This window comes from Lichenifustis flavocetrariae, from assembly GCF_026130545.1.
Lineage (GTDB): Bacteria > Pseudomonadota > Alphaproteobacteria > Rhizobiales > Beijerinckiaceae > Lichenihabitans > Lichenihabitans flavocetrariae.
In genome coordinates, this window is record NZ_JAMOIM010000014.1 from 56,371 (window position 1) to 113,155 (window position 56,785).

At 64.5% G+C, this 56,785-nt stretch carries 54 protein-coding genes and 2 pseudogenes (2 of these 56 running past the window's edge); 33 read left to right on the top strand and 23 right to left on the bottom strand.

From position 1 onward, the window contains the following. Nucleotide 1, top strand: partial view of an MFS transporter gene (locus tag M8523_RS19695; protein ID WP_282586611.1) — a 1-nt sliver only. The gene continues 1,193 nt to the left of window position 1, outside the view; only 1 of the gene's 1,194 nt is visible here; its start codon lies beyond the left edge, outside the window; only part of the stop codon is in view: it crosses the left edge, with 1 base visible at nt 1. Nucleotides 2-94: 93 nt separating this feature from the next. Here M8523_RS19695 and M8523_RS19700 read toward each other — a convergent pair whose 3' ends face one another. From M8523_RS19700 to xylF, 5 genes are all read right to left on the bottom strand, one after another. Beyond that, nucleotides 95-1,381 (bottom strand): amidase, encoded by a 1,287-nt coding sequence (locus tag M8523_RS19700; protein WP_282586612.1) that lies wholly within the window; start codon nt 1,379-1,381, stop codon nt 95-97. A 29-nt stretch (nt 1,382-1,410) separates the two neighbouring features. After that, nucleotides 1,411-2,172 carry an SDR family NAD(P)-dependent oxidoreductase gene (locus M8523_RS19705; protein ID WP_282586707.1) on the bottom strand — a complete coding sequence of 254 codons (762 nt, stop codon included), beginning with the start codon at nt 2,170-2,172 and terminating at the stop codon, nt 1,411-1,413. Between the two features lie 192 nt (nt 2,173-2,364). Then, entirely contained in the window at nt 2,365-3,597 is a 1,233-nt protein-coding gene (locus M8523_RS19710; protein WP_282586613.1) for a sugar ABC transporter permease, read from the bottom strand. Nucleotides 3,598-3,610: 13 nt separating this feature from the next. Further along, entirely contained in the window at nt 3,611-5,146 is a 1,536-nt protein-coding gene (locus tag M8523_RS19715; RefSeq protein ID WP_282586614.1) for a xylose ABC transporter ATP-binding protein, read from the bottom strand. Nucleotides 5,147-5,283: 137 nt separating this feature from the next. Further along, nucleotides 5,284-6,300 carry a D-xylose ABC transporter substrate-binding protein gene (gene xylF, locus M8523_RS19720; protein ID WP_282586615.1) on the bottom strand — a complete coding sequence of 339 codons (1,017 nt, stop codon included), beginning with the start codon at nt 6,298-6,300 and terminating at the stop codon, nt 5,284-5,286. A 231-nt stretch (nt 6,301-6,531) separates the two neighbouring features. On the opposite strand from xylF, the gene M8523_RS19725 reads away from it, so the two are divergent. Next, on the top strand, nt 6,532-7,602 hold the full coding sequence (locus tag M8523_RS19725; protein ID WP_428350898.1) for a LacI family DNA-binding transcriptional regulator: 1,071 nt from the start codon (nt 6,532-6,534) through the stop codon (nt 7,600-7,602). Beyond that, on the top strand, nt 7,599-8,897 hold the full coding sequence (xylA, locus tag M8523_RS19730; protein ID WP_282586617.1) for a xylose isomerase: 1,299 nt from the start codon (nt 7,599-7,601) through the stop codon (nt 8,895-8,897). Before M8523_RS19725 ends, xylA begins: the two co-directional genes overlap by 4 nt. Nucleotides 8,898-9,055: 158 nt before the next feature. On the opposite strand, the gene M8523_RS19735 is transcribed toward xylA, so the two are convergent. Next, entirely contained in the window at nt 9,056-10,087 is a 1,032-nt protein-coding gene (locus M8523_RS19735; protein ID WP_282586618.1) for an aldo/keto reductase, read from the bottom strand. Nucleotides 10,088-10,558: 471 nt separating this feature from the next. On the opposite strand from M8523_RS19735, the gene M8523_RS19740 reads away from it, so the two are divergent. The 11 genes from M8523_RS19740 (at nt 10,559) to M8523_RS19790 (ending at nt 21,231) form a co-directional block, all read left to right on the top strand. Next, nucleotides 10,559-11,182 carry a (2Fe-2S)-binding protein gene (locus M8523_RS19740; RefSeq protein WP_428350901.1) on the top strand — a complete coding sequence of 208 codons (624 nt, stop codon included), beginning with the start codon at nt 10,559-10,561 and terminating at the stop codon, nt 11,180-11,182. Nucleotides 11,183-11,186: 4 nt separating this feature from the next. Beyond that, complete coding sequence (locus M8523_RS19745; protein WP_282586619.1) at nt 11,187-12,209, top strand: FAD binding domain-containing protein; 1,023 nt, start codon at nt 11,187-11,189, stop codon at nt 12,207-12,209. A 2-nt stretch (nt 12,210-12,211) separates the two neighbouring features. After that, nucleotides 12,212-14,440, top strand: a complete 2,229-nt coding sequence (locus M8523_RS19750; protein ID WP_282586620.1) for a xanthine dehydrogenase family protein molybdopterin-binding subunit — start codon at nt 12,212-12,214, stop codon at nt 14,438-14,440. 161 nt (nt 14,441-14,601) lie between these two features. Continuing rightward, on the top strand, nt 14,602-15,573 hold the full coding sequence (gene speB, locus M8523_RS19755; RefSeq protein ID WP_282586621.1) for an agmatinase: 972 nt from the start codon (nt 14,602-14,604) through the stop codon (nt 15,571-15,573). 185 nt (nt 15,574-15,758) lie between these two features. After that, complete coding sequence (gene pgi, locus M8523_RS19760; RefSeq protein ID WP_282586622.1) at nt 15,759-17,405, top strand: glucose-6-phosphate isomerase; 1,647 nt, start codon at nt 15,759-15,761, stop codon at nt 17,403-17,405. A 70-nt stretch (nt 17,406-17,475) separates the two neighbouring features. Next, nucleotides 17,476-17,835, top strand: coding sequence for a UCP034077 family protein (locus M8523_RS19765; protein WP_282586623.1), 360 nt, complete (start codon nt 17,476-17,478; stop codon nt 17,833-17,835). 109 nt (nt 17,836-17,944) lie between these two features. Next, nucleotides 17,945-18,316 (top strand): YciI family protein, encoded by a 372-nt coding sequence (locus M8523_RS19770; protein WP_282586624.1) that lies wholly within the window; start codon nt 17,945-17,947, stop codon nt 18,314-18,316. Continuing rightward, entirely contained in the window at nt 18,313-19,566 is a 1,254-nt protein-coding gene (locus M8523_RS19775) for an RNA polymerase sigma factor (RefSeq protein WP_282586625.1), read from the top strand. The genes M8523_RS19770 and M8523_RS19775 overlap by 4 nt, the downstream gene beginning before the upstream one ends. A gap of 67 nt (nt 19,567-19,633) precedes the next feature. Then, nucleotides 19,634-20,083, top strand: coding sequence for a VOC family protein (locus M8523_RS19780; RefSeq protein WP_428350941.1), 450 nt, complete (start codon nt 19,634-19,636; stop codon nt 20,081-20,083). Nucleotides 20,084-20,136: 53 nt separating this feature from the next. Continuing rightward, entirely contained in the window at nt 20,137-20,688 is a 552-nt protein-coding gene (locus tag M8523_RS19785; protein ID WP_345894269.1) for a VOC family protein, read from the top strand. A 63-nt stretch (nt 20,689-20,751) separates the two neighbouring features. Continuing rightward, nucleotides 20,752-21,231 (top strand): SRPBCC family protein, encoded by a 480-nt coding sequence (locus M8523_RS19790; protein WP_428350905.1) that lies wholly within the window; start codon nt 20,752-20,754, stop codon nt 21,229-21,231. Between the two features lie 61 nt (nt 21,232-21,292). Here M8523_RS19790 and M8523_RS19795 read toward each other — a convergent pair whose 3' ends face one another. Then, nucleotides 21,293-22,744: a DEAD/DEAH box helicase gene (locus M8523_RS19795; RefSeq protein ID WP_282586627.1), complete on the bottom strand. Its 1,452-nt coding sequence runs from the start codon at nt 22,742-22,744 to the stop codon at nt 21,293-21,295. Between the two features lie 251 nt (nt 22,745-22,995). Continuing rightward, nucleotides 22,996-25,044, bottom strand: coding sequence for a DNA topoisomerase IV subunit B (parE, locus tag M8523_RS19800; protein WP_282586628.1), 2,049 nt, complete (start codon nt 25,042-25,044; stop codon nt 22,996-22,998). 86 nt (nt 25,045-25,130) lie between these two features. Here parE and recJ point away from each other — a divergent pair, with 86 nt between their 5' ends. Then, nucleotides 25,131-26,918, top strand: a complete 1,788-nt coding sequence (recJ, locus tag M8523_RS19805; protein WP_282586629.1) for a single-stranded-DNA-specific exonuclease RecJ — start codon at nt 25,131-25,133, stop codon at nt 26,916-26,918. 12 nt (nt 26,919-26,930) lie between these two features. On the opposite strand, the gene M8523_RS19810 is transcribed toward recJ, so the two are convergent. Together M8523_RS19810 and M8523_RS19815 are read right to left on the bottom strand one after the other, a co-directional pair. Next, the gene (locus tag M8523_RS19810; protein WP_282586630.1) at nt 26,931-28,196 is read right to left on the bottom strand and encodes a Gfo/Idh/MocA family protein; all 1,266 of its coding nucleotides are present in this window, start codon (nt 28,194-28,196) and stop codon (nt 26,931-26,933) included. Nucleotides 28,197-28,240: 44 nt separating this feature from the next. Then, a complete protein-coding gene (locus M8523_RS19815) occupies nt 28,241-28,546 on the bottom strand; it encodes a hypothetical protein (protein WP_282586631.1) in 306 nt (101 codons plus the stop codon). Between the two features lie 125 nt (nt 28,547-28,671). Here M8523_RS19815 and M8523_RS19820 point away from each other — a divergent pair, with 125 nt between their 5' ends. The 4 genes from M8523_RS19820 (at nt 28,672) to M8523_RS19835 (ending at nt 32,671) form a co-directional block, all read left to right on the top strand. Continuing rightward, nucleotides 28,672-28,875 (top strand): hypothetical protein, encoded by a 204-nt coding sequence (locus M8523_RS19820; protein ID WP_282586632.1) that lies wholly within the window; start codon nt 28,672-28,674, stop codon nt 28,873-28,875. Between the two features lie 725 nt (nt 28,876-29,600). Further along, the gene (locus M8523_RS19825; RefSeq protein WP_282586633.1) at nt 29,601-29,801 is read left to right on the top strand and encodes a hypothetical protein; all 201 of its coding nucleotides are present in this window, start codon (nt 29,601-29,603) and stop codon (nt 29,799-29,801) included. 256 nt (nt 29,802-30,057) lie between these two features. Continuing rightward, nucleotides 30,058-31,527 (top strand): glucose-6-phosphate dehydrogenase, encoded by a 1,470-nt coding sequence (gene zwf, locus M8523_RS19830; RefSeq protein ID WP_428350943.1) that lies wholly within the window; start codon nt 30,058-30,060, stop codon nt 31,525-31,527. A gap of 91 nt (nt 31,528-31,618) precedes the next feature. Then, a complete protein-coding gene (locus tag M8523_RS19835; RefSeq protein WP_282586635.1) occupies nt 31,619-32,671 on the top strand; it encodes an alkene reductase in 1,053 nt (350 codons plus the stop codon). A gap of 56 nt (nt 32,672-32,727) precedes the next feature. Here M8523_RS19835 and M8523_RS19840 read toward each other — a convergent pair whose 3' ends face one another. Then, nucleotides 32,728-32,919, bottom strand: a complete 192-nt coding sequence (locus M8523_RS19840) for a hypothetical protein (protein ID WP_282586636.1) — start codon at nt 32,917-32,919, stop codon at nt 32,728-32,730. A 139-nt stretch (nt 32,920-33,058) separates the two neighbouring features. On the opposite strand from M8523_RS19840, the gene M8523_RS19845 reads away from it, so the two are divergent. The 3 genes and pseudogenes from M8523_RS19845 to M8523_RS19855 form a co-directional block, all read left to right on the top strand. Next, nucleotides 33,059-34,000, top strand: coding sequence for an ATP-dependent DNA ligase (locus M8523_RS19845; RefSeq protein WP_282586637.1), 942 nt, complete (start codon nt 33,059-33,061; stop codon nt 33,998-34,000). Between the two features lie 10 nt (nt 34,001-34,010). Further along, a pseudogene (locus tag M8523_RS19850) lies at nt 34,011-34,319 on the top strand (DUF1190 domain-containing protein); the annotation flags it as partial. Next, a pseudogene (locus M8523_RS19855) lies at nt 34,317-34,871 on the top strand (lytic transglycosylase domain-containing protein); the annotation flags it as partial. The pseudogenes M8523_RS19850 and M8523_RS19855, both read left to right, overlap by 3 nt. Nucleotides 34,872-34,957: 86 nt before the next feature. On the opposite strand, the gene M8523_RS19860 reads toward M8523_RS19855, so the two are convergent. The 4 genes from M8523_RS19860 to M8523_RS19875 form a co-directional block, all read right to left on the bottom strand. After that, a complete protein-coding gene (locus tag M8523_RS19860) occupies nt 34,958-35,176 on the bottom strand; it encodes a hypothetical protein (RefSeq protein WP_282586638.1) in 219 nt (72 codons plus the stop codon). 257 nt (nt 35,177-35,433) lie between these two features. Then, the gene (locus tag M8523_RS19865; RefSeq protein ID WP_282586639.1) at nt 35,434-35,931 is read right to left on the bottom strand and encodes a pyridoxamine 5'-phosphate oxidase family protein; all 498 of its coding nucleotides are present in this window, start codon (nt 35,929-35,931) and stop codon (nt 35,434-35,436) included. A gap of 103 nt (nt 35,932-36,034) precedes the next feature. Then, nucleotides 36,035-37,225 carry a formaldehyde dehydrogenase, glutathione-independent gene (gene fdhA, locus M8523_RS19870; protein WP_282586640.1) on the bottom strand — a complete coding sequence of 397 codons (1,191 nt, stop codon included), beginning with the start codon at nt 37,223-37,225 and terminating at the stop codon, nt 36,035-36,037. A gap of 182 nt (nt 37,226-37,407) precedes the next feature. Continuing rightward, the gene (locus M8523_RS19875; protein WP_282586641.1) at nt 37,408-37,776 is read right to left on the bottom strand and encodes a hypothetical protein; all 369 of its coding nucleotides are present in this window, start codon (nt 37,774-37,776) and stop codon (nt 37,408-37,410) included. A 236-nt stretch (nt 37,777-38,012) separates the two neighbouring features. Here M8523_RS19875 and M8523_RS19880 point away from each other — a divergent pair, with 236 nt between their 5' ends. The 7 genes from M8523_RS19880 to M8523_RS19910 all read left to right on the top strand — a co-directional run bounded on the left by M8523_RS19880 (nt 38,013) and on the right by M8523_RS19910 (nt 44,949). Then, nucleotides 38,013-38,915, top strand: coding sequence for a LysR substrate-binding domain-containing protein (locus M8523_RS19880; protein WP_282586642.1), 903 nt, complete (start codon nt 38,013-38,015; stop codon nt 38,913-38,915). Nucleotides 38,916-39,044: 129 nt separating this feature from the next. Further along, nucleotides 39,045-40,127, top strand: coding sequence for an ABC transporter ATP-binding protein (locus M8523_RS19885; RefSeq protein ID WP_282586643.1), 1,083 nt, complete (start codon nt 39,045-39,047; stop codon nt 40,125-40,127). A 17-nt stretch (nt 40,128-40,144) separates the two neighbouring features. Then, on the top strand, nt 40,145-41,260 hold the full coding sequence (locus tag M8523_RS19890) for an ABC transporter substrate-binding protein (protein ID WP_282586644.1): 1,116 nt from the start codon (nt 40,145-40,147) through the stop codon (nt 41,258-41,260). Between the two features lie 58 nt (nt 41,261-41,318). Further along, on the top strand, nt 41,319-42,158 hold the full coding sequence (locus M8523_RS19895) for an ABC transporter permease (protein WP_282586645.1): 840 nt from the start codon (nt 41,319-41,321) through the stop codon (nt 42,156-42,158). After that, nucleotides 42,155-42,958 (top strand): ABC transporter permease, encoded by an 804-nt coding sequence (locus M8523_RS19900; protein WP_282586646.1) that lies wholly within the window; start codon nt 42,155-42,157, stop codon nt 42,956-42,958. The genes M8523_RS19895 and M8523_RS19900 overlap by 4 nt, the downstream gene beginning before the upstream one ends. A 10-nt stretch (nt 42,959-42,968) precedes the next feature. Next, complete coding sequence (locus M8523_RS19905; protein ID WP_282586647.1) at nt 42,969-43,961, top strand: fatty acid desaturase; 993 nt, start codon at nt 42,969-42,971, stop codon at nt 43,959-43,961. Between the two features lie 145 nt (nt 43,962-44,106). After that, nucleotides 44,107-44,949, top strand: coding sequence for a sugar phosphate isomerase/epimerase family protein (locus tag M8523_RS19910; RefSeq protein WP_282586648.1), 843 nt, complete (start codon nt 44,107-44,109; stop codon nt 44,947-44,949). A 70-nt stretch (nt 44,950-45,019) separates the two neighbouring features. On the opposite strand, the gene M8523_RS19915 is transcribed toward M8523_RS19910, so the two are convergent. The 6 genes from M8523_RS19915 to M8523_RS19935 all read right to left on the bottom strand — a co-directional run bounded on the left by M8523_RS19915 (nt 45,020) and on the right by M8523_RS19935 (nt 50,235). After that, complete coding sequence (locus tag M8523_RS19915; RefSeq protein WP_345894270.1) at nt 45,020-46,291, bottom strand: dihydrolipoyl dehydrogenase family protein; 1,272 nt, start codon at nt 46,289-46,291, stop codon at nt 45,020-45,022. Between the two features lie 191 nt (nt 46,292-46,482). After that, a complete protein-coding gene (locus tag M8523_RS37090) occupies nt 46,483-46,827 on the bottom strand; it encodes a DUF302 domain-containing protein (RefSeq protein ID WP_510182672.1) in 345 nt (114 codons plus the stop codon). Then, entirely contained in the window at nt 46,824-47,276 is a 453-nt protein-coding gene (locus tag M8523_RS19920) for a DUF6130 family protein (RefSeq protein ID WP_428350915.1), read from the bottom strand. Before M8523_RS19920 ends, M8523_RS37090 begins: the two co-directional genes overlap by 4 nt. Nucleotides 47,277-47,322: 46 nt before the next feature. After that, a complete protein-coding gene (locus tag M8523_RS19925; RefSeq protein ID WP_282586649.1) occupies nt 47,323-48,285 on the bottom strand; it encodes an MBL fold metallo-hydrolase in 963 nt (320 codons plus the stop codon). 59 nt (nt 48,286-48,344) lie between these two features. Further along, on the bottom strand, nt 48,345-49,337 hold the full coding sequence (locus M8523_RS19930; protein ID WP_282586650.1) for an alpha/beta fold hydrolase: 993 nt from the start codon (nt 49,335-49,337) through the stop codon (nt 48,345-48,347). A gap of 76 nt (nt 49,338-49,413) precedes the next feature. Continuing rightward, on the bottom strand, nt 49,414-50,235 hold the full coding sequence (locus M8523_RS19935) for an alpha/beta fold hydrolase (RefSeq protein ID WP_282586651.1): 822 nt from the start codon (nt 50,233-50,235) through the stop codon (nt 49,414-49,416). Between the two features lie 378 nt (nt 50,236-50,613). Between M8523_RS19935 and M8523_RS19940 the strand changes: the two genes are divergently transcribed. Together M8523_RS19940 and M8523_RS19945 are read left to right on the top strand one after the other, a co-directional pair. Then, on the top strand, nt 50,614-51,519 hold the full coding sequence (locus M8523_RS19940; protein ID WP_282586652.1) for a LysR family transcriptional regulator: 906 nt from the start codon (nt 50,614-50,616) through the stop codon (nt 51,517-51,519). A gap of 386 nt (nt 51,520-51,905) precedes the next feature. Continuing rightward, nucleotides 51,906-52,238, top strand: coding sequence for a Rap1a/Tai family immunity protein (locus M8523_RS19945; protein WP_282586653.1), 333 nt, complete (start codon nt 51,906-51,908; stop codon nt 52,236-52,238). A gap of 71 nt (nt 52,239-52,309) precedes the next feature. Here M8523_RS19945 and M8523_RS36790 read toward each other — a convergent pair whose 3' ends face one another. Both M8523_RS36790 and M8523_RS19950 read right to left on the bottom strand, forming a co-directional pair. Continuing rightward, the gene (locus M8523_RS36790; RefSeq protein ID WP_428350919.1) at nt 52,310-52,726 is read right to left on the bottom strand and encodes a Rap1a/Tai family immunity protein; all 417 of its coding nucleotides are present in this window, start codon (nt 52,724-52,726) and stop codon (nt 52,310-52,312) included. 799 nt (nt 52,727-53,525) lie between these two features. After that, on the bottom strand, nt 53,526-54,629 hold the full coding sequence (locus M8523_RS19950) for a LacI family DNA-binding transcriptional regulator (protein ID WP_282586654.1): 1,104 nt from the start codon (nt 54,627-54,629) through the stop codon (nt 53,526-53,528). Between the two features lie 193 nt (nt 54,630-54,822). On the opposite strand from M8523_RS19950, the gene M8523_RS19955 reads away from it, so the two are divergent. Both M8523_RS19955 and M8523_RS19960 read left to right on the top strand, forming a co-directional pair. Continuing rightward, entirely contained in the window at nt 54,823-55,641 is an 819-nt protein-coding gene (locus M8523_RS19955; protein ID WP_282586655.1) for an ABC transporter substrate-binding protein, read from the top strand. Nucleotides 55,642-55,725: 84 nt separating this feature from the next. Further along, nucleotides 55,726-56,785, top strand: partial view of an amino acid ABC transporter permease/ATP-binding protein gene (locus M8523_RS19960; protein WP_282586656.1) — the 5' portion only. The gene runs 476 nt beyond the window's last position; 1,060 of the gene's 1,536 nt are visible here — the first part of the coding sequence; its start codon is at nt 55,726-55,728; its stop codon lies beyond the right edge, outside the window.

Sequence of the window (56,785 nt, forward strand, 5' to 3'; positions counted from 1 at the left end):
GTCTCGCAAGTCATCGGCCTTCGACAGAGGCGGCAATGACGGCTTCGTGAGTCAGCCGGCTGTCGACCACGAAGGTGACCATCAACAAGGGCGTTCACATGCTGTCCCCGAAGTCCTGCCCATAGGCCGGGGGTGGGTGGATAGGCGGGAACAGGTCCGCGAGACGGGCGCCGACCTGGAGAAGGCCGGCGTCCCCGCCCCAATGCCCCACCACCTGCAGGCCCAGCGGCAGGCCTGAGGGGCCGAAGCCGACCGGGACCGTGAGGGCCGGGACGCCCAGCACACTCCAGGGCGCGCAGAACCGCGGATCGCCGGTCCATGCCAAGCCGTGCGGCGCCTCGCCGGCGGCGGGAATGGTAAGGACCGCGTCGTAGGGCGCCGCGATCGTTGCGTAAACCTCACGCAGGACCGTCTGCTTCGCCAGTGCGGCGCGATAGTCCTCCGCCCCAAGCCCTTGTCCCCGCATCACGAGCCCGCGGATCGACGCGCTGATCGCGTCGCCGTGTTGCGACACCAGGGCCCCGAAATGCCCGGCCGCTTCATAGGCCAGGAGCGTATCGACAATGGCCGGAACGTCGTCGAACCCAGATGGCAGCGCGAGATCTTCGACCGCGTGGCCGGCATCGCGCAGGAGCCGCAAGGCGCTGTCCATCACGTGTCGCTGCGCCGGTTCGATCGTGGCATCGATCAGCGGCAGGGCTGCAAGACGCAACGGCCGGCCGAGTCCGATCTTGCCGGGGTCGAGAAAGCCCAAGAGCTGCATCGCCAGTATCACGTCGGGAACGCAGCGGGCGAACAGGCCCACATGGTCGAGCGCCTGACAGAGAGGGTGAACCCCGTCGCGCGGGATGGTCCCGAAGGTCGGCTTGAAGCCGACAATTCCACAAAACGCCGCCGGGCGGATCACCGAGCCCATGGTCTGGGTGCCGAATGCCAGGGGCACGATCCCGGCCGCGACAGCCGCGGCCGAGCCGCTGGACGATCCGCCCGGCGTATGGTCCAGATTCCAAGGGTTTCGGGTCGGTCCAGGTTGCTGGTGCGCGAATTCTGTCGTGACAGTCTTGCCGATCACGGTGGCGCCACGCGCGCGGAGACGTTGCACAATGGCGGCATCCGCCGACGGCCGATGTCCCCGCAACACGGCAGCCCCATAGCTCGTCGGCATGTCGGCGGTGTCGATCAGATCCTTGATTGCGACCGCCACGCCGGCGAGCGGACCCGTGCCGGCGGGCGGCGCAGCTTCGGGCAGGAACGCGAAGGCTTGCAGATCAGGCTCGTAGTGCTGGGCACGGGCCCAGCACCGATCGACCGCTTGAGCCGGGGGAAACGCACCTTCGGCGACCGCCTGCAGCGTGCCTTGAAGGCTGAGGGGAGAGCGCATCGGGGCTGAAACCGGGTCAGGGAAAGGGGTCAGAACTGGACGCCGCGCGTCAGTGCTCCGTCGACCACCAGGTTCGTGCCGGTGATGAAGCTCGCCGCCGGGCTCGCCAGGAACACGACCGCATTGGCCATCTCCTGCGGCGTTCCCATGCGGCCGGTCGGATTGAGAGCGAGCGCGGTCTTGTAAAGCTCGGGGTTGCCGTCCTTGATCTGGTTCCAGACGCCCCCCTCGAAATAGGTGTTGCCGGGCGACACCGTGTTGGCGCGGATCCCTTTGCCGGCCAGCTGATAGGCAAGCCCCTGCGTGTAGTGGATCAGCGCGGCCTTGAAGGCGCCGTAGGGGCCGGCGGCGAAGTCGATCTCACGCCCGGAGACGCTGGAAATGCTCACGATCGCGGCAGCCTTGCTGGCTTCAAGAAACGGCTTGGCGGCTTCGACCATGCGGACGCAGCCCATCATGTCGGTCTCGAAACTCTGTTTCCAGCTCGTCTCGTCGGCCCCGATGGCCAGCGCGCTCACGTTCGCCACCACGATGTCGATGCCGCCGAGGTCAGACGCGGCTTGCGCGATCCAGGCTTTCAGAGCCTCCGGATCGGCGATGTCGAGGCTACGGCCAAAGGCCCGACCACCCGTGGAGCGCAAATTCTCCTCAGCGGCTGCCACATCCTTTTCGCTACGCGCGCAAAATGCCACGTCGGCGCCTTCGCGCATCAGCGTTTCGACGATCGCGCGTCCGATCCCCTTGGTGCCCCCCGACACGACAGCTCGCAAGCCCTTCAGCCCAAGGTCCATCTCTAGCCCCTTTGATTCCAGACGCTCGCGCGGGTGTCCGCGTTGCATCCGCGCATCCCCAGGGTAGAGGACGCCTCAGCATCGGTCGTGCGCAAGATTTCGGCTTTTCGGCACCAGCGTCCGCTCAACAAACAGACGCCTCACGGATACGGGACTTGAGCGCCCGCGTTGTCGCGCCCGCGAGGGGCGCCGTTACGCGCTCTTGGTGCCGGTCGCGATATCGAGCCAGACGGCGAGCAGCAGGATCGTGCCCTTCACGATCATCTGCCAGTAGGTGTCGACGCTGAGCATCGACATGCCGTTGTCGAGGCTCGCCATGATCAGGGCCCCGATGAGCGCCCCCGCCACCGTGCCGGCGCCGCCGCGCATGGACGTGCCGCCGATGATGCAGGACGCGATGGCGTCGAGCTCCTGCAGGCTGCCGGCCGATGGCGAGCCTGCCGCAAGCCGCGCCGTGGTCATGACGCCCGCGAGCGCCGCCGCCGCCCCCATGAGGCCGAATACGACGAGCTTCACGCGTTGCACGTCGACGCCCGACAGGCGCGTCGCCTCGAGATTGCCGCCGATCGCGTAGATGCGGCGGCCGAGTACGGTGCGGCGGGCCATGATGGTCAAGCCACCGAGGAGACAGAGCAGGATCAGCACCGGGGTCGGGATGCCGCGATAGGCGTTCAACACGACGATGAAGCCTGCGAGCGCCACGCCGGTCAGGGCGATCTTGGCAAGGTCCAGGCCGAAGGCCGGCACCTTGAGGCCGTGCGTGCGCCGGTTCGCCCGGTTGCGCAGCGTCACGGTCGCGAGCACGACAAACATCGCGGCCGCCAGGATGATGCCGATCAGGGCCGGCAGGTAGCTCTGCCCGACAGCCACGAGGCCGGGCGAGATGGGCGTAACGGTCACGCCGTGGGTGATGCCGAGCAGGATGCCGCGAAAGGCGAGTAGCCCCGCCAGCGTCACGATGAAGGACGGGATCCCGCGATAGGCCACCCAATAGCCGTTGAAGCAGCCGATCGCCGCTCCGATCGCCAGCACGGCCACGAGATTGACGGGCAACGGCAGGTGGTAGCGCGCATCGAACAGCGCCGCGATGCCGCCGAGCAGGCCAAGCAGCGAGCCGACCGACAGGTCGATCTCGCCCGCGATGATGACGAACACCATGCCGGAGGCCAACATCCCCGTGATGGCCATCTGGCGCAGCAGGTTCGACAGGTTGCGGGCGGTCAGGAAGTCGCCGTCGGTGAGATAGTTGAAGAACACCCACACGATCGCGATGACCACGGCCAGCGCCAAGATCTTGTAGCGCGTGAAGGCGGCCTTGAATTGCGTGACGCCCACGACCGCGCGGGTCGAGCCCGCGGGCGGCGTCTTGGACGTGTCGGGCTGGCCGCCGGCTGTGGTGAGGCTTGGGCTGTCGGTGCTCGTCATGATGTGAACTCGTTCATGCCGCGTGCGGCAGGGGCGTGATGGCGGCGGTCAGCACCTGCTCCTGGGTCAGGCCGTCGTTGATGAAGTCGCCGCGCAACTGACCCTCGCCGATCACCAGCACGCGATCCGAGATGCCGAGGACTTCCGGCATCTCGGACGACACCATGATGATCGACATGCCCTGCTTTACGAGATCGAACATCAGCTTGTAGATCTCGTATTTGGCCCCGACGTCCACGCCGCGGGTCGGCTCGTCGAGGATGAGCACGCGGGGCTTGGGCGCCAGCATCTTGGAGATGACCGCCTTCTGCTGATTGCCGCCCGACAGCCGCGCGATGGCCAGCATCGGGCTCGCGGTTTTGATGCGCATCTGCGCGATCGCGGCGTCGATGTCGCGCAACTCGCGGTTCTCGTCGATCAGGCCGCCGGATGTGTAATCGTCGAGGGTCGAGAGGGTGATGTTCTGGCCCACCGCGAGGTCGGGCACGATGCCATGCGCTTTGCGGTCTTCCGGCACCATGCAGAGCCCATGGCGGACGGCCTCCTTCGGGGTCCGCACCGTGATCGGCTTGCCTTCGAGAAGGATCTCGGCCGTGTAAGGGCCGCGGTAGCAACCGAACAGCGCGCTCACGAGTTCCGTGCGGCCGGCGCCGACCAGGCCCGCGATGCCGAGGATCTCGCCCCGGCGAAGCTGGAACGATACGTCGTCGACCCGCCGCCGGTTGACGTTCTGCGGGTCGAGGCAAATCACGTTGCGGGCCTCGAACACCACTTCGCCGATCGGATGCGCCTCGCGCGGGAAGAGGCTCGTCATTTCGCGGCCGATCATCATGCGGATGATGTCGCTCGCCTTGATGTCCGCCATGGCGGCGTGGCCCACATAGGCGCCGTCGCGAATCACCGTGACGCTGTCCGCGATCGCTTCGATCTCTTCGAGCTTATGGGAAATATAGACGCAGGCCGTGCCGCGCGCCTTGAGGCCCTTCACAAGGCCCAGCAGCGTCTCGGTCTCGGAGCGTGTCAGCGAGGAGGTGGGCTCGTCCAGGATCAACAGCTTGGCGTTCTTGCTAAGCGCCTTGGCGATTTCAATAAGCTGACGTTCGCCGCCGCTGTAATGGGCGACCGGTTGGGCCACGTTGATGTGGCTCATCTTCAAGTCGGCCATCAGGGCCGCGGCCTTGGCGTACATGGCCTCGAAATCGATGAAGCCGCCGAAGCCGCGCGGCTCCCGGCCGAGGAAGATATTCTCGGCCACCGACAGCTGAGGTACGAGCATCAGCTCCTGATGAATAATGACGATGCCGGCCGCTTCGGTCTCGCGGATACTCGCTGCCCGGAGCTCGCGGCCCTGCCACTGGATGGTGCCGCCCCAGGTCCCATAGGGATAGACGGCCGACAGAACCTTCATCATGGTGGACTTGCCGGCGCCGTTTTCGCCACAGAGACCCACAACTTCGCCGGCTCGTACGGTGAGATTGATGCCGTTCAGGGCTCGCACACCGGCGAAATCCTTGGTGATGCCGCGCATCTCGAGCAGGGTTTCGGCCATGAGGCGTTCCGGCGATCCATAAGGCCGATCAAGGAGCGACCGGCGGGGAAAGGATCGCGCCGCAGACAGCAGATCGTCAGCGGCGCGGTCGATGTGGCGGGCGCCTGTCGGCGCCCGGATCCGGCGATTAGGCCGGCTTACTTCCCGTTGACCTGGGCTTCGGTGTAGAAGCCATCCTTCACCACCGCGTCCCAGTTGGCTTTGCTGATCAAGATCGGCGTGAGCAGGATGGTCGGGACCTGCTTCTTGCCATTGTCCATCTTGGACGTGAAGGTCGGCGTCTTGTTCTTGGACAGGTCGACGGCGATCTCGGCGGCCGTGCTGGCGATTGATTTCAAGGGCTTGTAGACCGTGACGGTCTGCGTGCCCGCTTTGACGCGCTGGATGGCCGCGAGATCGGCGTCCTGACCCGAAACGGCCGTCTTGCCCGCGAGACCTTGTGCGGTCAGGGCCTGCACCACGCCGCCGGCTTCGGCGTCATTCGACGCGACAACGCCGTCGATGGCGTTCTTGTTGGCGGTCAGCGCGTCTTCCATGATCTGCAACGCCGTGGTGGCGCTCCACTCAGGCACGAATTGCGAGCCGACCACCTTGACCTTGCCGGCGTCGATGGCGGGCTGCAGCACCTTCATCTGACCCGCGCGCAAAATCTGCGAATTGTTGTCGGTGGGCGAGCCGCCCATCAGGAAATAGTTACCGGCGGGCTTGGCATCGAGAACGCCCTGCGCCTGCATCTCGCCCACGCGCTCGTTGTCGAAGGTCACGTAGGCGTCGATGTCGGAGTTGAGGATCAGCCGATCGTAGGCCACCACCTTGATGCCGGCCTGCTTGGCCTCGTTGATGACATTATCGAGTACCTTGCCGTTGAAGGGCACGATCACGATGGCGTCGACGCCGCGCGAGATCATGTTCTCGATCTGCGAGACCTGTCGCTCCTCGCTGGCATCGGCCGATTGCACGTTGACGGTGGCACCGAGCTTCTTGGCGGCTTCCACGAAATAGTCGCGGTCACGGGTCCAACGCTCGAGCCGCAGGTCGTCGATCGAAAAGCCGATCACCGGTTTGTCGGCGCTAGCCTGGGCCACGCCGGACAGGCTGGCCGATGCGGCCAGGATCGCGACGCCGCAAAGAAGATGTGCGAGTGAACGCTTCATGTTTCCTTTTCCTTCCCCCGACGGCGCGGCGCGCCGCACATGCTGCCCTTCGCGTGCGAGACGCTGATGGAAGGCCAGCTTCACGCAAATCGCTAGCAGCATGAGGTACGTACCGCAACATAAATCATCATTTCGGCGCGGGATGAAAGCTTAGCATCATTATTGTGCATCGCCACATCACTTTAACGCAACGCACAAAACAAATTTGTACTTGCTCCGATGTTGTGATCGATGATTTACGTTCGTCAAACGGAGGACGCGGTTGTGGAGCCGGAGCGGCGGGTGACGGCGGGGGATGTGGCGGCGGCGGCCGGCGTAAGCCTCGCGACCGTTGACCGCGTCTTGAACCGACGGCCAGGCGTGCGCGAGGCGACCGTCCGGGCCGTGCAGGACGCTGTCGAGCGTCTCGGCTTCCGCAAGGACCTGTTCGCCGCCAACCTCGCCCGCAGCCGGCAATACCGGTTCCGCTTTCTGTTGCCACATCTGCCGCAAAACAGTTTCATGCAGTCCGTCCGGCGCGAAGTCGAACTAGCGGCCCTGCGCGGGCTCGACGAACGGATCACCGTGTCGAGCAACGACTACGCGGCCTTCGACCCGAAGGCGCTGGCGCAGCAGCTCGCGGCCTGCCGGCACGATGGCACCATGGGTGTCGCCGTTGTGGCCGTGGATGCGCCCGAGGTCCGCGACGCCATCGCGCGCGTCGCGGCCGACGACATCGCCGTGCTGACGCTGGTGTCGGACGTGACACCCTCGCGCCGCGCCCGCTTCATCGGGCCGGACAATATCGCGGCCGGCCGCGTGGGCGCCTCCCTGCTCGGCCGCTTCGCCGGGGGACGCCGTGGCCGTATCCTGACCGTCGCGGGGCGGATGACGCTGCGCGACCACGCCGAGCGCCGGCTCGGCTTCGCCCAGGTGATCGAGCGGGATTTCCCGGATCTCGGCCTCCTGCCTGTGGCCGAGGGGCTCGACGACGGGGCGGTGACGAAGCCGCTCGTCGCCGCGGCCCTGCGGGAGGTGCCCGACCTTATCGGCGTCTACAGCATGGGGGCCGGCAATCGCGGCATCGTGGCGGCGATCGAGGAAGCGGGTCGGGCGCGCGACGTGATCGCGATCGGCCACGAACTCACGCCGTTCATGCGCGAGGCGCTTCTGAGCGGCACTTTCGACGCCGCCATCAACCAGGACGCGTCCGATGAAGTGCGCCGGGCTGTCCGAACCCTGAAAGCCCTGGCCGATGGCCAGGCCGATTACCAGCCCGATCCCATCCGGATCGATATCTACATGAGGGACAACCTGCCATGACGCTGTTCTCCGACCTTCCCACCGTCCGCTACGAGGGTGAGGGCTCCACCAACCCGCTCGCCTACCGGTTCTACGATCCCGACAAGATCGTGCTCGGCAAGCCGCTGAAGGAGCACCTGCGGCTCACCGTGTGCTATTGGCACAGCTTCGTGATGAACGGCACGGATCCGTTCGGCGCCCCGACCATCATCCGTCCGTGGATGGGGGGCAACGACCCGATGGCGGCAGCCCGAGCCAAGGCCGACGCGGCCTTCGATCTGTTCCGCGTCCTCGACGTCCCGCTCTACTCGTTTCACGACCGCGACGTGGCTCCGGAAGGCGCGACCCTGGCCGAAACGCTGAAGAACACGCGCACGATGGGCGACTACCTGGCCGAGAAGCAGCAGGCGACAGGCCTCAAGCTCTTGTGGGGCACCGCCAATCTCTTCAGCCATCCGCGCTTCATGGCAGGCGCCGCCACCAACCCCGATCCGGACGTGTTCGCCTGGTCGGCCGCCACCGTGAAGACCGCGCTCGACGTCACGCACGCGCTTGGCGGCGCCAATTACGTGATGTGGGGCGGCCGCGAGGGCTACGAGACGTTGCTCAACACCGATCTCAAGCGTGAGCTCGATCAGATGGGGCGCTTCCTGTCGCTCGTCGTCGACTACAAGCACAAAATCGGCTTTTCGGGCCCGATCCTGATCGAGCCGAAGCCGAAAGAGCCGACCAAGCACCAGTACGATTTCGACGCCGCGACTGTTTATGGCTTCCTCAAGCATTTCGGGCTCGAGAAGGACGTTAAGCTCAACCTCGAAGAGAACCACGCCCTCCTGGCCGGCCACACCTTCGAGCACGAGATCGCCGTGGCACAGGCCTTCGGGATCCTGGGCTCCCTCGACATCAACCGCGGCGACCCGCTGCTCGGCTGGGATACGGACCAGTTCCCCAACGACGTGCCGCAACTCACTCTGGCACTCTATGAAGTCATCAAGGGGGGCGGTCTGACCACAGGCGGCCTCAACTTCGACGCCAAGATCCGCCGCCAATCGATCGAGCCCGACGATCTGGTGCATGCCCATGTGGGCGGAATCGACGTCTGCGCGAAAGCCTTCCTGCAAGCCGCGAAGCTCTTCGAGGAGGGTCGGCTCACCGCGCAAATGCGCGAGCGTTACGCGGGATGGGACAAGCCCGACCATGCCGCGAGCGGAGCGACACTGGAAGACATCGCCGCGGCCGCCGAGAGCCGTGCCGTGTCGCCACGGCCGCGATCCGGCCGCCAGGAGATGCTGGAGAACGTCGTCAGCCGGCTGTAACCCCCAGCGGCAGAAGACGTGATCGCCCATCGCCCGAAGCGAAGGCGATCACGCTCGAAATCGCGGCAGTTCAGTCCGAGGCTGGTTCAAGCTCAGACCATGCCTCGGACAACTGACGTGACGGCCTCGTGGGGGAAGGTCGGACCCCAGCCTCGGGTCTACCAGTGTGTCGGCTTGGGATTGCGCTCGTCGAAACCCATCTGGTGCCAGTAGGGATAGGCGGGCAGGCGTCGGCTCGCCTTGTCGAGCCGCGCGATCTGCTCCTCCTTCAGCATCCAGCCGACCGCCCCGAGGTTGGCCCGAAGCTGCGCCTCGTCGCGTGCGCCCACGACCACGTTCGCCACGGTGGGCCGGGTCAGCAGCCAATTGAGCGCGACCTGCGGGATCGTCTTGCCGGTCTCTCCGGCGAGCTCCTCGAGCGCATCGACGACGGTGTAGAGGTACTCGTCATCGACCTCGGGTCCGCCGGCCGCGCCGCCGGACGCGATGCGGCCACCCTGGATCGGCTGACCGCGTTTGATCTTGCCGGTGAGGCGTCCCCAGCCGAGGGGGCTCCACACCATCAGGCCCACCCCCTGGTCGAGCCCGAGCGGCATCAGCTCCCATTCATAATCGCGACCGACCAGCGAGTAATAGCCCTGGTATGCGACATAGCGGGCCAGTCCGTATTTCTCGGAGGTCGCAAGCGCCTTCATCAGGTGCCATCCCGAGAAGTTGGAGGCGCCGATGTAGCCGATCTTGCCGGCACTCACGAGATCGTCGAGCGCGCGCAGCGTCTCGTCGACGGGGGTCGTCGCGTCGAATCCGTGCATGAAGTAGAGGTCGATGTGATCCGTGCCGAGCCGCTTCAGGCTCGCTTCGCAGGAGCGGATCAGATGGTAGCGGGAGGAGCCGACGTCGTTGGCATCCTGCCCGCTGCGGAAGGTCGACTTGGTGGAGATGAGCGCGCGGTCTCGCTTGCCCTTCAGGGCCGCGCCGAGGATCTCCTCCGATGCGCCTTCGGAGTAGACATCGGCGGTGTCGAAGAGGCTGACACCGGCGTCGAGGCAGATGTCCACCAGCCTGGTCGCCTCGTCGATATCGGTCCGGCCCCAGCGCTCAAAAAACTCATTGCTGCCGCCGAACGTCCCCGTGCCGAAGCTGAGCACCGGCACCTTGAGGCCGGAACGTCCGAGTTGCCGATGTTCCATGAAAACTCCTTGCATTGATCTCGCGTGCCGCTGCCGCGAAGTCTCAGTCAGCCGGCTCAGCCGATCACCAGCTCCGCGCATTGTAGGGGCGCTACCTGACTCATTAAAGAGCGCCGGCTGAACGTCGTCGGATGCTAACGACGGGACGAGACGAAAGCTCCACGTCCGAACAACCCGCGTCCATCGCGATGGCATTGCGGATTGCCGCCCCATCGAGAAGCGGCCGGATGTTGCAGCGGAACCGATGCTTTTGGCCGCCCGTATAGAAGCAGGTGTGGTGCAGCCTGTTGCCCCTCGGATCATGTGACGCCGGCACCTTCGGAACTGCGCCCTTTTGTATCAGTCCCGGTTGGCTGCCTTGTAATGGCTCCAAACAGGGGAAGCTAATAGGGCGTCGGCGGGCGAGATGCGCTGCGCCGCCAACGGACCACGATCCGTTCACGTGTTCTGAGGCAACTTGCGGAGGCAGCCTTGCCGAAAGACAGAGACGATACACGCCCGGACTCCGTCAGCAGGCGGCGCTTCCTCGGCGCGACAGCCTCGACCGCGGCCCTGCCGCTGATGGGTGCGGCGGCTGCAAGCCAGGCATCTGCCCAAGCCCTGCCCCCACCCGACCCGCAGGCTCCGCTCGACATGCGCCTCACGGTGAACGGCGAGGCCTACCGGCTCGGCCTCGATGTACGCACCACGCTGCTCGATGCGATGCGGGATCATATCGGACTTACCGGATCCAAGAAGGGCTGCGACCACGGTCAGTGCGGGGCCTGCACTGTCCTGGTCGATGGGCGCCGGACCCTGGCCTGCCTCACGCTCGCGGTTGCGGTGCAGGATCGGGCTGTCACGACCATCGAGGGGCTCGCGCGGGCCGATGGGCCGCTGCATCCGATGCAGCAGGCCTTCGTGGATCATGACGCCTTCCAGTGCGGATACTGCACGCCGGGCCAGATCATGTCCGCCATCGGCTGCGTCAAGGAAGGTCACGCCGACACCGACGACGCTATCCGCGAATATATGAGCGGCAACATCTGCCGCTGTGCGGCCTATCCCAATATCGTCGCGGCCGTGCGCCAGGCCAAGACCCAGATGGAGGGCTGAGCCGATGCGTCCCTTCCTGTACGACCGCGCCGCCTCGACAGAAAGTGCTCCGCGCGCCTTCGACGGGCTCAAGGAAGCCTCCTTGATCCAGGGCCGCGCTCCCGCTGAATACCTGGCCGGCGGCACGACCCTGCTCGACCTGATGAAGCTCGACGTGATGCAACCGGCCCGGGTCGTGGACATCACCCCTCTCGAGCCTCAGCACGGCAGCATCGCCATCTCGGATGCGGGTCTGAGGCTCGGCGCCCTGGTCAAGATGTCGACCGCGGCCGACCATCCCGCGGTCATAAAAACCTATCCGGTTCTGGCACAGAGCCTGACGCTGGCGGCGAGCGCCCAGCTTCGCAACATGGCGACGCTCGGCGGCAACCTGTTGCAGCGGACGCGGTGCAACTACTTCCGCGACACCTCGTGGTCGGCCTGCAACAAGCGCAATCCGGGATCGGGCTGCGCGGCTCTCGACGGGCTCAACCGGCAGCACGCGATCCTGGGCGCCAGCCAGGACTGCATCGCCACTTATCCCGGCGACTTCGCCCAGGCCTTGATGGCGCTCGACGCCACGCTCGACATCGCAGGACCGTCAGGGTCACGTACCATCCCGATCGCGACCTTGCACAAGCCTCCGGGCTCGACCCCCCATATCGAGACGACCCTGGCACCGGGCGAGTTGATCACCGCGCTGTCGATACCGGCGGGCCCCTGGACGCGCCGGTCGCTCTATTTGAAGATCCGCGATCGACAATCGTATGAATTCGCGCTCGCCTCAGCCGCCATCGCGCTTCATCTCGATGGGGATACCGTCAAGGATGTCCGGATCGCACTGGGAGGTGTCGCTTCGGTGCCCTGGCGGGCACGGGACGCGGAAGCCTCGCTGATCGGAAAGCCGCTGAACGAGGCCACGGCGACCGCGGCTGCCCGCATGGCCTTCGTGGGCTCGGCCCCGCGCACCCACAATGCCTACAAGGTGACGCTCGGCCAGAAAACCGTGGTGCGCGCGCTGCTGCAAGCCGCAACGCTGGAGGGTTGATCATGGTCGACGCAGCCGCACCTGCCCCCAAGGCCAATATGGGGGACCCCGTTCCGCGTTATGACGCCCGCGCCAAGGTCACGGGCTCGGCCCTGTACGCCTCCGACGTCGCCTTGCCGGATGTCGCTTATGCGTTCCTGCTCAGCAGCGCCATCGCCAAGGGCCGCATCAAATCGTTCGACCTTAGAGAGGCCCGTGCGTTGCCGGGCGTTCTCGACATCCTGACCCATGAGAACATCGGCGAGGCGATCCGGAAGGTGAAGTTCTTCACCGAAGGCGGTCCCGCTTCGAACAGCATTTTGCCGCTCGGCTCCGCCGAGATCGCCTACGGTGGTCAGACCATCGCGGTCGTACTGGCCAACACCTACGAGGTGGCCCGCGATGCCGCGCATCGCGTCAAGGTGGACTACGAGGTCGATCGACCCACCGCAACCTTCGAGTCACCGGGCGCCGTCGACCAGGAGCTGGCAACGCAGAACAAGAAGCACGACGACCCGAAGGTCGGGGACTTCGCGGCCGCCTATGCGACTGCGCCTGTGAAAATCGATGTCGCCTATTCGACACCGGCCCAGCATCACAATCCAATCGAACTCTTCGCGACCCAATGCGGCTGGAATGGGAGCCAGCTGACCGTTCACGAGCCGAGCCAGAACGTCTACGGCCTCAAGAACGGCCTGGCGACCCAACTCGGCATCGAGCCGAGCCAGGTGCGGGTGGTCAGTCCGTTCATCGGCGGGGCTTTCGGCTCCAAGGGCGCCCTGACTCAGCGCACCGCGCTCGTCGCCATCGCTGCACGCAAGCTGGGCCGCCCGGTCAAACTCGTGCCGACGCGTGAGCAGGGATTTACTGTCGCCACCTACCGGGCCGAAACCAAGCACCGCATCAAGCTCGGCGCGACGCGGGACGGCAAGCTCCAGGCCCTCAGCCACGACGGGTTCGAAGTCACCTCCCGACCCGACCCCTATGCGGTGGCCGGCACGGATGCGTCGACACGCATGTACGCCTGCCCCAACATCACCAGCAACGTGACGATCGTGCGCGCCGACCGCTCGACACCCGGCTTCATGCGGGCGCCCGCCGAGACGCCCTATTTTTTCGCGCTGGAAAGCGCGATGGACGAACTCGCGGTCGCGCTGGCGATGGACCCGGTCGAGCTGCGCCGCCTCAACGACACGATGAAGGAGCCCATCAAGAGCCTTCCGTACACCAGCCGCACGTTGATGCCCTGCTTCGACCAGGCCTCGGAGGCATTCGGCTGGTCCAAGCGCAACCCGCAACCCGGCTCCATGCGCGACGGCGACTGGTTGATCGGTTGGGGTTGCGCGACCTCGGCCTATCCGACCCAGATGGCGCCCGCGACCGCTCGGGTCAGCCTGTTTCCGGACGGCACCGCGCGCGTCGAGGCGGCCAGCCATGAGATCGGCAACGGCATCTACACCGTCGCCGGCCAGACGGCTGCCGAGCGGCTTGGCGTGCCAGTCGGCAAGGTGCAGGTGCTCATGGGCGACACGGACCTGCCGCCCGCCCCGGTGTCGGGCGGCTCGATCTCGACCGCCAGCGTCTGCTCGGCCGTGGCACAGGCCTGCGACGCCATCCGGGCCAAGCTCGGCGACAATGGTACGGGTGCGGTTCCCACGGTCGACCTCGTCGCGACCTTGAAGGAGCGGGGTCTCGGCTCGGTCCAGGAATATGCCGAATGGATGCCGCACGGCGCCGCGAAGGGCGGCATGCAGATGCTCTACAAGGGCGCCGCCCAGCCCATCGGCGGCGCCAAACTGCCCGACCGCATCCAATTTGCCTTCGGGGCGCAGTTCGTCGAGGTGCGGGTGCATGCGCGCACCCGTGAGATCCGCGTTCCCCGCATCGTCGGCGCCTTCGCGTCCGGCCGCATCATGAACACCCGCACGGCGCACAGCCAGTACATGGGCGGCATGATCTGGGGGATCGGCTCGGCCCTGCACGAGAAAACCGAGATCGACGCCAATGCCGCACGCTACGTGAACACCAACCTTGCGGATTACCTCGTGCCGGTGAACGCCGATGTGGTCGATGTGCAAGTCATCATGGTGCCCGAGGAGGACACGCTGGTAAACCCGCTCGGCATCAAGGGGATCGGCGAGATCGGCATCGTGGGCACCTCGGCCGCCATCGCCAACGCGATCTACCACGCGACGGGGCAGCGTTTGAGGGATCTGCCGCTTCGCATCGATTCACTGGTGGAGGCCGCCTGACCGCTCGGGGCCTTTAGGTCGGCTGCGGCATCGCGCTCGAACATGAGAATGTGCTAGAGACATCAATGATGCTCTCGTTGCGGTTGGATCGTCCGGCTTGAGGCGGTGCTCAACGATGGCCCTGTGAACATCGCACGGGCCGTGCGCGACGAGTTCGACCCATGACCGACGCTCAATCAGGACACCACCAGCCGGTCGATGGCGCACAGGTGCCGCGCTATGCCGGCGTGGCGACCTTCATGCGCCTGCCCTTCGTGCCCTCGGCGCAGGGGCTCGACATCGCTCTCTACGGCATCCCCTGGGATGGCGGCACCACCAACCGCGCCGGCGCCCGCCATGGCCCGCGCGAGGTCCGCAATCAGTCGAGCCTGATGCGGCGCGTGCACCATGTGTCCAAGATCGAACCCTTCAACCTCGCCAATATCGCCGATGTCGGCGACCTGTCGGTCAATCCCATCGACCTGCAAGACGGTCTCGCCCGGATCGAAGCCGGCATTGCTGAGATCGTCGCGGCGGGAGCAATTCCGCTCGGTATCGGCGGCGACCACCTGACGACGTTGCCGGCGCTGCGGGCCGTCGCCAAACACCGGCCGGTCGGCCTCATCCACTTCGATGCCCATTCGGACACCAACGACACCTATTTCGGAGACAACCGCTACACCCACGGCACGCCCTTTCGCCGCGCCATCGAGGAGGGCCTGCTCGATCCCAAACGGACGATTCAGATCGGTATCCGGGGTTCGATCTACGATCCCGGCGAGCATGACTGGGCGCGCGCCCAGGGCATCCGGGTTCTCTACATGGAGGAATTCGTCGCCCGCTCAGCCACGGACGTGATGGCCGAGGCGCGGCGGATCGTCGGTGATGGCCCGACCTATGTGAGCTTCGACATCGACTGCATCGATCCATCCATGGCGCCGGGCACCGGCACCCCCGAGATCGGTGGCTTCACGACACGCGAGGCCCAGGCCATGGTGCGCCTGCTGGAGGGCGTCGACATCGTGGGCGCCGACGTCGTCGAGGTGGCGCCCCCTTTCGACATCGGCGGCCTAACGGCGCTGACCGGGGCCACCATGGCGTTCGAACTGCTCTGCGTCATCGCGCACGGGTTGGCTCGGTCACGACAAGCCTGACAGAGCACCTCGCCACACATGCGCCGCGAAGGACGGCAGGGCGGCGGCGGCGGAAACTTTGACGCGGCCGCTGCGCATAGCTGAGCAAGATCGATTGAACAGACCGTCGGGCTGGTCCCTTTCTCCCACCGCGCCCTATGCTATGGACATCGACAGGCCATACGGCTTCTGAGCGAGGTGTTCACATGACCGGATCCCAAAACGGCGCAGCCCTTTCGGAATTGAAGAAAGTGCTTGAAGGCCAAGAACCCGTTTCCATAAAGGCGGCCTTTGCGAGCGATCCAGGCCGTTTCGCCAAATATCACGTTCAACTCGACGACCTCTTGTTCGACTTCTCGAAGCACCGGATCGACGATGCGCTGCTCGGCAAGCTCGTGCAGCTCGCACGGGACAGCGAGGTCGAGGCAAAGCGGGACAAGATGTTCTCCGGCGCGGCCTACAACACCACCGAGCATCGGCCGGCGCTGCATACGGCGCTGCGCAATTTCTCCGGCGAGCCCATTATGGTCGACGGTGAAGACGTCATGCCGGACGTGATCGCCACGCGCGAGAAGGTGGCGGCCTTCGCCACGGGCATCCGCGACGGCTCGATCCCGGGCGCAACCGGCAAGACCATTACGGATGTGGTGAATATCGGCATTGGTGGATCGGATCTTGGGCCCGCCATGGCGGCCCGCGCGCTCACGCCCTTCTCCAGCCCACGCCTGCGCACGCATTTCGTATCGAACGTCGACGGCGCCGATCTCGGCGACACGGTGGCGGCGCTCGACCCGGCGACGACGCTCTTCATCATCTCCTCGAAGACCTTCACGACGCTGGAAACCATGACCAACGCGCAAAGCGCGCGCGACTGGATCGTGGCGGGCCTTGGCGAAGAGGCGGTGAAACATCATTTCGCGGCCGTCTCGACCAAACTCGATCTCGTGGCGAAATTCGGCATCGGCAGCGAACGGGTGTTCGGCTTCAAGGATTGGGTGGGCGGCCGTTATTCCATGTGGTCGAGCATCGGGCTGGCCTTGGTCATCGCCATCGGGCCCGCGCAGTTCGAGCAATTCCTGCGCGGTGGTTTCGAGATCGACACGCATTTCCGGCAGGCGCCGATCGAGGCGAACATCCCCATGCTGATGGGGCTGCTCGGGGTGCTCTATCGCGACATCCAGGGTGTCTCGACCCAGGCCGTCATTCCCTATGACCAGCGGCTCGGGCGCTTTCCCGCCTATCTCCAGCAGCTCGATATGGAGAGCAATGGCAAGAGCGTGCATCTGGACGGCTCACACGTCACCGCGCAGACAGGCCCGATCGTGTGGGGCGAGCCCGGCACCAACGGCCAGCACGCCTTCTTCCAGCTGATCCACCAGGGCACCGAGATCGTGCCGGTGGATTTCCTCGTGGCGGCGGAGCCGACGCAGGCCGACGCTCATCACCACGACCTGCTGCTGGCCAATTGCTTCGCCCAGAGCCAGGCCCTCATGCAAGGCCGCGACATCGGCGAGGTCGCGGCGCAACTCGAGAAGGGCGGCATGGCGCCGGACGAGGTGAAACGTCTCGCCCCCCACAAGGTGTTCTCCGGCGACAGGCCTTCCTCGACCTTCCTGTACCGCCGCCTCGACCCACGCACGCTCGGCCGGCTGATCGCGCTCTATGAGCACCGCGTCTTCACAATGGCGGCGATCTGGGACACGAACCCATTCGATCAATGGGGTGTCGAACTCGGCAAGGAACTGGCCAGCAAGCTCGTGCCGATCGTCAGCGATGCAGGAGCCGCGACGGATGGGCTCGACAGTTCCACGGCCGGCCTGGTGGCGCATCGTCGTTCGGTGGCGTCGAAATAAAGCGACCACGACCCGGTCTCGTCGCACACTCAAGGCCGGGCCTCATGGAGAAGAGACAGGCGGCATCGCGATGGTGAGATTCCTTGCTGTGATCGCCTTCACGCTGACCGCCGGGGGAGCGCCCGTCTCGACACTGAAGGACCTCGGTTCGGCCTTCGCATCCTGTACCCGGACACAGGACTATCCGGCCGGATCTGAGATCACGATCCGGCTCAGCCTGAACAGCCGTGGCGCGATCCTGGGCAAGCCCATGATCACCTATTCACGGCTGATCGGCTCGATGAGCGATCGCAGAGCGTTTGTCGCCGACGTTCTCGACGCGCTTCGACGCTGCACCCCGGTCAACGTGACCTCGGAATTGGGCCGGGCCATCGCGGGACGGCCTCTGTCCATTCACGTGGTGGGCGGCGCGCACGGTTTGGAGATCTGAACTTTCGCCGATGGCCCCTCGCTGTGTCCGAGGCCGGTGCCCAAATCTTTTGCCAATCCCTGTCGGCTCCGCCCATAGTCCCTCGTCCTTAGACGAGGAAGGAGCCGCCATGCACTACGCCATCCTCTGCTACAATGACGAAGACGTCGTCTATTCCTGGACCAAGGAGGAGGACGATGCGGTCATGGCGCGGCTCGGGACCGTACACGAGAGGCTCAAGACCGCCGGTAGACTTGGCCCGGCCGCGCGGCTGCTGCCCACGACCGCCGCGACGACGCTGCGGAAGGCGACCGAGCCCTTCGTGATCGACGGTCCTTTCGCCGAGACCAAGGAGCAGTTGCTCGGTTTCTACATCGTCGACGTCGAAAGTCTCGATGAAGCGCTCGCCATCGCGCGCGATCTGGCGGCCGCCAATCCGGGCGGCGCCTACGAGCTCCGGCCTGTGTCGCTCTATCTGCCCGACCCGCGGACGGACCCGTGACCGAGGCGGCTTGGATCGCCGGGGCACTCACGGCGGCCCGCCCCCAGGTGATCGGCGCCCTGCTCCGCTATTTCCGTGATCTCGACACGGCCGAGGAAGCCTTCCAGGAGGCCTGCCTGCGGGCGCTCAAGCATTGGCCGGAAAACGGACCGCCGCGCGATCCCGCCGCCTGGCTCATTCTGGTCGGCCGCAATGCCGCGCTCGATGGCGTGCGACGGCAGGCCAGGCATACGGCGCTGCCACCCGACGAGATGATCTCCGACCTCGACGACAGCGAGGTTCCACTCGTTGAACGGCTCGATGGCGCGCATTACCGCGACGATGTCCTGCGCCTCTTGTTCATCTGCTGCCATCCGGATCTGCCGCACACCCAGCAGATCGCGCTCGCGCTGCGCATTGTCTCGGGACTGACAGTCGCGCAGATCGCCCGCGCTTTCCTGATCGGCGACGCCGCCATGGAGCAGCGCATCACCCGCGCCAAGGCCAGGGTCGCTAAGGCCGAGGTGCCATTTGAGGCTCCCGGTGCCATCGAGCGCGCGGAACGCCTCGCCGCCGTCGCGGCCATGATCTATCTCGTGTTCAACGAAGGGTATTCTGCAGGCGACGCCGTGATGCGCGCTCACCTTTGTGGTGAGGCGATCCGGCTCGGGCGCCTGCTCCTGCGGCTGTTCCCGGCAGAGCCGGAGATCATGGGACTGACAGCGCTCATGCTGCTGCAGCACGCTCGTTCCCCCGCCCGCTTCGACCCCGATGGCGCCATCATCCTGCTCGACGACCAGAATCGCCGGCTGTGGGATGTCCAGCGCATCGCCGAGGGCTTGGCGCTGATCGACAAGGCAATGCGCCATCGCCGTCCCGGCGCCTACCAGATTCAGGCGGCACTCGCCGCGACCCACGCCCGCGCGGCACGGGCCGAGGACACCGACTGGGCCCAAATGGACGCGCTCTATGCGGCCCTCGAACGCCTGCAGCCCTCGCCCGTGGTGACGCTCAATAGGGCGGTCGCGGTGCATAAACTGTCGGGCGCGGCGGCGGCCTTAGCTCTCATCGCTCCATTGGAGCCGCGGCTTTCGGCCTACTTCCATTTCTTTGGCGCCAAGGGTGCCTTCCTGCGAGAACTCGGCCGCATGGCCGAGGCGCAGGTGGCTTTCGATCGTGCCATCGCGCTCGCCCGCTCTCCGGCCGAGGCGTCCCATATCCGCCAGCATCTCGACCGTCTGACGCAGGACAGCGTTCCGGCGCCGCCCTAAAAAAAATTCCGCATGCCTTGTCGGCTCACGATCAACCGTCGCGTCCTTGGCATAGGATCGGCCGATGATGGCCAGCCTAGCCGAGGAGGACAGCATGACAGACACGACCCAACCCGCCGCCATCGAGACAAAGGGCGGCGTCATCGCCTATCTCAGCCTTGATGGGGCGCTCGCAGCCGCAGAATTCTACAAAAAGGCATTCGGGGCCGAAGTCGCGATGGCCATGCCGGCCGACGAGAAGGGGCGGACAATGCATGTCCATCTCCATATCAACGGCAGCTCGGTGATGTTGGGCGACTGTTTTCCCGAACACGGCCACGGCTATGTTCCGGCCCAAGGCTTCAACCTGCTGCTTCCGGTCAAGGACATCGAGGCCTCGTGGCAACGCGCCGTCGATGCGGGTGCGACCGTCGTGATGCCGCTCACCGATATGTTCTGGGGCGACCGCTACGGCCAATTGCGTGACCCCTTCGGTGTCACCTGGGCCATGAATGCGCCGATCACGCGCGGCGCCTGAGATCAATTTCCGCTTCGCCAGCTTGAAGCTCTCGCGGCCATGTGTCCGCGCGGATGGCGAAGGTCGAGCCGGACAATCGACCGAGTCGCCAGGAGCTGGGAACGCCTCACGGGGAGGATATCGTGGAGACGATCAGGCCGTTTTTGTGGTTCGACGGTAAAGCCCAGGAGGCCGTCGACTTTTATGTGTCGATTTTTCCTGGCAGCAAGATCCTTGAAACCGTTTCGGGACCGGAAGGGTCGGTCGTTGGGCTGACGTTCCAGTTGCTCGACCGCACGTTCATGGCGCTGAACGGAGGGCCGCATTTCACATTCACGCCGGCCATTTCGATGTTCGTGCCCTGCCAGACACAGGACGAAATCGATACGCTCTGGGTCAAGCTCACTGAGGGCGGCACCGCGCAGCAATGCGGCTGGTTGACCGATCGCTACGGTGTGTCATGGCAGATCGTCCCCACGATTTTGGGCGACCTCCTCAAGGACCAGGATCGCCAGCGGGCAAACCGGGTCTTCAAGGCGATGATGGCCATGCGTAAGCTGGATATCGCTTTATTGCAGAACGCCCATGGGCAGGATGAAGCTGTGTTTTCGCAGGACGGCGGATAATCCCAGGCCGCGCAAACTGGCGCTTGGCACGCTGTTTCCTTTTCGCCCCAACCGGAGTTGCTCATGTCGACAGAAGAACCGACCCTTAACCGCGACCTCGTCCTCACCCGATTGATCGACGCGCCGCGTGCCAAATTGTTTCACGCCTGGACCGATCCTGCGTTGCTGAAACAATGGTTTGCCCCGAAACCCTATATGACGGTCGAAGCCGAGCTCGATGTGCGGGCGGGGGGATCAAGCCGCATCGTCATGCGAAGCCCGGACGGACAGGATATGCCAATGCATGGCGTGTATCTTGAGGTCGAACCCGACGCGCGGCTCGTCTTTACCGATGCCTACGTCCGGGCCTGGGAACCGTCGCAAAAGCCCTTCATGACCGTCGTCCTGACCTTCGAGGACGAAGACGGCAAGACGCGCTACACGGCGCGCGTGCGGCACTGGACCAACGCCGACCGAGAGGCCCACGAGGCGATGGGATTTCACCAGGGCTGGGGCCAGTGCACGGATCAACTCGCCACGCTGGTCAGCGGAGGCGCGGTCTGATCCGCGCTGCGGATCAAGGTCTTCCCAGCTACCGTGGCACCTCAGTCATGAGGTGCCACCACTACTGAGCCTTCGCCCGAGGAAGCTTCACGGGCCGGAGCAGGAACGAAGGAACGTGATCACCCAATCCCACGACGGCCACATCGTCATCTTCCGACGCGTGTCGGTAGGAGCGCGGAGCTTCGGCGCGCGGCGGACGCGCGACTTGCGGCTGGGGTGACGAAGCCGGACGCCGTTCGGCCGCTTGTGGCGCGGGGCGCCGCTCAGGGGCGGGCACACTTGCCGAGGAAGATGCGCCCCGGCTCTGCCGCCGGCCGCCTCTCTCGCGATCCCGACCCCGGTCACGCTCGCGCGGCGCTGTTTCCACGGCCTCGCCCTCGCCGACCTGGTCGAGTGTCTTACCGGTCCAATCGATCTTGCGCTCGATCAGCTTCTCGATGTCCTCGATGTAACGGGTGTCGGAATGCGTCACGATCGACAGCGCGGTCCCAAGACGTCCCGCACGTCCGGTGCGGCCGATACGGTGGACATAGTCTTCGGGATGCGTCGGCACGTCGAAATTGAAGACGTGACTGACTTCCGGAATATCGAGGCCGCGGGCTGCCACATCCGAGCAGACGATGAGACTGACATCGCCGTTGCGGAACGCGTCGAGCGAGGCCATGCGGGCGCGCTGGTCCATGTCGCCATGCAGCGAGCCGACCGAGAACCCATGCCGTTCGAGCGACTTGGCGAGCAGCGCGACGTCGCGTTTGCGGTTGGAAAAGATGATGGCGTTCTTGAAGTTCTCGGCGTCGCGGATGAGGCGGCGCAAGGTTTCGCGCTTGGCGGCACCGGGTCCTGAGGCGACAAGACCCTGGGTGATAGTGGGCGTCGTCGAGGCCGCTCGGGCAATCTCGATGCGGATCGGGTTCTGCAGGAACTGTTCGGTGATCCGGGTGATCTCCGGCGGCATGGTGGCCGAGAAGAACAGGGTCTGCCGCGTGAAGGGCACGAGCTTGCAGATCTTCTCAATGTCCGGGATGAAGCCCATGTCGAGCATGCGATCGGCTTCGTCGATCACCAGAATTTCGATGCCGGTCAGCAGCAGCTTGCCGCGCTCGAAGAAATCGAGGAGTCGGCCTGGCGTCGCGATCAGCACGTCGACGCCGCGCATGATCTTGGTTTCCTGTTCTCCGAAGGCGACACCGCCGATCAGGAGCGCGACGTTGAGCTTGTGGTTGGCGCCATATTTGATGAAAGCTTCCTCGACCTGGGCGGCCAATTCGCGGGTCGGTTCCAGGATAAGGGTGCGGGGCATGCGGGCCCGAGCGCGACCCTGTTCGAGGCGGGACAGCATGGGGAGCGTGAAGGCCGCCGTCTTGCCCGTGCCGGTTTGTGCGATGCCAAGGATATCGCGGCCTTTCAGGGCGTGCGGGATAGCTTCGGCCTGAATCGGCGTTGGTGTCGTATAGCCGGATGTCTCCACGGCTTGGACGACCTTGTCACTTAGTCCGAGGTCTTGAAAACTCATATGTCGCTATTCTGGCAAAGCCGAGCAAAACGGCGCGACCCTCCGTGGGTGCGCTTCGCTTAAGGCCGACCTGATGCACATCCGCCAGCCATGAGGCGCGATATTCTCAACGCCGTCGCGTTTGACATAAGTATTATCGGCTCAAAGTCAATAAAATCATTGACCCGCCCTGGCTTTCGCGCATCGAAAGTGGAGCAATCGTTAAATTTGCAACGCATCGGTGGCTTGATCGAGAGGGTGACGTGCCCTCGTCAGAGATCAACCAACGCCGCGGCGGCGGGTGCCCGTTCCTGGATGAAGGCAAAACGCGCTTCCGGCTTGTTGCCCATCAGGCGCTCCACGGCAGCGGCCGTCGTATCGTCTCCCTCTTCATGGACCACCATCACTTTGAGCAGAGTGCGCTTCATCGCATGCATGGTGGTGTCGCGGAGATCCTGCATGGGCATCTCGCCCAGGCCCTTGAAGCGGCTGATCTCCACTTTGCCCTTCATGGCGCGGATGAGACGCTCCTTGTCGGCGTCGTCGCGCGCATAGACCGACTTCGTCCCCTGCGTCAGCCGGTAGAGCGGCGGCACCGCGATGAAGAGATGGCCACCCTGGATCAGCTTCGGCATCTGGCGGAAGAAATAGGTGATGAGGAGCGAAGCGATATGTGCCCCATCGACATCGGCATCCGTCATGATGATGATCTTGTCGTAGCGCAGGTCCGTGTCGCGATATTGCGAGCCGGTGCCGCAGCCGAGCGCCTGGGCGAGGTCGGCGAGCTGTTGATTGCCGGCAAGCTTGTCCTTGGTGGCGCTGGCCACGTTCAGGATCTTGCCGCGCAGCGGCAAGACAGCCTGGCTCGCGCGGTCGCGGGCCTGCTTGGCGGACCCGCCCGCCGAGTCGCCTTCGACGATGAAGAGTTCCGACCCCTGCGCGGCGCTATTCGAGCAGTCGGCGAGCTTGCCGGGCAGCCGGAGTTTGCGCGTCGCGGTCTTGCGGGCCACGTCCTTCTCGGCGCGGCGCCGCATGCGTTCGTCGGCCCGCTCGACACTCCAGTCGACCAGTTTCAAGGCTTGCGAAGGCGCCGACGCCAGCCAATGGTCGAAAGCGTCGCGCACTGTCGTGTCGACGATCCGGGAAGCCTCCACGGTCTGCAACCGGCCTTTGTTCTGCCCCTGGAATTCCGGCTCGCGGATAAACACCGACAAGAGTCCGGCGCAGTTCAGCATCACGTCGTCGGCCGTGACGGCCGCGAAGCGCTTGGTTTGGCCGATGCGCTCGGCATGGTCCTTGAGGCCGCGCAGCAACGCCGAGCGCAGCCCCGTCTCATGCGTGCCGCCATTGGGGGTCGGGATCGTGTTGCAATAGGAATGAACGAAACCATCATCGTCGGCCAACCAGGCCACTGCCCATTCGACCGAGCCGTGACCACCGGGTTTCGTGATCTTGCCCGTGAAGAACTGGTCGGCCACGAGGGTCCGGCCCTCCGTGTCCTGGGCGAGATAGTCCTTGAGTCCAGCCGGGAATTTGAATGTCGCCTCGGCTGGCACGGACGTGCCGGCGATGAGATCGGGTGCGCAATGCCAGCGGATCTCGACGCCGCCGAACAGATAGGCTTTCGAGCGCGCCATCTTGAACAGCCGCGCCGGGCTGAGCCGCGCCTCCGCGCCGAAGATCGTCACATCCGGCTTGAACCGGATACGGGTGCCGCGCCGGTTCGCCACGCGGCCCGCCGTCTCCAGCGGCCCGAGCGCGAGCCCGCGGGAAAAACTCTGACGGTAGAGCATCTGCCCGCGCGCCACTTCCACGTCGAGCCGCTCAGAGAGCGCGTTCACCACCGAGACGCCGACACCGTGCAGGCCGCCGGACGTCTGATAGGCGCCGGAATCGAATTTGCCGCCCGCATGCAGCGTCGTCATGATGACTTCGAGCGCCGATTTGCCGGGGAATTTCGGGTGCGGGTCGATCGGGATGCCGCGCCCATTGTCGGTCACGGTGACGACATCGTCCTTCTCCAACGTCACTTCGATGAAGGTGGCGTGGCCGGCCACCGCCTCGTCCATGGCATTGTCGATCACCTCCGCGAAAAGATGATGCAGCCCCGCCTCGTCAGTGCCACCGATATACATGCCGGGGCGGCGGCGGACGGGTTCAAGTCCTTCCAGCACCTCGATCGAAGCGGCTGTGTAGCCGGCCTCGCCCGGCGTGCCGAGCGCAGGCTCGGCGGCCTTACGGGCGCGCGCCGGCGGCACGGGCCGCACGGGCACCGCCTCGCCTCCGTCCCGATCACCTCCGAACAGATCACTCTCGTCCATCACATCCCACTCGATGACATTCGCAAAATCGACTATGCCACAAGTCGTCTCATAACCGTGAACAAATCAGAAACAAACAGCCAGCCGTGATTTCAGGCCTGCCCTTCCTCAATGTCGACCGCTCCTTCCTCGGCGCCGCATGGCGCGCGCGTCTCGATCCGGCCGGCCAGACCCACGCGCTGGCACTGGCGCAGCATCACGGCCTGACTGACCTTTTGGCTCGGGTCCTCGCGGGGCGAGGCGTGACGGTCGAGACTTGCCAGGGCCATCTGCAACCGACCCTGCGCGCCCTTATGCCCGATCCCGACACGATCGTCGACATGCCGGTCGCAGTCGACCGCCTGGCCCGCGCCGTGACGACTGGCGAGACGGTCGCGATTTTCGGCGATTACGATGTGGATGGCGCCACATCGGCGGCGTTGTTGGGCTCGTTCCTCCGACGCGCCGGCCTCCATCCGCTCATCCACATCCCGGATCGAATCACTGAAGGTTACGGCCCGAACGAAGCCGTCATCGGCCGGCTGGCCGCGCAGGGCGTGACCCTGCTGGTGACGGTTGATTGCGGCACCGGCAGTCCCGGCCCGCTCGCGGCCGCCAAAGCGCTCGGGCTCGACACGGTCGTCATCGATCACCACCGCGCCGCCTCGGCCCTCCCCCCGGCGGTCGCCATCGTCAATGCCAACCGGCAGGACGACCTGTCGGGGCTCGGCCACCTCTGCGCCGCCGGCATGGTCTTCATGGTGCTGGTCGCGCTGTCGCGACGGCTGCGGCAGCAGGGGTTCTGGGCCGGACGACCCGCTCCCGACCTCCTGGCCGACCTCGACCTCGTGGCGCTCGGCACGGTGGCCGACGTCGTGCCCCTCACCGGCCTCAATCGGGCCTTCGTGACGCAGGGACTCGCGGTGATGCGCGATCGTGCCCGGCCCGGTCTGCGGGCGCTCTTCGATGTCGCGCGGGCGGACGGCCCCCCCGCCGTCACCCATTTGGGCTTCCTGATCGGTCCCCGCATCAACGCCGGCGGCCGCATCGGCGATGCGGCGCTCGGAGCACGCCTCCTGATGACCGAAGATCCGGTGGAGGCGAGCCGCATCGCTGAACAATTGGACCGCCTCAATCGCGAGCGCCGTGTCGTCGAGGGCGTGGCGGTGGATGAGGCGGAGGTGGAGGCACTGGCGGCCGTCAGCGAGGCGGCGTCCGACGGGCGTACGATCGTCTGTTCGGGGGAAAGCTGGCATCCGGGCGTCGTCGGCCTCGTGGCCTCACGTCTGCGGGAGCGCTTCAACAGGCCGGTCTTCGCGCTCGCGATCGAAGGCAGCCGCGCCACGGGCTCGGGCCGGTCGATTCCCGGCGTCGATCTGGGCCGCGTGGTTCAGGAGGCCGTCGAGGCCGGGCTCCTGATCAAGGGAGGTGGCCACGCCATGGCGGCCGGGGTGACGCTCGATGTGGAGCGGATCGCGGCCTTCCGGGCCTTCCTGGATGACTCGATCGGCAGCGCGGTCGCGCGGTCGCGGGCCGAAGCTGCGCTTCACATCGATGCCATCCTGACCGCACGAGCGCTGACGGCCGAGTTGGTCGGGACGCTCGACGGGGCCGGCCCCTATGGCGCCGGCAATCCGGAACCCGTCATCGTCTTTGCCACGCATCGCCTCAAGGCCGTGCAGCCGGTCGGGACGGATCACCTGCGGCTGACGGCCGAGGCGGCCGATGGCTCGCGCTTGACCGCGGTCGCGTTCCGGGCCGGCAGCACGGCCCTGGGGGACGGATTGCGCGCCGCTCTCGGCCGACCGGTGCATCTCGCCGGCACGCTGTCGGTCAACCGGCACGGCGGCGGCGGTCGCGCCGAGCTTCGCCTGATCGACGCCGCCCTGGCTTAGGGTCGTTAGGGCCTATTCGTCCGACAGAATCGGGCCACGCGTGGCATCCACGGTCTCGACGGGATCGAGTTTCACCGGCTGTCCCGACTCGGCCGATCGATAGATCGCCTCCATCAGCTTATGGTCCTGCACCCCTTCCTCACCCGGGGTCCGGGGCTTACGGCCGGTTCGCACGCATTCAGCCATATGGTCGATTTCGAGCGCGAACTGGTTCTTGGCCGCGAGCCGGCGCTCGTCCACCGATTCGGCCTCACCTTCGCGATGGGCCACCGTGAGGCGGTGACCGGTATACGCGAAGGCATTCTCGAAATTGACGCTGGCGCCGGGCGCGTGCAGCCCCATGCGACGCGCCTCATGCAGGCCGTAACTCGCAAAACAATTGGCGATGAGCCCGCTCGGGAAGCGCAGCATGAAGGACACGCTTTCCTCAACCTCGCCGAAACGCTCGTCGTTCGGCGCGCTCCAGGTGCGGCCGAAGATCTCGATGGGTTCCTCGCCCGACATGAACCGCGCCCCGTTCAGGCAATAGAGCCCGATATCCGGCAGCGCGCCACCGCCCGCAAGCGCCTTCTTCAAGCGCCATTGCTGGGGCGCCGCCATATTTTGCGTGTTGATGGCATCGATCAGTCCCACAGGTCCGAACGGCTTCTCGCGGACGATCTTCTGCACCGCGCGATTGTGCGGCTCATACTGCGACCGATAGGCGATCATCAGAGTGCGGCCAGCCATTGCGGCTGCATCGACCATAGCCTGCGCGTCGGCCGACCCCGTCGCCATCGGCTTTTCGCAGAGCACATGTTTTCCGGCCCCCACGGCGCCGATCACGTATTCCTTATGCAAGGCATTGGGCGTGACGACATAGACGATCTGGATGGCCCGATTGCTCCTGAGCGCCTCGAAATCCGTGTAGCCGTAGATCGATTGAGGATCGACGCCGTATTGCGCCGCAATGAGCTTCGCCTTCTCGGGCGTGCCGCTTACGAGACCAACGAGCCGCCCCTGTTTGGCTTCCGCGAAGGCCGGAAGTATTTCCTCGAGCGCCAGTCGCCCAAGGCCCACGACCGCGAAGCCGATCCGTTCGTTCAGAGGGAGCGGATTGGGGGGCCCACCGGAGGGTCGCTCCGTGGTCGCGGTCCAGGATGGAAACGTGACCTTTCCCTCCGCGACCCGACCCGAATCGATTTCCGGCGCACTCGCGGCTGGCGTCGACGCCCAAGCCGCGCCGGCAAGAGCCCCCGCGCTCACCTGTATGAACCGACGCCGTTCGAGCTGCGACATGAGCGAACCTCCGTTGTGCCTGAGACTGCGATATGAGTCGGCGTTCAGTTGATCTTCCGCACGCCATTCGCCATCATCGGAGCGCTTTTGGATCCATTGGCCTTTCCGGCTCCGGTGCTCGGCTTGAGTGCACTCGGGCCGCGCGGCAAAGGGCCGCCGGTGGCGTTCGGCGTGCCGGCGCCGGTGCTTGGCGCAAAGCCGCTACTCCCTCCGGGGGAGTTCGGACCGATGCCGATCGTATGGCCAGGGGCCGTCTGGGTTGAGAGGGCGGTTTGAGCCGATGCTGCGGAAATCGCCAACCCCGCGAAGAGCGAGAAAGCGGAACCGAGAAGACAGGCGAGAGATTTCATGATGCATCCTTGAATGGATGCAGCAGCAAGTCCGCGCGGCGGCCAATTGTTTCATGCCGTGACTGCGGCCATGATCCGCACCAAGACGGCCGAAGCTTATTTTCCCGGGCAAATGGAGTGTGACGATGAACGAAACCGATAAGATCGTGGCCGCCATTTTGGCTGCGGCGCAGACGGCAGCTGACGGGCACAACAAGGTGGACAGCTATGTCACCAATTATAGAGCGATGCTGAGCGCGCTGACGGAGGCGTCACCGACCACGCCGGCGGCCGGGCGCGGCGACGATATCGGGACGCGCTTTCAGATGCGGAGATCCAACAAGGAGTAACGGCAGCATCGCCCGATGGTGCCACTTCGACAATTCTCGAAGTGGTCGGGCATGCCGGCCACGTCCCGTATTCGTGGCCATGCTCCGGGCGGAAGGCCAAGCGACGTTCGAGGTGAGGCGTTCGTCGTCCACAAGGCGGCGGCGCTCACTCGTCATGCCGGCATGGATGCGGCAATACGTCATTCGCCTTATACGCGGCGGCACTCATCCGTGGTTTGCTGACCGCGTTTCAAACATCCCTTACTCGTTCATCGATTAAACGACAAAACTGGCGTCCCCGCCTCAGGGCGGGGCGCCTTCTTCGCGTTGTCGCCGCTCGCCGGCCCCCCTGAATCTGGTCAACGAGGAAGCGGCGCCAGAATCATGCGGCCGACCGCCATTCTCCTCCATTTGGGGGATGCATGTCCTTCGAGCCGAATGGTAGTTTCATGTTGTTTTAAGGAATTCATTTCGATCACCGGCTTCGACCCCGCCTGTCGCAAGACCGGCGGGGTTTTGCACGGATGGGCGGGCGAACGATGGCTGTTCCCGAGTTGTGCGAGGGTGAGGGGATAGGCTCGCGGGTCCTCTCCAAGGTTTCATGTTTTTCGCCGAACCGGCACCGTTTCACACCTCCGGCTGCGGCGCTTCACAGTTTTCGTATCGGTCTCCGTAAAGGTATCGCCATGCATCTCGCCACACTCTTCGCCGCTTGGCCCTTCAGCCCTCGAAACACGGAAGCTCGCGTGCTTACCGACGCTGATGCGCTGATGAAAATCTGGGGCGACGCAGCCCACAAGGTGGCCGCGAACCTAGCCTGGCGCGAGGATATCGGATTGATCAAGGTCTCGGAGCCTGGACATTGGACACGCGTCACCCAGGAGATCGGCCGCCGGCTCCACAGCAATGACATTCCCGCCGTCGATATGAGCCTTCGGGCGGCCTGATTGCGGGACGGCACAACGGCTGCGACCGCAGCGCCTCTTTCGCCGTTTGCACGCCTCTCTGACACGAAGCGGTTGTTGCCTGCAGCCCGGAGCCTCGATCCGCCTAAATTTCGAGCTGACGGGTCACAGATGTCTTAACCCAGCCTGCAGAAATGGGTGTTAAATCCGCGATGAGGTTGAGCCGTGGATCGCCGGACCGCCCTGTCGGCCGACGCTCGCGGGACCGTTTGCGGATGTTGGTTTCATCATGCAGGACATGCGTTTGAAGAAGTCGGCCCGTGGGGTTGGGCCGGGCTATCCACAGGTCGTCGTTCTCGTGGGAGCCACCGGCGACCTGGCCCGGCGCAAGCTTCTGCCTGGACTGTTCCACCTCTCCCGCTCCGGCTTCATTCCCGGCTGCCGCATCATCGGCGTCTCGCTCGACCAGCACGATGTCGAAGCCTTTCGGACCTTGGCACGCGGCGCTCTCGACCAGTTCTCGGCGCGAAAAGCCACCGAGGCCGAGTGGGCTGCGTTTGCCGAGAGCCTCGACTACGTGCCGCTGGGCGCCGGTGCCGCGGCCCTCAGAGCAGCCGTCGATCAGGCGCGCGCTTCGTTTTCCGGCGAGAGCCGGGTCATCCACTATCTCAGTGTTCCACCGGAAGCAGCACTCCCGGCCGTCCGCCTCCTCGCCGAGGCCGGGATCGCCGACGGCGCCCGCATCATCATGGAGAAACCCTTCGGGACGGACCTCGCGAGCGCCGTGACGCTCAACGAAAAGCTGCACGAGGTATTTTCAGAAGACCGGATCTTCCGCATCGATCATTTTCTCGGCAAGGAGCCGGCGCAGAACATTCTTGCGTTTCGCTTCGCGAATGGCCTCTTCGAACCGATCTGGAACCGCAACTTCATCGATCACGTGCAGATCGACGTGCCGGAGACGCTGGGCCTCAATCAGCGATCACGCTTCTACGAGGCGACAGGCGCCTACCGCGACATGGTGGTGACACATCTGTTCCAGATCCTTGGCTTCATGGCCATGGAGCCGCCGACCTCCCTCGAACCCGCGCCGATCAGCGAGGAAAAGAACAAGGTGTTCCGGTCCATGCTGCCGATCGACCCGGCAAATGTCGTGCGGGGCCAGTATGTCGGGTATCGGTCGGAAGAGGGCGTCGATCCGGAGTCGGAAACCGAAACCTTCATCGCGTTGAAGTGCTGGATCGACAATTGGCGATGGGCCGGCGTCCCGTTCTTCCTGCGCACCGGCAAGCGGCTCGCCGAAGGGCAGCGCATCATCTCGATCGCGTTCCGTGAGCCGCCGAAGAGCATGTTTCCGGCGGGCTCGGGCGTCGGCGCTCAAGGGCCCGACCATCTCACATTCGATCTCGCCGATGCCTCGAAGATGTCGCTGTCCTTCTACGGCAAGCGGCCCGGCCCCGGCATGCGGCTCGACAAGCTGAGCCTGCAATTCGCCATGAACGACACGGGCCTGATCGGCGATGTGCTCGAAGCCTACGAGCGCCTGATCTTGGACGCGATGCGGGGGGATCATACGCTGTTCACCACCGCCGACGGCATCGAGCGGCTCTGGGAAGTCTCGGTGCCGTTGCTCGAGTCGCCGCCGCCCGTCCGCCTCTACCAACCCGGCTCCTGGGGACCGAAATCCATCCACCAGCTCGTCGCCCCCCACGCGTGGCGTCTGCCCTTCGAGCGGGCCTGGCGGGGAGCAAAGACGCCAGGAAGCTAGAGTTCCTGGCCGGCGGCAGCGAACCCTTGACGCAGTGCAGCAGAGCCCTTTTAAGGTAAAATATCGAACTTACCTTGAAAGGCACGCTGTAATGCCAGATCTCTTCGATCCCCTGATTGCGGGTGATTTCCACCTGCCCAACCGGATCGTGATGGCTCCGTTGACCCGTTGTCGTGCCGGCGGACGTATTCCGAACGACCTCATGGCCAGCTATTACGAACAGCGGGCGTCCGCCGGCCTCATTCTCTCGGAAGCCACGAGCGTGACCCCGGAAGGCGTCGGCTATCCCGACACGCCCGGCATCTGGTCCGAGGCGCAGGTGGAGGGATGGAAGCGCGTCACCGATCGTGTTCATCGCGCGGGTGGCCGCATCGCCCTCCAGCTCTGGCATGTCGGACGCATCTCGGATCCGGTCTACCTCGGCGGCGAGAAGCCGGTGGCACCCAGCGCCATCGCGGCCGCCGGCCATGTCAGCCTTCTGCGACCCATGAAGGCCTTCGAAACACCTCGTGCGCTGGAAACCTCCGAGCTCGTCCGCGTCGTGGAGAACTATCGGCGCGGCGCCGCCAACGCCAAGGCCGCGGGCTTCGACGGCGTCGAGGTTCACGGTGCAAACGGCTACCTGCTCGACCAGTTCCTTCAAGACAAGACCAACCAGCGTACCGATTCCTACGGCGGCTCGATTGAAAATCGGGCCCGGCTGATGCTCGAAGTGGCGGATGCCTGTATCGACGTCTGGGGCGCGGGGCGCGTCGGCATGCATCTCGCGCCCCGGCGGGACGCGCATGACATGGGCGACTCGACGCCGCTCGAAACCTTCGGCTACGTGGCCCGAGAACTCGGGAAGCGAAAGATCGCCTTCATCTGCGCCCGTGAGCATCTGGGCGAGGATCGGCTCGGGCCGCAACTCAAGAAAATTTTCGGCGGCGTCTACATCGTCAACGAGAATATCAGCAAGGCTGCCGCTCAGGCGGCTCTCGATGCCGGCGACGCGGATGCGGTTGCGTTTGGGAAGTCCTTCATCGCCAACCCCGACCTGCCGGCACGCTTCAAGAAAGACGCGGCCCTGAACGAACCCCAGCCGGCGACCTTCTACGCGTCGGGACCAGAGGGCTATACCGACTACCCGGCGCTGGCGGCCTGATCGTCAATTTTGCAGGGGCGTCGGCTCGACGCCCCTGTGATTCACGACAGCGATCGTCACAGACTTTGATTTTCGGTGGAGGGAAGATCGCTTGGTTCAGGCGTGTCGTCAAAGCGCACGCGAGCCAAGGTCGCGATCTCGCTGAGGATCGTTGTTACAGCGGGTGGCACCCCAGCTTGGTTGCTCGCTGTCTCCGCGAGTTCACGGATTTTCTGCAGGACGGTGTCGAGATCATCGTGAGCTTGCATGGCGGCACTCCGAATTCCGTTTGAACACCGGTCGCGCGGTTAGGTTCCGTCCGCCGCTCCGGACAATGCCGCGGCTTCACGGTTCCTTGAGGCCTCGCGCCCATGCTGCTGGAGTTTTCCGCCTGGAACCCAGTACGGCATGCCTCGCCCCGTCCTCCCGCATGCGGGCTATGTCGCGCCCATGCTGCCGACCCTCGTCACGCATCCGCCCGAGGGGGATGAATGGGTGCATGAGATCAAGTTCGACGGTTACCGGACGCAACTCGCCGTGCAGGAGCGTGTGGTCCATGCCTATACGCGCAACGGACACGACTGGACCGCGAAATATGGGCCTGTTGTCGAGGCGGGACGCGACCTGCAATGTCGCTCGGCGATCCTCGATGGTGAATTGTGTGTCCAGAGCGAGGCGGGGCTCACGAGCTTCAAGGCATTGCGCCGTGCGATCACTTCGGCACCCGACCGTCTCGTCCTGTTCGCTTTCGACCTGTTGGAGCTCGACGGGCATGATCTGCGGACCTTGCCGCTGAGAGAGCGCCGCCGGCACCTGAAGGACTTGCTGGAGGCGACATCCTCGCCCCGTATTCTCTTCAGCCCTGAGCATCTGGGCCAAGGCCCGGCCTTTTTCCGCGCCGCCGACAGCCATGGACTGGAAGGCATCGTCTCCAAACTCGCGGACAGCCGCTACATCGGCGGCCGCAGCAAGGCGTGGCTGAAGATCAAGAGTTTCACGATCGCCGATTACGGCATATTGGGCATCGAGCGTTCGGCCGCCGGCCATCCGGTGGCGCTTCTCGCGACACTCGGCAAGCATCCGAGCTATGTCGGGGATGCCGTCGTGACGCTGAAGCCGAAAGAGAGGGATCGCTTCTGGTCGCGCGTCGAGAAACTAGGCACGCCACGGGCGCGCCTCGGCGGTGCTCTCGCCAAGCGCCGCGCTTCCTGGGTGAGCGAGGGCCTCGTGGCGCGGGTCCGGCACCTGCGCGGGGAGGACAAGCTCCGGCACGCCACCATCCAATCGATCGGGCCGAAAGGCGAGCCTACCGACGAGCTCGATGCCGAGCGTCATCCGCGCGACGAATAGGCGCAATGTGATGGTCATAAGGGGCCGAGCGGGTTTTCGGCAGCTCTTCGTCGCGGTGGCTCTGCTTCTGCTCGGGCACCCTGCCCTCGCGCTGCCGGGACGCCCGTTCGCGACCGAAATCGCCTGCGAGAAGGCCAAAGCCTACGATGTCGCGACCTGCCGCCGCGCCTTCGCGATGGCGCGCGCCGACTATGTGGCGCACACACGTGCTTACCGAAACCGGGCCACCTGCTACCGGGCGTTCGGCCCCTGCATGCCCTGGCCGCTTGGGGCCGGGGCTTTTGCGCAGTTCCGGCCGCAATGGATGGGGATCGTGATGGCTGGCGTCGGCGGAGACGCGACCGCGGCCCCCCTGATCGCAACGGGCCGCATCAAATTGTCGTTCACGCCCCGGCCGCTCAACGGGCCGCTACCCGTCGAAGTTGCGGGCGAGACTGGAGAACCCAGCCGTCCAGGACCGCAGCCGAAGGGCGCCCTGTGCCGGCAGATCGAAGCGATCGCGGCCAAGGAACACCTCCCATCCGGATTCCTGGCGCGATTGTTGTGGCAGGAAAGCAGTTTCCGCACCCAGGTGGTCAGTCCGGCCGGTGCCCTCGGCATCGCGCAATTCATGCCCGAAACCGCCCAGGAACGCGGGCTCAACGATCCCTTCGATCCCGAGCGCGCGATCGCGACTTCGGCCGCCCTCCTCCGGGACCTCACGCGGCGCTTCGGCAATCTCGGGCTTGCGGCGGCGGCCTACAATGGCGGCCCGGCGCGCGTCACGGGATGGCTGAAGGGCCGCCGCACGCTGGCGCCGGAAACACACGACTACGTGCAGCGGATCACGGGTCGGCCGATCGAAGATTGGGCGGCCCGGTCCAATGTCGATGTCCCGCTTGTCGGCACCCCGATATCGTGTCCGGACCTGGCTGGTCCCGTCGCTGGATCCGCCGCGCGCTGACGGTGGCGTGAGAGTTAGGAGGCGTCACTCTCGATCGGCTCGTTATAGCCGACGATGCCGCTCGTGTCGTCGGCCAGCGCGAGGTAGAGCCCACCCGCTTGGATCAGAATGACCTGACCGTGCTGATCGTGCCGGCCGATCACGGCAATGATGTCGCCCGGGAGGATCTGCTTTTCCGCAAGCTCGGTTTCCAGAATGGCGAATCCAACCTCATCGATGTCTTTGCGCTGCATGGCGAGGCTCCTTGAGGTGAGGTAAAACGAAGGCTCCGGCATGAGGGAACCCGTCGCCCTAGGCCCTGAGACACGATACCGGTGGTACCGCGGTTCGTGCAGGCCACATCCCATCCTGCCTGCGGCGCGACACGCCCAATCCGGACCTGTTTCGAGGGGCGCCGCCCATTACTTCGTCCATATGGGGGACAACCCGCGTCGGACGGTCGGGTTCGGGCAGAAAGCTGGAAATCCTCATCGATCCCGGCAGTTTCGCATCAGGCGAGGTCGACCGTGCCGATCTCGCCTGCCCGTGCCGGCTGGCCGGTAGCGACCGCCTTAAGGTAACCGAACGCATAGACAAGCGCGCTTGTCGGCGTGTCCCAATATTCGGCCCGCTCCGCATGCACCCGGATCATGACGACATTCTCATCGCTCGGCCCGCCAGGGAACCAGGCGCGGTAGATCTCGCTCCAGTTCTTTGTGACGGTGGCGCGGTCCGCCACGATTTCGGCCCTGCCGTTGATCGAGACGAAATGCTGCTGTTTCGGGTCGGCGAAGCTCACGAGGATCTGCGGATCCGTCTCGACCTCCTTGACCTTGCGCGAGTCTTTTTTCGTAAAAAACCAGAGATCGCCGTCGCCCTCCACAGAACGATAGGCCATCGGGCGCGCATGCAGCGGCGCACCGTCCCGGCCTCGCGTGATGAAGAGGGCGTAGTCCATCCCCTCGATCAGCTCCAGAACCTTTCGCCTGCCGGCCACGTCGTCGGTCATTGATATCCTTGCGGTGAACCGCCCTTCGAGGGCGATCCCCGTTGTATACGCCCGGAGAGCCCCGGTCAGACCGTCGCCTTGCGGCGGAAGCGCGCGCGGCTCCTTAGGCGGCCTTCGCCACGAGACCGTGCGGGTCGAGCACGTATTTGGCAGCCGCACCCTTGTCGAAATCCTCGTAACCTCTTGGGGCTTCGTCGAGCGAAATGACCTGGGCGTTGACGATTTTGGCAATCGGCAACCGATCGTACAGCAACGCATTCATGAGCTGGCGATTGTAGCGCACCACCGGGGTCTGCCCGGTGTGGAACGACAGCGCCTTGGACCAGCCGAGGCCGAAACGCAGGCTGAGACTGCCCTGTTTGGCAGCCTGTTCGGCAGCGCCCGGATCGGCGGTCACATAGAGGCCCGGAATGCCGACCGCGCCGCCGGCCCGGGTGACCTCCATCATCTGGTTCAGGACAACCGCTGGCTGCTCGCCGCCAGCATGCCCGCGCGCTTCGAATCCCACAGCATCGATCGCGGCATCGACCTCGGGCACGCCGACCACTGCGGCCACGAGTTCCCCGAGCTTGTCGTGCCGGCCGAGATCGATCGGCTCGAAGCCGACCGACTTCGCGTGGGCGAGGCGCTCGGCATTGAAATCGCCGATCATGACGACCGCCGCCCCCAGCAGCCTTGCGGAGGCCGCAGCCGCCAGCCCCACGGGTCCGGCCCCCGCCACGTAGACGGTCGAACCAACGCCGACGCCGGCTTTGACGGCGCCATGAAAGCCGGTTGGAAGGATATCGCTCAGCATCGTCAGATCGCGGATCTTCGCCATGGCCCGATCGCGGTCGGGGAACTTCAGCAAGTTGAAGTCGGCATAGGGCACCATCACGTAACGGGCTTGGCCGCCGATCCAACCGCCCATATCGACATAGCCGTAGGCACCACCCGGACGGGCATGGTTGACGTGAAGGCAGACACCCGTGTCGCCGTCCTTGCAAGTCCGGCAGCGCCCACATGCCACATTGAAGGGCACCGACACGAGATCGCCGACGTCGAGCATCTCGACATCAAGCCCCTTTTCGATCACCTCGCCGGTAATCTCGTGACCGAGCACGAGTCCGGCGGGTGCGGTGGTCCGACCTCGGACCATGTGCTGGTCGGAGCCGCAGATGTTGGTCGACACGACCTTCAGGATGACGGCGTGCTCGATGCGCCTGCCGTCGGGACTTTGCAGTTTCGGATCGGCAATATCCTGGACCTCGACCTTGCCGGGTCCGATGTAGACGACGCCACGATTGCCACTCATTTGCGCTTCTCCCTTTATGATTATGCACGGAGAAGTGTGAGCGGATGGATGGCCGCGGCTTGGTCAGATGCGACCGCAGCTAAGCGGCCGACGTCGCATTCGATCTGAGATGAGCGGGTCGGCTATATTTTACCGACGGCCAGCCGAGATCCTCGGTCTCACGAACAGTCGAGGCTGGTGTCTCAGCGGCCGAACATCGGACGTCGCGGCAGGGTCGGAAACGGATCGGAGCGGTCGTCGCCGAACACCTCCTTCGACGACCAGGCCGGCTCTTCGGGCGGTACGGTTCGGGCCGTCTCGCTTCGCAATTCGACATTGGCCGGACCCGTGGCGCCGCTGTCGCGGCAGGCGCGACAGAAAGCGAGCCGGCCGAGATCGCCAAAGGTCGGCACGGCCGTGAGGTCGGCCAGTTGCGGCTCGTCGAGCACAGTGGCCTCGCCGCAGTCGTTGCAGACGATCGTGATGCGCCGGAAGGACGACAGCGGCTTGCCGGCATCGGGATGGGTGCCGCCAACCCCAGTGACGGATTCAGAAAAAGGCACGCGCTTCATGCGGTCTCCCGGCTGAGGTCACGTCTCTCACGACTCGCCGCGCTGCGCCAGCCGTCGTTTTCGTGGACGTCACAGCTCTTTCGAAGCGCTTCTCATCGACCACAGAGCCGCTACACTCGTGTGGCAAACAGTTGGAGACCGGGCGATCCTTGCACAAGATCCAGCATCCTTCCATCGGCCCGCGACTCTGCATGACGCGTGAAGGAATACACCCTTCCGGCCCCAGTTAGCCTTCCTTGCGCCTTCCCTCCACCCAGGCCCTGCGCGCCCTCGAGGCCTTTGCCCGCCACGGCAGCGTGTGGCGGGCTGCCGAGGAACTGAACCTCACCCGCAGCGCCGTAAGCCATCAATTGCGGCTGCTCGAACAGGATCTCGGCTTCGACGTCCTCAAACGCGCCGGCAAGGGCGCGACGTTGACGCCGCAGGGGCGCCGCTACGCGGTGGATGTCCGCAAGGCGCTCACGCTGCTCGGTGACGCGGCGGTGCAATATGGTGAAAAGGGCATCCGGGGCGCACTGACCTTGAGCTGCACGCCGGGCTTCGCCTCCTTCTGGCTCTGCACTCATGTGGCGGAGTTCAAGCAATTGTACCCCGACGTGGCCCTGCGCATCGTCACACCGGCCCGACTCGACGATGTCAACGCCCCGGAGGTCGATGCCTTCATCGCCTATGGCGATGGAAATTGGCCACGTTGTTCGGTGGAACTGCTCAGTGCCGTCGAATTCACCCCGCTCTGCAGCCCTGTGCTCCTGAACCAGATCGGCGGCCTCGCCGAGCCGCGGGACGTCTTCCGCGCCCTGCTGCTGCACCTCAACGATCACGACGACTGGGTCCGCTGGTTCGCGGCCGCCGGTCTCGCGCCGGGCAATCTCGAACAGGGCGTCGTCTTTTCCGACATGAACCTGGTTCTGGCCGCCGCAAGTGCCGCGCAAGGAATTGCCATGGGGGATGAGCTGACCTGCCGCCAGGCGCTCGACACGGGCCGCCTCGTCCGCCCCTTCGATCTGGCGATCCGGTCGAACCGGGCTTACTATTTCGTCGCCGAAGACCGCCGCAGCGCCAATCCCGCCATTCACGCCCTCTCGGATTGGCTGAAATCGCGGCTGGCCCAGACCGCTCCGGTGCTCCGTCCAGCTTAGAAAACCGGCAGTTGCGCCACAGAATTCGGCAGTGCCGTGAAAGAAATTGCCGCAACCCTTGAACGATCTTCGTTTGTCGTGAGCGAACCACGCCAGTAACATCTGATCGAGGACTGGGAGCGGGACGGAGTGACGACGCGGGCTGTCGGATTGAAGGCGGAGGGGATCGGCAAGGCCTTCGGGTCGTTCCGGGCGCTCGACAATATCTCGCTCGACATCGCACCCGGCGAATTCCTGACCCTGCTGGGGCCGTCCGGCTCCGGTAAGACCACGTTTCTCATGATCTTGGCTGGTTTCGAGAAACCGACAGTCGGGCGGCTGACGAGCGAGGAGACCGACATCACCACACGGTCGGCCGAGGCGCGTTCCTTTGGCATGGTGTTCCAGGGCTATGCGTTGTTCCCGCACATGAGCGTGGAACAGAACGTCGCCTTTCCGCTCCAGGTCAGGGGAGTTCCGCGCGAGGAGATCGCCAAGCGCGTCGATGCGATGATCGCGCGCGTCGGTCTCGTCGGTCACGAGAAGAAGCGGCCCGCGAAACTTTCCGGGGGGCAGCAGCAACGCGTGGCGCTCGCCCGGGCGCTGATCTTCGAGCCGCCGGTTCTGCTGCTCGACGAGCCGTTCTCGGCGCTCGACAAGCATTTGCGCGGGCGCATGCAGGACGAAGTGAAGCGCCTGCACGGCGAGTTCGGCACGACCTTCGTGTTCGTCACCCATGATCAGAGCGAGGCGCTCTCGCTGTCGTCGCGCGTGGCGATCTTCAACCACGGGGAGTTGCTGCAGATCGCGACCCCGCAGGCGATCTACGAGCGGCCCGAAAGCCGTTTCGTCGCGGAGTTTCTCGGCGAGATCAATCTCCTACCGATCGAGCGTGTCGGCCATTGCGCGGCCGGCACGAGCGGTCTGTTCGAGGGACATGCGATCAAAGCCCCAAGTCAGGACCATGCGGCGGCGACCGGTACGCTCGCGATCCGGCCGGAACATATGTCGGTTTGCGCCACCCGACGGGGAGACCACAACGGCGTGGCGGCTTGCGTGACCGGGACTACCTATCTCGGCGCCGCCATGCGGCTTGCCCTTGCCACCTCGGGCGGGACCCGGCTGAGTGTCACCTTGCCCATGGAGGCCGCCGCCGCCGCCCTGTCCAAGGGGCCGGATCTGTGGGTCACATGGCCGGCCGACAAGGGCTTTCTTCTTCCCGAACCGCATTGAACCCAAGGAGCACGTGCGTGAACGACGCTTTCCAGAAAGACTGCCTCGAACTCCTCGCCGACCAAGTGGAGCGGGGCGCGTTGAGCCGCCGCCGCTTCACGCAACTCGCCGCCATGGTCCTGGGCGGAGGCCCCTTGGCGCTTCAGGCCGGCGGGGCACGGGCGGCCGACAAGCAATTGGTGCTGGTCAATTGGGGCGGCGACGCTCTGAAGGCCTACGACAAGGCTTACGGCCAGGCCTTCGAGAAGGCGACCGGCATCACCGTGAAGGAAGACGGCACGGGCCCCACCGAGGGGGCCATGACGGCGCAATTCAAGAGCGGAAAACCGACCTGGGACCTCGTCGACGCCGACCCGTTCTCGGCCATCTCGCTCGGCAAGCAAGGCATGATCGAACCCATCGACTATGCGATCGTCGACAAGTCGAAGATGCGGCCGGGCTTTGCCTGGGACTATGCGGCATCGACCTATTTCTTCTCCTACATCATCGCTTATGACGCACAGAAATTCGGCAAGAACCCGCCAAAGAGCATGGCGGATTTCTTCGACACCAAGACATTTCCGGGCAAGAGGTCGCTCTACAAATGGGGCACCGGCATGTGGGAAGCGGCCCTGCTGGCCGACGGTGTCGCACCCGAAAAGCTCTACCCGTTGGACCTCAAGCGCGCGCATGACAAGATCGCGGCCTTCAAGGACAATGTCGTCTCCTACTGGGGCGGCGGCGCTGAAAGCCAGCAGGTGATGTTGAGCGGCGATGCCTCCATGGGCCTCATCTGGTCGACCCGGGCGTCGCTGCTCGACAAGGATCCGGGCGGCCAGGTCAAGTTCATCTGGGACCAGGGCCTTATCTCGCCGGGGTCGCTGGCCGTGATCAAGAACAATCCGGGCGGCAAGGACGCCGCGATGAAATTCATCGCCAGCACGTCCGATCCGCAAAAGCAGCTCATCATGTTCGACATGCTGGGCCAGGGGCCGGCCAATCCCGCGACCGACGCGCTGATCCCGGCCGATCAGAAGAAATACAATCCGGTCGACCCCGCCAACATGAAGGTCCAGATCCCACTCGACATGCCCTGGTACGCCGACAATTACGGCGCGGCGCTCGACACCTACACCAAGATCATCTCGGGCTGACAATCGACGTCTCTTCTCCCGCCGGCGCGGGCGAAGACCTCTTGCACGAAGCCGTTCCATGCGACTGCGCACACCACAGCTGACCCAGATCCTGTTCACCGCCCCGCTGCCGGTATTGCTGCTGCTCGTCTACGTGATCCCCTTCCTTGGCATCGCGCGATGGAGCGTGACGATGCCGACGCTCGGCCTTGGGCAATACGAGAAGCTCGTCGGCGATCCGCTCGTGCTCTCGGTGCTGGTGCGCACGGTCCGGATCTGCGCGACCGTGACGGCGCTGTCGGTCGCGGCCGCCTACGCGATCGCCTATGTCTGGGTGCGGGGAACACGGTGGCAGCAGCGGGTCGCGGAACTCTGCATCCTGGTGCCGTTCTGGATCTCGGTACTCACCCGCGCCTTCGGGTGGCTCGCCCTGCTTTCCAACCGCGGCCTCATCAACACTTGGCTGCAGGCCGCGGGCCTCATCGACAGTCCGCTCAGCATGGTCCGCAACGAGGCGAGCGTGGTGGCCGGCATGACGCATGTGCTGATCCCCTTCGCGGTGTTTCCGCTGGCCTCCGCCATGCGGGCCGTCGACGAACGGGTGCTGCTCGCCGCGCGAGGGCTCGGCGCATCGCGCCTGCGGATCTTCTGGTCCGTCTTCCTGCCGATGACGGCGCCAGGCGTGATTGGCGCGGCCTTGATCGTCTTCGTGTTCACGCTCGGCTTCTTCGTGACGCCCGCCATTTTGGGCGGCGGCCGCAGCATCATGATGGCCGAACTCGTCTATCTGCGCATGTTTCAGAGCCCGGATTGGGGGCTTGGCGCGGCGGTCAGCGTCATGCTGGTCGTTGTCGTGATGGGGTTGATGGCCGCTCTGTTCCGCTTCGCGCGGCCGGCCCTCATGGGAAGCGCGCGATGACGCTTCAGCGCCCCGGGCCCGCGGCCCTGACCCTTGCGACCGGCGTGGCGCTGTTTCTCCTGCTGCCGCTCTTGGCCGTGGTGCCGATCTCCTTCACGCCCGCCCGTTTCCTCACCATGCCGAACGGCACATGGTCGCTCCTCCACTACCGCGACCTCATCGACAATCCGGATTGGATCGCCGGCATCCTGCTGAGCCTAAGAATCGGGCTCGTCACGAGCGTGATCGCGACGGGGCTCGCCCTTGCGTTCGCCCTCGGCGTATGGATGTACCAGCCGCGCTTTGCGGCCGTGCTGGTCGGCTTCGTGCTGCTGCCCATGATCGTCCCGCCGGTCGTCTCTGCCATGACGCTCTATTTCCTGCTCACCGGTCTGTCGCAGGTCTCCTCCCTGGTCGGATACGACACTTGGCTCGGCGTCACCCTGGCCCATGTGGTGATGACGGTGCCGTTCGCGGTGGTGTTGATCTTCGTGGCGCTGGCCCAAGTCGATCGCCGCATCGACCTCGCGGCGCGCGGGCTCGGGGCGAGCGTCCTGCAGCGCGCCTTCCGGATCATTCTGCCCAACATCCGGTTCGGCGTGCTGAGCGCGGCCCTCATGGTCTTCGTCCTGTCCTGGGAGGAGATCGGCGTGACGCTGTTCATCACCAGCGTCAACGCTGTGACGCTCCCCCGTCTCATGTGGATGGGCGTGCACGACAATATCGATCCCGCCATCGCCGCCCTGTCGGTCGTGCTGATCGTCATCACAACCTTGGTGCTTCTGGGCCGCATGGCCTTGCAGCGCCCCGAAACTGCCTGAGGATCTGACCATGGATGAAGTGTTCGGCCGCCGCGATATGATCACGCCGGCGCGTCTCAAGGACCTAAGCGCCAAATCGGATGCCGCCGGCTTCGTGCAGCTCGGAAGCCATCTGGGCGCGATCGCGCTGTCCGGCGCCGCGCTGATCTACACCTGGGGAAGCTGGTGGGCCGTGCCGGTCTTCGTGGTGCACGGCACGCTCCTCAACTTCCTCTACGCCGGCCAGCACGAGATGAGCCACTGGACCGTATTCAAAACCAAGAAGCTCAACGAGATTTTCGGGCGATTGTTCGGCTTCGTCCTGTTCTACCCGCGCGACTTCGACCAGATCCAGCATTTCGCCCACCACCGCTACACGCAGGACTGGGAGGGCGATGGCGAACTCGCGCGGGACCGCTACTCGCTCACCTCCTATCTCCTCTGGGTGCTCGGCCCGACCTATTGGTACACACGCGCCCGCCGCATCCTGCGGTTTTCATTCGGCATCGTCAGCGAGCCCTACATCCCTGAGAGCCGCAAGCCGGAGGTGATCCGCGAGGCGCGCTGGCACCTGGCCGGCTATGCCCTCATCGCGTTCGTGTCGGTCCTCACGGGAAGCTGGTTGGCCCTGCAGCTCTGGCTTCTGCCGATGCTGGCGCTGAAACCCGTGCATCAATTGCAGAACACGATTGAGCATCTCGGCCTGCCGCATGTCGACACGATCACCGAGAACACCCGCTCGACCCGCACCAATGCCGTGATGCGCTGGATGGCGTGGAACATGCAGTACCATACCGCCCATCACGCCTTCCCGGGCGTGCCCTGCTACAAGCTGCCGGAACTGCACAAGACGATCTTCGTCGAGAAGGGCCGCAAGCCCCAAGCCATGACCTATCTCGGCTTTCAATGGGCCGTGGTGAAGGCCTTCTGGAACGGCCGGACGGAGGCCGATTATTCCGACGACAAGATCTGGATCAGCGACGACACGGATCTGGAGCCCGTCGCACCTCGGGTGCGGGCGTGACCACTGATGCCTTCCTTCTCCCGCTACGCGGGAGAAGGTGGCGCGGCAAAGCCGTGACGGATGAGGGGCAACGCGGCGCCGGGAACTCCCTCATCCGACCTTGCTTCGCAAGGCCACCTTCTCCCGTTCACACGGGAGAAGGGACGTGAGCCTTCGCGTCTATCAATCTCTCTGGGCCACCGAGCTCCGCCGTCCGGGAACCCCCGAGCGTCCCATCCCCGAACGCTTCGATCGTGTCCGCGACGCGGGCTTCGACGGCATGGCGGTCGACCTCGGGGCGATGGATCTCACGGCGGCCCGCGCCACGGTGCCGGACTTCGTCCGCACTGGCCTGCGCGGCCTGCTCACCGCCTTTCCGACATCGATCGAGGAGCTGCGCCCGGCTCTCCACCTCGCCAAGGACATCGGATCGCCCTTCGTCATCGTTGTCGGTCAGGTCATGCCGCTTGGCGTGGCCGACATGGCGGAGGTGATCCGCGCGTGGCTGCGGATTGCCGCTGAAGAGGGTGTGCCGCTGCAGTTCGAGACGCACCGCAACTGCATCACCAACGATCTGTTTTCGACGCTGCTGCTGCTCGATCTCATCCCCGAAATGCGCCTCAGTGCGGATCTCTCGCATTATGTCGTCGACCGCGAGATGATGCAGCCCATCACTGCCGCTTATCAGGATTACGTCACACGCATCCTGACCAGAGCCGACAGTTTTCAGGGCCGCGTCGCCAACCGCTGCCAGGTGCAACTGCCGCTCCACTTCCCCCAACACCAAGTCTGGATCGACACGTTCCGGGCGTGGTGGCGCCGGGGTTTCGCGCTGTGGCAGGCGCGGGCGGAAGCCGCCGACGATTGCATCTTCCTTTGCGAACTCGGGCCGCGTGACTATGCCATCACGGATGTGAACGGCGAAGAACTGTCGGACCGCTGGGAGGAAGCGCTGATGTTGAAACGCTGGGCGCAAGAAGACTGGGCGGCCGCTTCCCTTCTTCTCTGAAGGGACGATGCCTGCATCATGGAGCATCGACGGCATCCGACCATCTCTCGGCGGGTGCGCGTTGTTGTCGTCACGGGTGAGCGCTGAAGCCGGTTCCGAAGAGCATGTTCAGCCCCTCGGACATGGTCGGATGCGCCAGGATGCCGTCGCGCAAGGCGGTGTACGGCAGGCCGGCCAGCATCGCCATCTGCACGACCGCCAGGACCTCGCCGGCCTGGGCTCCGAGCATCGCGAAGCCAAGGATCTGATCGCTGTCCGCCGCGACGACGGCTTTCATGAGCCCGGTCCGTTTCGAAAGGGTGCGGGCGCGGGGGACCACGTCGACCGTTAGTCGCGCGACACGATAGGACATTCCCGAGCGCTCGGCCTCGCCCTCGCTCAGGCCGACGCGGGCGAACTCGGGGTCGATGAAGAGGCATGACGGGATCAGGCGCCCCTTCGTGGTCCGGTCGCCGCCCGTGATGCCGCTCTTGGCCACGCGGTAGTCGTCGAGCGAGACGTGGGTGAACATGGGGCTGCCCGCGACCTCGCCCAGCGCCCAGACGTCGGGCGCCGACGTCCGCAACCGCTCGTCGACCTTGATGAAGCCGCGCCCGTCGAGGTCGACGTCCGCGACCTCCAGGCCGATATCGCGTGTCATCGGCTCGCGGCCAGCGGCGACCAGAAGGTGGGACCCCGACAGACTTCGGCCGTCGAACAGGGTCACCGTGACGTGGTCGCCGGAGCGTCCCTCGACCGCGACGATCTCGGCACCCATGGCGAGGTCGATGCCATCGGCGACGAAGAGGTCCCGGATCGCCGCTGCAATATCGTCATCCTCGCGTGCCACAAGACGCGGCCCGCGCTCGATCAGCGTGACCGCGCTGCCGAGCCGCCGGAAGGCCTGCGCCATTTCGAGGCCCACGTAGCCGCCGCCGAGCACGATAAGATGGGTGGGGAGGACATCGAGCTTCAGGGCCTCCACGTGGGTCAGGGGGCTCGCCTCGCGGAGGCCGGTCACCGGCGGGATCGCGGCGCGGGTGCCGAGGTTCAGGTAGATGCGCTCGCCCGTGAAACGTCGGATGCCTCCTGCCGTCTCGACCTCGATCACCCGGGGGGCGACGAAGCGGCCCCAGCCGATCACCAACTCGAACCCGCTCGCCGCGAAGGCGCGTCGGTTGAAGTCGACCATGTCCGCGACGACCTCGGCCGTGCGCGCCGCGACGCGGTGCATGTCCACATGTAGGTCGCCGGCTTTAGTGCCGAAGAAGCCGGCATGCCGGACCGTCTCGGCGACCTCGGCGCTGCGGACCAGGGCCTTGGTGGGGATGCAGGCGATGTTGATGCAGGAGCCACCGATCATGCCGGCCTCGATGACGGCGACCCGCTTGCCGCCTTTGCCTGATCCATCGCCAGCGTCTTGCCGGCTTTGCCGCCGCCGAGGATGAGAATGTCGTAAGCGTCGATCTCGGTCATGGTGCCTCTCTTGCGCTTATCATGGTCGTGGAACCGCGCCCGCCGCTCAAGAACCGTGTTCGAGAAGCGCGATTCCGATCACCACGGTGGAGCAGGCGCCCAAGACAGAACCGGATCGATGGGCAGATTTTGAGCGGGTTCCAGCCGTAAAGCAAACTCGTCGGACACTCTCAGGCCGCGGAGCATCTCTCCGATTGGGTGAAAGGCGATCATCGTCTCGCCGTTGCCGGCGTCTCGGACGAGAACGCGCGGCGGGAGATCCAGAGCCGCACTTGGAACGGAGAGCATCGCCGGGGTGCATTCAGCCGAAGATTGAGGATCGTGGAGTTTTGGACAACCTAGACCTCCGACATCGATCTGCATTCCGTCGGGAGTGCGGTGGTGACGTGCAGGTCCGGTGCATGCCCGCGGCGCTCGGCTCATTGAGCACTTGGCTGTTCCGGAACCAGAAACCGGACCGTCTGTCGGTCGATCACATGATGGGTGGGATCGGCGAGTTCGACGAGCACGTGGTGCGGACCGGGGACGAGGCCGACGAGGATGATCGTCTCACCGCTGGCGTCGACGAAGTGCCACGGCGCATCGTCGACGGTGATGTGGACGTGTCCGATGCGTGGCGAGACCTGGAGTGCGCCCTTGCCGAAGACCGGAACGATCCGCAAGTTCTCCGAACGGTACTGGATGAACACGTGACCAAGGGCCAGCGGCTCGGGAAGCGGCGGATCGACAATCAGCTTGGGTGCGGGCTCGTTCTCGATGGCGACAAGCGGCGACGGCCCCCGGATGTCCCTCGCGGTTTGCGCCGATGCTGCACCGTTGACCATCAGGGTCGCGGCCAGCGTGGCGAGGATATGCTGAAGCGCTGCAGGCACGGCGATTTTCCAGATCCGAAACAGGACGGGTCTTCTTGCGTCACGATCACACGCCCTCATAGACGAGCTTGGTGAAGAGCGCCGAGCCAATGACGAACTTGCCCCATTTGCCGTCAAAGGCGGCGGTCGGTTTGGCCGCAATGATTGCGTCCAGAGAATGCCCGCTGCTCTTCAAGGCGGCCACGCTGGCCCTCGCGCCGACCAGCATGTCGCGAAACGCCTGCAGTTCGGCGCGATTGCTGACCGGCGGGCCGTGGCCGGGGATGATGATGGTCTTGTCGGTCGTCATTGCTAGGTCGGCATCGGCCGCTCGGATCGAACCGTCGATGCTGCCGCCGGTCGAGTAGTCGATAAAGGGGTAGATCCCGTTCCAGAACGTGTCACCGGTGTGCAGCACATCCGGCTCCTTGAAGTAGACCGAGATATCGCTGTCGGTATGGGCCGGCCCATAATACTTGAGGGCGATGGTGGTGTTGTTGAGGCTCAGGGTTCGCTCGTCGGCAAAGAGATCGGTTGGCAGGGCGTCCGCGGAGAGCGGTTGGAAATCGTAACTCCAGTCGTCGACCCGCTGCATCGTCAGGAGATGCTTGCGCGTGTTTTCATGGGCCAGGATTTTAGGGCCGAGCTCGTGTAACCATTCGTTGCCGTTGGCGTGATCGAAGTGCCAATGCGTGTTGATCAGGTGGGTGACGGGCTCCGGGCCCAGAGCCGCAAGCGCGGTCGCAACCTGCGGGCGGGACACTGCAATTCCGGCATCGATGAGGACCTTGCCGTCCGGGCCGCTCAGGACTGCCACATTGCCGCCGGACCCTTCCAACACGGCGATGTCGCCGCGCAGCCGGTGGATGGTGATCGGCGTTGTGACAGCCGCGGATTTGATCTGCTCCACAATGCCAAGCGCTTCCGCATAGGCTTGGCGGGGTGTGAGCCATGTGCCGGCAGCGAGCGCCGGGGCCGATAGGCAGCACAGGCAAAATCCGCGCCGCGACATCTTCTGGCCGTGTGCCATGACCATCCCTTCCCTCATCCGATCGGTTCAGATTTGCGACATGCGGTGAGCCGCGCCGCTCACTGCGGAGCAAGCTTTCGGTCGAGGAAGTCATGGATCAGGGGCACCATGACATCGGCCTTGTCCTCAAGCGCGAAGTGGCCGGTGTCGAGCATGTGAACTTCCGCATCGGGAAGATCACGAAGGTAGGGTCCCGCGCCGTCCGCCGGGAATATCTTGTCGTTCTTGCCCCAGACGATCAGCGTTGGAGGCTTCTTGTCTCTGAAGAAGGCCTGGAATTGCGGATAGAGCGGAACGTTGCTTCCGTAGTCATGGAAGAGGTCGAGCTGGATGTCCTTGTTGCCGGGACGGTCGAGCAGGGCCTGATCGTGAGCCCAATTGTCCGGGTCGATCCGGGACACGTCCGCAACGCCGTCGGTGTACTGGAACTTGGTCGTTTCCGGTGAGACAAGGAAACTCAAGGCTTCCCGATGCGCCTTCGAGTTATCGGCCCAATAGGCCTTGATCGGGTCCCAGAACGCCTTGAGGCCTTCCTCATAGGCGTTGCCGTTTTGCACGATAAGGGCGGTGACACGCTCGGGGTGCTTGAGGGCGAGCCGATAGCCGACCGGTGCTCCATAGTCCATGACGTACATCGCATAGCTCTTCGCGCCGACCTGCCCGAGGAGGCCATCCATCAATTCGGCATAGTGCTCGAACGTATAGGCGAAGGTTGTATGATCGGGAGCCGCGCTTTCTCCGAACCCCGGATAGTCGGGTGCGATCACGCGGTAGCAGTCGGCCAGAGCCGGGATCAGATTCCGGAACATGTGCGAGGAGGTCGGAAACCCGTGCAGAAGCACGACCACGGGTGCGCCGGACGGGCCAGCCTCGCGGTAGAATATGTCGGCCCCGTCGATCTTTGCCGTTTGGTAATGCACCACCGGCATCCCGGACGTACCGGACCTGCAGGCCGGCGCCCCGGCATGGGCCGTTGCCAGGGGAGCCGCCGCCAAGAGCATCAGCGACGCCGCCGTTGATGGAAAGATCGGGGCTCGGAACGGGTGTCGCATGATCGCTCCAGGAACTGGTCGGGGTGACGCAATGGCACGGGATCGAGACCGGACCCGCGCGAGCAAAGACCGAGTGTCAGCCTTTGATGAAGGCGAGCAGTTCGGCATTGATGCGGTCTTTATGGGTGGTGCACATGCCATGCGGCGCGTCCTTCACGACGACCAGCTTGGCGTCCTTGACGATCTTGGAGGAAAGCAGGGCTGAATCCGCGATGGGAACGATCTGGTCGTCATCGCCATGCAGCACCAATGTTGGAACGTCGAACTTGTGGAGATCACCAGTCAGATCGGTCTCCGAAAAGGCTTTGATGCAGAAATACGAGGCCGGCAGGCCTGCCAACATGCCCTGCAGCCAAAAGGAGTCTTGCACGCCAGCCGAGATCACGGCATTGGGGCGATTGTAACCGTAAAACGGCAGACTCAAATCTTTCCAGAACTGCGAGCGATCGGCCAGCACGGCTGTTCGAAGCTTGTCGAAGGCTTCCAGCGGCAGGCCGCCAGGATTGGCTATGCTTTCTAGCATGGCGGGCGGAACGGCACTGATCAGGACCGCTTTGGAGACCCGCTTGGTACCGTGACGTCCAATGTAGCGGGCGACTTCCCCGCCGCCGGTTGAGTGGCCGACATGAATGGCATCCTTCACGTTGAGAGACTCGACCAAGGTGGCGAGATCGTCGGCGTAGGTGTCCATGTCATTGCCTGCCCAGGACTGACTGGAACGACCGTGACCGCGCCGGTCATGGGCGATACAGCGAAACCCTCGGCTCGCAAGGAAGAACATCTGGTCCTCGAACGCATCGGCGCTCAAGGGCCAGCCGTGGCTGAACACGATTGGCTGGCCTGACCCCCAATCCTTGTAATAAAGCTCGGTGCCGTCTCTCGTCGTGATGGTACCCATCGCGCGGTTCCTCCGGACTTTGAGCATGGCCGAGCCGCTCGCTCGGCGGGGCTCGTGGCTAGTCGCCGTTTTCTTCAGCCGCGAAAGCGATTGCGGCTCAATTTACTTTCGAGATTGACATCGCGACGAGTTGGAAAGGATCACATCGACCGGTTGCTGAGCGTCGCGACAAACATTTCGGGCACGCTGCCTCTTAGCCTCTAATTTGATACAGATCGTATCGGCCGCGCTGACGCGACCTATATTGGCTCGCTCGGGGCCAGCCGAAGCATAAAATGCTTACAAAAAACCTAGCGTGTAGCATTTAACCAATTGCCCTTCATATGACCAGCGGTATTGTTGAAAACAACCTTTTCGCATTCTGGAAGGACGGACCTTATGGACCGCCTCGACTCAATGTCTGTGGTCGTCAACGTGGCGGAAACGGGCAGTCTGTCCGCGGCATCGAAAAAGATCGGTGTTTCCGTGCCGACGATCAGTCGCAAACTTTCCGATCTCGAAGCTCACCTGAACGTGGAGCTGTTTCAGAGGTCCTCTCGTCGGATGTCGCTGACCGAGGCGGGCCGGTCCTATGTCGCGGCGTGTAAACGCATCATCGAGCAGATCGAGGATGCGGAGCGGGAGGCCTCTGGAGAATATCGAACGCCGACAGGCGATCTGACCGCGACCTCCCCGTGGGGGATCGGGCACTTGCACCTATTGCCGCTCGCCTCCGAGTTCCTCACCGTCTATCCTGAAATCAACTTGCGTCTTCTGCTGAGCGATCGGGTGCTCAGCCCGATAGAGAACAACATCGACGTCGGAATCCGGATTGGGCCGCTGCCGGACAGCAGCATGGTTGCGACCCGCATCGGCTCGATCAGGGTGGTGGCTTGCGCGAGTCCCGCCTATCTCGCCCGTCGAGGGACGCCCGTTTCCCTGGACAACCTGTCCGATCATGATTGCATCACCGTCGACGAGGTCGGCCCCCCGCGCGTCTGGAAGTTTGTGAAAGACGGTGTAGAAGTCGCGACCCCTATTCGCTCGCGACTTACCGTGAGCACATCGGAGGCGGCCGTCCAAGCGGCTGTCCTGGGCGTCGGGATTGCTCGCGTCATGGCTTACAAAATGGAGGCGGAGAGGAGAGCCGGCACACTCGTCGTTATACTGGAGGCATTCGAGAAGGAGCCCTTGCCGGTCCAAATCCTCTACACGGAGAGAAAGCCCATGCCGCTCAAGCTCAGGGTTTTCCTCAATTGGTTGACGCCACGGCTGAAAGCCCGATTGGCGCCGTTTGTAGCTTGAATGATGGTTCCCCGACCAAACCGGATCAATCCCACATCGTCGCGCGGCCGGTCGTGAACATCCTGCGCTTGGTCTTGACGACTGCCAGTTGCCCATGGTCGCTGATCGAGGTGGCCGGCGCTCATGCATCCGCCAGAAAGGTTCCGGCCTTTCGTCGGCCGGTTTTTATGATATCCAATAACAATGACGTTAGGCCGGGATATCAACAACTCGCGGGGACGCCCAGCAACGGGGCGCGGCGAGCCCGTTCTCGTAGGCTTTCAGCCTGACCCGCTCGCGGCACTCGATGTCTGTATCGCCGAACAGCCAGACTCGAAGCCAACAAGACCTGAGATGATCCGCACGATGGTAGAAGGACATCTTCGCGAGAAGGGCTATCTGCCGAAATGAAGGCGCCCCTGCTCGGAATTGGATTGCTGGCGCTGAGTCTTTCGACGAGCCAAGCTGACACGATCACCGGCGCGATCCTCGCCGACATGTGCGTCAAACACGAGCCTCGCGCCAGCTACTACATTCTCGGTGCGGTCGACGCGTTCAATGTGCGGCTCGGAGCACCGAAGCGGTTCTGCATCCCGAAAGGCTCCGATATCCCGGCCGATCACCTGACGAATATTGCCTGCAAATACGTCGTCGAGCATGCGGCGCAGCGGGAGGTGGAGGCTGGCGTGCTGGTCTACCGTAGCCTGCGAGATGCCTATCCGTGCGCAATGCGGAGATGATCCGAAAGATAAGGGAGGGCCGTGCTGGCACGGGAGACCCTGGGCCGACTATGCCCCGATCCAGAAACAATTTACCGGGAGGGCTGAGATAGGCTTGCCCGAACAGGCGAAGGTGGAGCGGTCCTTTTGCAGCCGTATGCTGCCTGAAGAGCTGCAGTGATGAGGCCGGCCGCCGGAAGTTGAGCGGTTCTAGCGTCGCCGCCCAAATAGGCTTTCAAGGTCTCTCGGACACCTGTCGTTGAGATCCCCTCTGGAAGGCAGATCTGGGTCCCATCAAGTCGCGCCGCCTGATCGACGAGAATGCCTGCCGTGAGCCCGTTGACATAGGCCGCACAGAGCTGGTCGGCCGCTGATCCAGGTGGGCTGCTGCACGCTGCGGAAAAGTCGCTCGCCTTCATCTCTGCGAAGGCGGGTGTGCCCATGAGCAAAATGACGATCCCAATGGAAGATCTCATGCTTACACCGGCTCTACCGCGATGGTTTTCCATCCAAACTGACTTATGCAATCACAGATTGCAACGACTCCCTCTCGTGAAGCAGGATCGCTCGGCCTGCTGGTTGTGCCGCTGTGCGGCCTCACGTGACGAGGCGCAGCGCGGCCGCGTCCTCGCATCGGTCATAACGCTCAGGCGCATCTCAGGGTTGAAAAAACAGGTCTTGCGCGTCCATTCGCGCGGAGGCTAAGGTTTTGTCAACTTCAGCGTGTATCGTGTGTGGGAGGTCATTGTTGGAGGGAATGAATATGAAGGTCTCCCGCCGACCCAATCTCAATCAAATTGCAGCACTTAAAACACGACTGTTTGGTTTCACCTTGATCGCGTCTGCGATCATTCTCAGCACAGCATGGGTCACCGCGCTTTTAGCACGCGTCGTCGAGGCGATACTCTGGATGTTTCGCTAATCTCCGAAATCGATCTCGGGCGCGATGTCGATCAGGTGCAGAAGGATCGCGAGGCCCAGCATCCATGCATTCACGACCATGAGCATGGTCCACCTCCCCCCACTTCTCTTTCAGTTAGAAGATCATGCGCCGGCCTCGGGCACCAGGGCCGGTGTGAAATATAGTTGCCGAACGGTTCAGTCGTCGGGTGTGAGAAAACGCCGGAAAACGGCCCCACGCGATGCCAGGCTGTCCATCTGTGGACACGCTGGTCTTCAACATGGGAGAGGGAGCATACGTCGCACGAAGAGCGACCCTTAGAGCACAGACTTCGCTGCATCGTCAATTAGTTACAGGTGACTAGGGTTCAGACTGGTCGCGTTTTAACACCCAGATGGCCATTGCGGTTACTTCTGATTGGCTGGGGATGTTTTGCGACGGGGTTCATGTTTCACATCCTGCACCTCCAGTCTTGCGACTGACTCACGCACAATGATCTTTGCCGCGAGCAGGCAACGGCGCGGCGCCATCCGTTCACCTTGGATGCGCTCGATCAACATCCGTGCCGCCTCCCGTCCGAGCTCGTAGGTCGGCTGGGCGATGACCGTAATGGCCGGCTCAACCGCGCTGGTCCAATCCGCGTCGTCGAAGGTGACGAGGGACAAGTGCCGCGGCACCACGAGTCCGGCACTGCGGGCCGCCCGCATCACGTCGAGCGCGATCTTGCTATCCGACGCCAGAATGGCCGTAGGGCGGTCGGGCGCGGACAGGAGGTCGCCGATGATCCCCTGCCCTTGTACGCCGCTGCTTGCTCCAAACCGGATGTAGCGCTCCGGTTCAGGCAGCGCCGCCTCGGCCGCGCCCTCCAAAAACCCGGCGATGCGGTTCAACACTGTGCTGAGCGTGATGTCGGACAAGCCGGTATAGCGTGGACTGGGCGCCTCGGTGGCTGTCACATAGCCGATCCTGCGGTGGCCGGCCTCGACCAGAAGGCGCAGGGCCTCTTTCGTGGCAGCCTTGCCGTCGACCAGGGCCGTGTCGATATCGAGGCCCGGAACGTCACGGTCGAGCAGAACCAGGGGCCGACCCCGTTTGAGAACCGCTTCGAGATGTGCCGTCCCGCGCATCATGGCCGGCGCGACGATGAGGCCATCCACTCCCTTCGCCAACATCACGTCGACGGCGGCTCGTTCCTCGACGATGTCCTCACTGGAGTTCGACAGGATCACGTCGAAGCCGGCGGCCTTGGCGCAGTCGCTCACCCCACGGACCGCGAGGCCGAAGAACGGGTTCTCGATGTCGCCGACAATGACGCCGATCGTCCCCGAGCGGCCCGTCGCCATGGTGCGGGCCAGTTCGTTCACGCGATAGTCGAGGCGCCGCGCCGCCTCGATCACGCGCTGTTTCACCTCGGCGCCGACCGTGCCGTAGTCGCCCAGTGCTCGTGCGGCGGTCGCTTTCGACACCTGGGCCATGCGGGCCACATCCGCGACGGTGACCTGTTTGTGCATCGTCGGCCGCTTTTCCATGCACGGGCACTAGCGAGCGCACAAATCTACGTCAAGGACCTAAAAATGCTTGTGAGACCGGTTTCACTTGCATAAGAGACCGGTCTCAGCGGTCGTTCTTGAGAATGACTCAGCCTGAGGCGAGAGGCGATGGCTTTCGACGCTTCGCATAAGGCTCTTCTGGTGGGAGGTGACGATGACAAACAGGTTTGATCGCCGCACGGTGCTGTTGTCCGCTGTTGCGGGTGGGTTTCTGCTGCCGGCCGCGGGCTTCGCGGCACCGGCCGGCAACCCCTACAATCTGATCGATCCCTCGACCATCAGCGTGGGGAGCATGGGCGACGCCAAGCCCTACACGTTCACCGACAGCAACGGCCAATTCGGCGGTTTCGATGTCGAACTTTTCCGCGACGTGGCGCGCCGGATCGGCTTCGACAAGGATCATGTCACCTTCACAGGGCAGGACTTCTCAGCCTTGCTTCCGTCGGTGGCGAACGGCCGCTTCGATGTGGCGGTCGCGGCGATCGGCACCACCGACGCCCGCAAGAAGACTGTCGACTTTTCGGACGGCTATCTGGCCGGGTACCTGACGGTGCTGACTGCCGACCCCGCGATCAAGACGGTGGACGGTCTCGCCGGCAAGCGTCTTGGCGTTGTCCAGGGCACTCTGCAGGAGACCTATGCCCGCGATCACTTCACCAAGGCCGACCTCGTCAACTTTCCCGACAACAACTCGGCCCTCTCGGCGCTGAACAGCGGTTCGATCGACGCGCATTTCCTCGATTACGAGGCCGCCAAGCAATATGGCGAGCAGTACAAGGGCCTGACCCTCGCGATCAACATTCCCTCGTTCGATGCTCCCGCGGGTTTCGTGGTGAAGAAGGGCAATGACCCGTTCCGGGCTGCCCTGAACAAGGCGCTGCACGAGGCCATGCAGGACGGCACCTGGAAGACCCTCTACCTCAAATGGTTTCCCGGCTCCCCGATGCCCGACCAATACCTGCCGAAGAAGTAACCCCGCGGGGCCGACCCTCCGGGACTCGGCACCGTTTTCAGCCGGCGCCGGTGGCGCGCCTGACGGGGCCTGCAGAGAATCGACATGAACTGGTTCGAGACCATCAACCGGAGCTTCTTCGACTGGCAAGCTATGGCGGCGGTGCTGCCGAACATGATCCTGGTCGGCCTCAAGAACACACTGATCCTTGCCGTTGCCTCGACGCTGCTCGGAATCGCCATCGGCATGCTGCTGGCCGTGATGGGCATCTCTCGATCGGCGTGGATCCGGACGCCGGCCCGCATCTACACCGACGTCTTCCGGGGCCTGCCCGCCATCGTGACGATCCTGCTGATCGGTCAGGGCTTTGCCCGGATCGGCCGGCAGATCTTCGGGCCCTCGCCCTATCCGCTCGGCATTCTGGCCCTCAGCCTGATCGCCGGAGCCTATATCGGGGAGATCTTCCGCTCAGGCATCCAGAGCGTCGAGCGCGGCCAGATCGAGGCCTGCCGGGCGCTCGGCATGACCTATCCCAAAGGCATGCGGCTCATCGTCATCCCGCAGGGCGTGCGGCGCGTCCTGCCAGCCCTCGTCAATCAGTTCATCGGCAACATCAAGGATTCGAGCCTCGTCTATTTCCTGGGGCTTCTTGCGTCTGAACGCGAACTCTTCCGGGTGGGCCAGGATCAGGCCGTCGTGTCCGGCAACCTGTCGCCGCTGATGCTGGCCGGTATCTTCTACCTGCTGATCACGGTGCCGTTGACGCATCTCGTGAATGCCATCGACCGTCGGCTCCGCAGCGGTCGCCGCATCAAGGCGCCGACCAGTGGCCTCAAGGAGGTCGGTGAACTCGACGAGGCGACAAGCGCGGCTCCGGCCCCACAGGCGCCGGAGAGCACGGCCGCAACGCGTCGCAAAGGAGCGCGGCTCGAAGTCGTCGATCTCGACATGTTCTATGGCGACTATCAGGTGCTGCAGAAGGTCAATCTCGCGGCCGAGGCCGGAAGCATCACTTGTATCATCGGTCCCTCGGGCTCCGGCAAGTCGACCCTGCTGCGCTGCCTCAACCGGCTGGCCGAGCCGCGTGGCGGCGACATCCGTCTCGACGGACGCAGCGTCCTCGACATCAAGCCGGACCGGTTGCGGCGGCGGGTCGGCATGGTGT

Bases quoted from the DNA above. Each gene is read 5' to 3' on its own strand.
- M8523_RS19700 (WP_282586612.1), bottom strand. From the start codon at position 1,381: ATGCGCTCTCCCCTCAGCCTTCAAGGCACGCTGCAGGCGGTCGCCGAA.
- M8523_RS19705 (WP_282586707.1), bottom strand. From the start codon at position 2,172: ATGGACCTTGGGCTGAAGGGCTTGCGAGCTGTCGTGTCGGGGGGCACC.
- M8523_RS19710 (WP_282586613.1), bottom strand. From the start codon at position 3,597: ATGACGAGCACCGACAGCCCAAGCCTCACCACAGCCGGCGGCCAGCCC.
- M8523_RS19715 (WP_282586614.1), bottom strand. From the start codon at position 5,146: ATGGCCGAAACCCTGCTCGAGATGCGCGGCATCACCAAGGATTTCGCC.
- xylF (WP_282586615.1), bottom strand. From the start codon at position 6,300: ATGAAGCGTTCACTCGCACATCTTCTTTGCGGCGTCGCGATCCTGGCC.
- M8523_RS19725 (WP_428350898.1), top strand. From the start codon at position 6,532: ATGATTTACGTTCGTCAAACGGAGGACGCGGTTGTGGAGCCGGAGCGG.
- xylA (WP_282586617.1), top strand. From the start codon at position 7,599: ATGACGCTGTTCTCCGACCTTCCCACCGTCCGCTACGAGGGTGAGGGC.
- M8523_RS19735 (WP_282586618.1), bottom strand. From the start codon at position 10,087: ATGGAACATCGGCAACTCGGACGTTCCGGCCTCAAGGTGCCGGTGCTC.
- M8523_RS19745 (WP_282586619.1), top strand. From the start codon at position 11,187: ATGCGTCCCTTCCTGTACGACCGCGCCGCCTCGACAGAAAGTGCTCCG.
- M8523_RS19750 (WP_282586620.1), top strand. From the start codon at position 12,212: ATGGTCGACGCAGCCGCACCTGCCCCCAAGGCCAATATGGGGGACCCC.
- speB (WP_282586621.1), top strand. From the start codon at position 14,602: ATGACCGACGCTCAATCAGGACACCACCAGCCGGTCGATGGCGCACAG.
- pgi (WP_282586622.1), top strand. From the start codon at position 15,759: ATGACCGGATCCCAAAACGGCGCAGCCCTTTCGGAATTGAAGAAAGTG.
- M8523_RS19765 (WP_282586623.1), top strand. From the start codon at position 17,476: ATGGTGAGATTCCTTGCTGTGATCGCCTTCACGCTGACCGCCGGGGGA.
- M8523_RS19770 (WP_282586624.1), top strand. From the start codon at position 17,945: ATGCACTACGCCATCCTCTGCTACAATGACGAAGACGTCGTCTATTCC.
- M8523_RS19780 (WP_428350941.1), top strand. From the start codon at position 19,634: ATGGCCAGCCTAGCCGAGGAGGACAGCATGACAGACACGACCCAACCC.
- M8523_RS19785 (WP_345894269.1), top strand. From the start codon at position 20,137: ATGGCGAAGGTCGAGCCGGACAATCGACCGAGTCGCCAGGAGCTGGGA.
- M8523_RS19790 (WP_428350905.1), top strand. From the start codon at position 20,752: ATGTCGACAGAAGAACCGACCCTTAACCGCGACCTCGTCCTCACCCGA.
- M8523_RS19795 (WP_282586627.1), bottom strand. From the start codon at position 22,744: ATGAGTTTTCAAGACCTCGGACTAAGTGACAAGGTCGTCCAAGCCGTG.
- parE (WP_282586628.1), bottom strand. From the start codon at position 25,044: ATGGACGAGAGTGATCTGTTCGGAGGTGATCGGGACGGAGGCGAGGCG.
- M8523_RS19810 (WP_282586630.1), bottom strand. From the start codon at position 28,196: ATGTCGCAGCTCGAACGGCGTCGGTTCATACAGGTGAGCGCGGGGGCT.
- M8523_RS19815 (WP_282586631.1), bottom strand. From the start codon at position 28,546: ATGAAATCTCTCGCCTGTCTTCTCGGTTCCGCTTTCTCGCTCTTCGCG.
- M8523_RS19820 (WP_282586632.1), top strand. From the start codon at position 28,672: ATGAACGAAACCGATAAGATCGTGGCCGCCATTTTGGCTGCGGCGCAG.
- zwf (WP_428350943.1), top strand. From the start codon at position 30,058: ATGCGTTTGAAGAAGTCGGCCCGTGGGGTTGGGCCGGGCTATCCACAG.
- M8523_RS19835 (WP_282586635.1), top strand. From the start codon at position 31,619: ATGCCAGATCTCTTCGATCCCCTGATTGCGGGTGATTTCCACCTGCCC.
- M8523_RS19840 (WP_282586636.1), bottom strand. From the start codon at position 32,919: ATGCAAGCTCACGATGATCTCGACACCGTCCTGCAGAAAATCCGTGAA.
- M8523_RS19845 (WP_282586637.1), top strand. From the start codon at position 33,059: ATGCCTCGCCCCGTCCTCCCGCATGCGGGCTATGTCGCGCCCATGCTG.
- M8523_RS19860 (WP_282586638.1), bottom strand. From the start codon at position 35,176: ATGCAGCGCAAAGACATCGATGAGGTTGGATTCGCCATTCTGGAAACC.
- M8523_RS19865 (WP_282586639.1), bottom strand. From the start codon at position 35,931: ATGACCGACGACGTGGCCGGCAGGCGAAAGGTTCTGGAGCTGATCGAG.
- fdhA (WP_282586640.1), bottom strand. From the start codon at position 37,225: ATGAGTGGCAATCGTGGCGTCGTCTACATCGGACCCGGCAAGGTCGAG.
- M8523_RS19875 (WP_282586641.1), bottom strand. From the start codon at position 37,776: ATGAAGCGCGTGCCTTTTTCTGAATCCGTCACTGGGGTTGGCGGCACC.
- M8523_RS19895 (WP_282586645.1), top strand. From the start codon at position 41,319: ATGCGACTGCGCACACCACAGCTGACCCAGATCCTGTTCACCGCCCCG.
- M8523_RS19900 (WP_282586646.1), top strand. From the start codon at position 42,155: ATGACGCTTCAGCGCCCCGGGCCCGCGGCCCTGACCCTTGCGACCGGC.
- M8523_RS19905 (WP_282586647.1), top strand. From the start codon at position 42,969: ATGGATGAAGTGTTCGGCCGCCGCGATATGATCACGCCGGCGCGTCTC.
- M8523_RS19915 (WP_345894270.1), bottom strand. From the start codon at position 46,291: ATGATCGGTGGCTCCTGCATCAACATCGCCTGCATCCCCACCAAGGCC.
- M8523_RS37090 (WP_510182672.1), bottom strand. From the start codon at position 46,827: ATGAGCCGAGCGCCGCGGGCATGCACCGGACCTGCACGTCACCACCGC.
- M8523_RS19925 (WP_282586649.1), bottom strand. From the start codon at position 48,285: ATGGCACACGGCCAGAAGATGTCGCGGCGCGGATTTTGCCTGTGCTGC.
- M8523_RS19930 (WP_282586650.1), bottom strand. From the start codon at position 49,337: ATGCGACACCCGTTCCGAGCCCCGATCTTTCCATCAACGGCGGCGTCG.
- M8523_RS19935 (WP_282586651.1), bottom strand. From the start codon at position 50,235: ATGGGTACCATCACGACGAGAGACGGCACCGAGCTTTATTACAAGGAT.
- M8523_RS19940 (WP_282586652.1), top strand. From the start codon at position 50,614: ATGGACCGCCTCGACTCAATGTCTGTGGTCGTCAACGTGGCGGAAACG.
- M8523_RS19945 (WP_282586653.1), top strand. From the start codon at position 51,906: ATGAAGGCGCCCCTGCTCGGAATTGGATTGCTGGCGCTGAGTCTTTCG.
- M8523_RS36790 (WP_428350919.1), bottom strand. From the start codon at position 52,726: ATGGAAAACCATCGCGGTAGAGCCGGTGTAAGCATGAGATCTTCCATT.
- M8523_RS19950 (WP_282586654.1), bottom strand. From the start codon at position 54,629: ATGCACAAACAGGTCACCGTCGCGGATGTGGCCCGCATGGCCCAGGTG.
- M8523_RS19955 (WP_282586655.1), top strand. From the start codon at position 54,823: ATGACAAACAGGTTTGATCGCCGCACGGTGCTGTTGTCCGCTGTTGCG.